Genomic DNA, 57671 nt, shown 5'->3' with positions numbered 1-57671 from the left:
CTTTGCATCCCGAGATCCAGCTGCAAACTGACCAATTTAGTGTTGAACAGTGTGCGGATCAGGTTGTAACCTATCTTGAAAATCACGGCTATCTTAAGGGGCCTTCGCTTGCATTATGATGTGTTCAATGGCGATGCAGATGGTATCTGCTCGTTGTTACAATTGCGTTTAGTTAAGCCGCAAATCGGCACTTTAGTCACTGGGATAAAGCGAGACATCCAGCTTCTCAAGCAAGTGCCGACCAGCGCAACTAGCGTCACTGCATTAGATATCTCGTTAGAAAAAAACCTAGCTGATACACGCCGGTTACTAGAACATAACTGTACAATTTTTTATTGTGATCATCACCGCGCGCCAATCATCCCAAGCGATACTAACTTAACCGCGCTAATCAATACCGAGCCAACGACTTGTACCAGCCTATTGATTAATCAACACTTAAATAGTGAGCAAGTGATTTGGGCCATTGTCGGAGCATTTGGAGATAACCTAATGACGCAAGGCAACGAACTTGCCGCGCAACAAGGTTTCAGCCCACAACAAACGCAGTTCCTTAAACAACTTGGCACCCTTATCAACTACAACGGTTATGGCGCCACGCTCGATGACCTGCACTATCATCCAGCTGAGCTTTATCACGCTCTTTATAACGCCCAAAACCCGTTTCAATTGCAAGCCGACAACGACAGCGCATTTTATGCCCTAGAACACGGCTTTAACCAAGACAGGGATCAAGCCAAGGCTGTTGCACCTTATCATGACACCCCCAACGTTGAGGTTTACACCCTACCAAATGCGCCATGGGCAAGACGCATCAGTGGCACATTTGCCAACCAAAAAGCGAACCAAAACCCAGCAAAAGCCATAGCGATACTGTCACACAACCCCGACAACCAAACATACACCGTAAGCGTCCGCAGCCCACTCAACAACCGCACCGGCGCTGATGAAGTCTGCATTCAATTTGCAACCGGCGGCGGCAGAAAAGCAGCCGCCGGTATTAACGCACTACCAAAGCAAATATTGCCAGAATTTATAACCGCAATGGAAGAACAGTTCTAGGGGCGGGGTTCTGGATCGTATCCACTCCTTTGGCACACATCACGGCTACATCGATACATCGATTCATCGAACCACCGCTACACCGATTCCCTCATCAACTAACACCTAACCAAACCCCAAGCACCCAAAGACCCCGGCTTAAAACACCACCAGGGTGACGGGCATGCGCCCCTCCGTCATTCCCGCGAAGGCGGGAACCTGTAGACTCGCCACCCCAACAACTAACACCAAACCAAACCCCGAGCACCCAAAGACCCCGGCTTAAAACACCACCGGGGTGACGGGCATGCGCCCTTACCGTCATTCCCGCGAAGGCGGGGATCTGTAGACTCTCCATCCCAACAACTAGCACCAAACCAAACCCCAAGCACCCAAAGACCCCGGCTTAAAACACCACCGGGGTGACGGGCGTGCGCCCCTCCCGTCATTCCCGCGAAGGCGGGGATCTGTAGACTCTCCATCCCAACCACTAACACCAAATCAAACCCCAAGCACCCAAAGACCCCAGCTTAAAACACCACCAGGGTGACGGGCATGCGCCCCTCCCGTCATTCCCGCGAAGGCGGGGATCTGTAGACTCTCCATCCCAACAACTAGCACCAAATCAAACCCCGAGTACCCAAAGACCCCGGCTTAAAACACCACCGGGGTGACGGGCATGCGCCCCTCCCGTCATTCCCGCGAAGGCGGGGATCTGTAGACTCTCCACCCCAACCACTAGCACCAAATCAAACCCCGAGTACCCAAAGACCCCAGCTTAAAACACCACCAGGGTGACGGGCGTGCGCCCCTCCCGTCATTCCCGCGAAGGCGGGGATCTGTAGACTCTCCATCCCAACAACTAGCACCAAACCAAACCCCAAGCACCCAAAGACCCCGACTTAAAACACCACCGGGGTGACGGGCATGCGCCCCTACCGTCATTCCCGCGAAGGCGGGGATCTGTAGAATCTCCGACTCAACAATTAGCACCAAACCAAACCCCGAGCACTACATCAAAGCTCACTAGTAATATCCAACCAACCCGGATTACTTGTCTCAATCAGCTTATCTTTCCATTCTCGACGCCATTTCTTTATCTGCTTCTCTCGTAGAATTGCCTCTTCCATCAACGAATGCATTTCAAAATACACTAAACGATTCACGTGGTATCGCGCTGTGAATCCGTCAACGACTTTGTGTTTATGCTGCCACATTCTCGCAGGCAAATTCGACGTAACTCCAACATAGAGAGTTGAACGATTAAGTGATGCTAGGATGTATACACAGGGTTGCTTTTGCATGGATTCCGCTCCAAGTATTATTAACAATTTCACGCATATGTATCGCTTCAAACTTATCTAGGTTCTGGGTCGTTTCCTCTCCTTTGGTACACATCATCGATTCATCGAACCACCGCTACACCGATTCCCCCAACAACTAGCACCAAACCAAACCCCGAGCACCCAAAGACCCCGGCTTAAAACACCACCGGGGTGACGGGCATGCGCCCCTACCGTCATTCCCGCGAAGGCGGGAACCTGTAGACTCGCCACCCCAACAACTAACACCAAACCAAACCCCAAGCACTCAAAGACCCCGGCTTAAAACACCACCAGGGTGACGGGCGTGCGCCCCTAGGTCCTAGACCCTATCAGTTCCTAGAACCTATTCGCTCCTTTGCCACACATCACAGCTACATCGATACATCGATACACCGCCACACCGATTCACCGCTACCCCCCCTAAAAATAATGAAACAAATCATCCCAGTTCGGGTTCAGGGATTCGACTAATTCTCGGATCTCTTTCTCTGGCCAGTTAAGGATTTCTTTTACTCTTTTTTGAGCACTGCGAATATCTGCAACCGCTTCGAAATAGACGAGGTCTTGCACCAAAAAGGCCATGCCTTGGCACTGCTCGGCTTTGACCTTTCTTTCCCAGATTGAGGTTTGTAGATTAGAACTTGATGCGACATGCAAAAAGGTTTGGTCTTTTGAGGCTATGACGTAGACCACCGGTTGCCGGCTGGCTGAATAGGCATTGATAAATAGTGCTTTTTGTTCCGAATGATTTTGCAGTTCTTGCACGCTTGTGCCACCAGCTGCCATTTTTCCTGATGTTTTCATCGACTATCCTTTCAATTTGCTCCAAATACTGAGTATGGAGAGCAATGCAGATTTATCGTGCAAAAGGCTCGAAATTAAAACTTTATATGGGGCATTTCATACTTTTTGTAATACTCTACGTCTATTCTTAAATCTAGGCACTTGTGCTGTTTCAAGCGTGATCCAGAGCACAGCCAACATAGGTAAACGTATGTATTCAATTTTTGATATTTATAAAATAGGCGTCGGTCCATCAAGCTCTCATACCAATGGCCCAATGCTAGCTGGTTTTCACTTTGCTCAGCTGATTCAAGAATTCGTTGCGGATGTAACGCGTATACAGGTTGATCTATATGGCTCGCTATCTCTAACGGGTAGAGGTCACCATACCGATCGCGCTTCAATACTGGGGCTGCTTGGTAATCGCCCTGATACCATCAAGATATCCAGCGCCAACGCTGAAATGCGTAAAGCGATTAAAGATGGAAAGCTTAATCTCTCTGGCAAAAACCTGATTAATTTCAACTACGATTCTGACATTCTATTTCACGCAGAAAACCTGACCATGCATGAGAATGGCATGACGATTTCGGCGTTCAATGCCGCAGGTGAGCGTGTTGGGTTTGAAACCTATTATTCTATTGGTGGTGGATTTATTGCTACCGAATATGAATTACAACATGGTAAAGCAAGCTCCGAGGTTGAGGTCGAGTTTCCATTTTCCAGTGCAGAACAAATGCTTACTGCTGCCGAGGATAACGGCCTTAGCCTAGGCGGAATGGTACTGCGTAATGAACTTTCTTTTAGGTCTCAAGCAGAAATAGATGCTAAAGCGGAACAAATCTGGAAAGTGATGAACTATTGCATGGAGCGCGGATTTGAGACTGAAGGTATTCTAGAAGGCGGGCTCAATGTCACACGCCGAGCACCTAACCTATTGAAAAAGTTAGAAGCTAATGCTGCAATCGAGAATGATCCAATGGAGATTTTGGATTGGATAAACCTATTCGCGTTTGCAGTTAGTGAAGAGAATGCAGCAGGCGGACAAGTTGTCACCTCTCCTACTAACGGTGCGGCAGGTGTCATTCCGGCAGTGCTTACCTATTACCATAGGTTTATTCGAGAGCTGGATCTTAAACAACTTAAAGATTTTATGGCTGTATCTGGCGCAATTGGCATTTTATATAAAACCAACGCTTCGATCTCTGGGGCTGAAGTTGGCTGCCAAGGAGAAGTTGGGGTCTCATCATCCATGGCCGCAGCTGGCCTCACCGCTCTGCGCGGCGGAAGCAACGAGCAGATCTGTATTGCTGCTGAAATCGCGATGGAACACTCTCTTGGTATGACGTGCGACCCTATCGGCGGCCTAGTACAAGTTCCATGCATCGAACGTAACGCGATGGGCGCAATGAAGGCACTCACCGCCTCACGCATGGCGTTAAAGCGCTCAAGTAAGTGCCTGATATCTTTAGATAATGTAATTGATACCATGTATGTGACTGGTAAAGATATGAACAAGAAATACCGTGAAACATCACTAGGCGGCCTTGCCATGATCCACCTTGCACCACCATGCGAATAATGTAATACCTTCAACTAAAAACATTGGCTAAAAATCACATCACTTCACGGTGTTCTGTGCCTGCGCATAAGAACACCGTTCCATATTTGGTTTATAACAACTCGCAATAAAATCTATTCAGATAAGTACTGATTTGATAAGTTCTCACTCAGATTCCTGCATACTTACCTCTTAATTATGCAGGTTTAAATTCAGCTTGAAGCTAATTTTTGCTGAACTAACGAACTATCAGGGTGATACTACATGCTAGATATAGAGCAACAACACACCACTTCAGCTACCGAATTGGCAAACCTCTCTTATCCTTCTCAAAAAAGCTTAAAGGGCCTGTGGCTTAAATCTCGCTTTTTTGTGCTAAGTAAGGTGTATCGCTCTACGTTTAACCGCATCAGCACCCTAACTGAAAATGCATTATTCCGTCATGCGGTAATGCAAAAGCCTCGCCTGTTAGAAAAGGCACTCAAGCCGTATCTGTATGTTGATATCCCAGCATCGGTACGCATGCAGCATATTGAAGAAAACTTTGGCTTTTTAAATCAGACATTTGGTAAGAACATTGAACAAGCTTTTGTAAGCGGTGGGCAGGTTTTATTGAACCTTACTGATTCTAAAGAGCAAGAGTATAAAGTGGTACTTTTTGATGGTGAAATGCGCGAAGGTTCTCTTGGTCTTCGATTGGTAAACCATCTTGATCAAGCCATCTATTCCATTACCTTTAACCTGACTACAACTCCAGAAAAGACCATCCATATTGGTGCTTTAAAGGGGCCGAGTGATGAAGTTGAAGACCGTAATCAGGTAATCAAGACCTTAACCCGTTCATTCCATGGCTTAAGACCTAAAGCGTTAATGGTGGAGTTGGCGTTATTCTTTGGACGCTCTCTAGGCTACAACAAAGCCGTTGGTGTTTCGAATAAAGGTCATATCTATCAAGCACTTCGTTACAAAGGCTCAAAAGCAAAAGCGGTGACCTTCAATTATGACGAATTATGGGAAGAGTATGGCGCAACACGCGTGGACAATTATCGCTATGAAATTCCAACCGTGCCAGAACGCAAAGACCCATCAACGCTAGAAAAGCGCAATAAGCGCCGTTTATATACAAAACGCTACGCGTGGTTAGATGAATTAGAAACCCAACTTTCCAATAAAGTAGAAACGTTAAAAAGCACCACAAGCGAGTTTTAATCCATATAGATTAGGATCTGGGTTCTATCATGTATCGGTGGATTGAATCACCGATACATCGATTCACGGATACACCGATACACCGATACACCGATACACCAATCATAATTCCCGCACCCTCCCGTCATTCCCGCGTAGGCGGGAATCTGTAGACTCTTCGCCCCAACAACTAGCACCAAACCAACCCCCGAGTACCCAAAGACCCCGGCTTAAAACAGAGAGAAGCGGTTCTGTGGTTCTATGGTTCTTTGGCCCTGTGAGGGACATCATCGATACATCGATACATCGATACATCGATTCATCGCTACACCGATTCCCCATCCACCATTCCCGCCCCCTCTCGTCATTCCCGCGAAGGCGGGGATCTGTAGACACTCGGGCTCGTATTCAACAGCAAATCCTGAGTAGCCAAAGACCCCGGCTTAAAACACTACCGGGGTGACGAGGGAGAACCGGTTCTGTGGTCCTATGGTCCTATGGTCCTATGGTTCTATGGTTCTATGGTTCTATGGTCCTGTGGAACTGTGGGGCACATCATCGATTCATCGCTACACCGATTCCCCATCCACCATTCCCGCACCCTCCCGTCATTCCCGCGAAGGCGGGGATCTGTAGACACTCGGGCTCGTATTCAACAGCAAATCCTGAGTAGCCAAAGACCCCGGCTTAAAACACTACCGGGGTGACGAGGGAGAACCGGTTCTGTGGTTCTATGGAACTGTGGAACTGTGGGGCACATCATCGATACATCGATTCACCAATACGCCTATAACTAACAGACTATTTCCCTTCCCCCACAAAGCTTAAATCAACCGCTTGATAATATTTGTTCTTCAGGATCTTACCTTGTTTAATGACAATCCCGTCATTGCTCTTTGAATCTTGGTCGCAGAAGACGATATACATATCGTTTTTTTGTTTATAGCTGGCGCTGATCCCTTTCTGGGCATAGACCTCAACGGTTTCTTGGGCTTGGGCTTCATTTAGAGCGGCTTTACTCATATTACTTTGATGCACTGCGTCCCAACATTTCTCAAAGGGGATTTCGAGGGCGTTGGCAACATTAAGCAGCACGTCAACTTGGCGTGAGATGGTAGTTTCAGATAGAGCCTCATGCCCAGCATGTACCGCACGACCTACCGCAACATATACCGTATCGGTAATCGCATCTGCTTGTTCTACTTTACTGTCTGCGCGGGCTAATTCGGTTAGCTCTTCAATCATTAAATTGGAATGCAGATGACATAACGCTTCTGAATCTATTCCGGTTGCGATTGGTAAGTTGAATAGTTGACGAAAAGCGACGATATCAGCATAAAGTTTGCTCCAAAGAGTGGAAGTTAAGGCTGAATAGGAAGCGTAAAACTCTGGGTTCATAGAAAGGGCTCAAAATAATAATAAAAGAATACTGTCCCATTTCATTGCAACTAATGCAATTTAAACACCTATAACAAAATTCGATGCAAAACCTGATAAATCAACAATATCGTGTTTTTTTAGATTAAAATTAGTAACTTGCTGAAAATTTTTGACTATTAATGCAACACTGCCAATACTATGAAGGCGTAGTGGCATCTTCAATATTAAGCCACTACCCGAAATAACAAATTTTTTATTTTATTGCTATATGCTCAGCCAGATTATGAGAATTTAAATATGGAATCTTATCCTCCGGCAATGTAACAGCGTTAATAAAGCTTTAAAATCAACTGTTTCACGACATCCAATAGTGTTAATCGTTTTTTCCTATTTGGCGGATAATAAGAAGAATGGCTGCAAATTTAAGTGCTCACACATCAAAATCAAAGACAGTAGCGAGAGTATTGCCTTCATCTCTGCTCATCAATCTAATGTCGCTTGCTATACCTCTGATTATATTGCAGATTTACGACCGTATTCTTCCTAACCAAAGCTACGGAACTGCATTTTTGCTGCTATTTGGAGCAACCATTGCAATTTTACTCGACGCCTTAATGCGCTATGTGCGCTCTTGGATGCTCGGCGCGGCTGCGATTAATACAGAATATAATACCTATCAAACAATCATTGATAGGCTCAATAGTGCCACTCCATCGCAACTTAAAAAGCTAAAGCCCGGTGCGCTCCAAGAAAGCCTTAAGGGTGTGGCTTTGATTAAGGACTTTTACTCTGGTGGGTTTATTAGTGGCTTAATTGATGTCCCTTTTGCGATTATTTTCCTGATGCTTATCACCTATGTGGGCGGCTCTTTAGTTGTCATTCCTATCGTGGTATGGGCGATCACTTTTATTTTGGTATGGCTGTTCACTAAAAAATCGGGTGAGCACGCTTTGTTTGGCGCCAATGCTGAGCAAGAGCGCATGAACTTCCTTATTCTGGTATTCGGTTTTCTAGACAATGTAAAAAGCCAAGCTTCAGAAACAAAGCTATTTCGCTATTTCAAGGTATTGAACCAAAAACGCTATTTAGCTCATTCAGAATCAGAGCGCAACGTCGCGGTTGCTCAAGAATTAATTCAGATTGCCGCAATGGGTACCTCAGTGGCTATGGTATTAATTGGTAGTATCAGCGTTCTTGATGGCACCCTAACCTCTGGTGGACTAGCAGCCTGTTCTATCTTGGCTGGACGCGCCGTTGCACCATTAAGTGCCCTACTCGGCCTGCGCCTGCGATACAGTTCATACATGGTGGCAAATCACGCCCTTACCGAATTACTCGATGGCCTATCTGAAGCAGATACTAGCCAACCCGAGCACACTGAGTTTGAATCCCTAACTATCAAAGAGGCGAGTTTTCAACGCTTTGACCATCAATTTAGTTTTGATTTGACTATCAACAAGGGTGAAGCCGTTCATATCACCCATACCGATACAGATGTATCTAGCCACGCTGTTACCATAGCAGCAGGCCTAGAAGTAGCTGAACAATATGAAAGCATGTGGGGTGAAGAGCCCATTAACATGCAAGCGAGTTGGTGGCGAGAGCATATTGGCTTTGTCGCAACTCATCCCAATGTTATCTCCGGTAGCCTGCTAGACAACCTATGCGCATTCAACAATAGCCAGATTGAAGAAGCGAATTTGTTATCCAATGCTCTGGGCTTGAACAACATCGTTTCCGAGCTTTCGGAAGGCGTTGAAACCAAAGTGGGCTTTAACCTTGGTACCCGCTTGAGCCGAGGCACGATAAAGTTGGTGTCAATTGTCGGTCAGCTGTCTCAGTCTACCCCGTTAGTGGTGCTTGACAGACCCGAGCGCGACCTAGATATCGATTCGGTTAACCGCCTCAAATCAGTGCTAGAATATTATATGTCGAAAGGGCGTAGCTTTATTCTCAATACAGAGCACCCTATATTGCTAGAACTTATCACTCATACATCTAGCGTTACACTCAAGGAGACGAGTGAGCAATGAACTCTCAGTACGTAGATTGCATTCAACAGATCCTCAAAATTATAGATGTTGACGCAGGTGTTCAGAACTTTACTAATGAGTGGATTTCATCGAACCCTGTACTAAATAGTGCCGATATACTGGATATATTCGATAGGTTGATGATCCCATATGAGGTGCATCCGGCTTCTGACAAGCTATCTAAGATTCAGCACCAAGCGGCTATTTACCTTTGTGAAGATAAAGCCACTACCTGTAAGTACGATCTCAACCAATACTTTGAGTTCGATAACGGCACTTTTGTACCGGCAATTAAACCGAATAGCAAAGCTACTGACATCGTTATTTTGGTCCTTGACCGCCAAAAAGAGCGCTACGAAAGCGATTGGTTTGAAAGCAAGCTCGTTGCATATAAAGGGATTATTCCACGCTTACTTGGTATCAGCTTATTGGCAAACCTATTTGCACTCTCTATCCCATTTATCACCATGTCTGTGTACGATCACGTCATTGGCGGGGATGCAAGAAACGAGGTACTAGGGATATCTATTGGCGCTATCTTACTGTTTTCTATGATGTTACTTCTGAAAGTACTACGTAGTCAGCTATTAACAACCGTCGCAAACCGCATTAGCCGAGAGATAACACAGACACTATTACGAAAAATGATACATGTACCGCTGGCACATAGCCGCTTGACCGGTGCATCGTCATTTATGAGTCGGATCACGACCGCCGAAACCATCAAGGGTATGGTGCAAGGCCCACTCGGGGGCGCATTATTTGACCTACCATTTGTGATTATTTTTATCGTTGCCATTGGCATCTTGGGTACTTGGCTGGTTATTGTGCCTATTATTGCGTTGATCCTGTATTTTATTTTGGCCATGCGCCACTACAAAAATCAGGCGCTACTCAATAACCAAGTAACCATTTCAGGTACAACGCGCTACTCCTTGATTTATGAGCTCAACAGCAAGCTTGATTATCTGCGTTCTAGCCAGATTTTAGGCAATTGGAGTACTCGATTTACCAAGGCGAACAGACTTGCATCTAAGAACAGCTTTTCTCAGGTCACGCACCAAGCGAAATATACCTCTATCTACTATGCGATTGGTTTATTGAGTACCGTTGCTGTAATTGGACTGGGTATCGAGTTGATTTTTGCTCAGCAGTTATCTGCCGGTGGTTTAATCGCTACCATGATGCTTATCTCTAGAGTGACTAGCCCAGCGCAGATGCTATCTAACAGCTACCCTAGATTGGGGCAATATCAACAAGCAAAACAACAGATTAACCAGACCATTTTACAAAAAGCCGAGGGAGAGTTTGCCTATCAGCATCATGCCCTTACCGACAGCGCACCTAAAATCGATCTAGAGCAAGTAACCTTGCGCTTCCCTGGTCAATTAAAGCCTGCACTTTCAGGTGTGACCTTTGCCGTAGAGCCTGGGCAAGTAATTGCCGTCACCGGTCCTATTGGCTCGGGTAAAACGACTTTATTAGAGGTTTTAGCCGGTCTTTGTGATATTCAAAATGGTGTCATTAAATATAATGGACATAACCTAACTCAGTATGACCCGCAGCTTCTAAGACAGTGGCTTGGATTCTATGGCGATCAGCCTCAGATAATCCCGCTGACTATCCGCAACTTCATTGACGATAATCGTCACGTAGAAGAGCAAGAAATTTTAGACGCCCTAGACAGGGTTGGTGCTTCTCGTTGGCTCGCCTCACTAGAACATGGATTGGATACCCATCTCAACGACCTCGAGTCCCTATCACATCCGCTTTCAAGCTTTGAAGCACATGTGCTATTGAGAGCTAAGCTAAACTGCCACCGTTATCCTTTAGTCATATTGGATAACCCTGTCGCTTCCAATGGTGAAAAAGAGATCTTCCTTGAATGGTTAGAAGCAAACAGAGGCAACAGCACCATAATTTTAACCTCGCATGATCCCGATATTATTAAGATTGCAGATCAAGTCGTTCTTCTCGATAAAGGCACTGTGACATATGCCGGACCCATTCCAGAAGCAGAGCCACAGGTAGAGACAGCGGAGGTCACAGAAGACTAATATGGACAATCAAACTGCAGAAGTAATTGAATCGAAAATAACGAGACGCCTGCTGACTCTAAGTACCCTAGTTATTGGTGCATGCGTGGTGTGCTTTGTAGCATGGACCATATTTACCCGAGTCGATGAGATAGCCAAAGCCAAAGGCGCGGTGATACCTGAGGGTGAACGTCAGGTATTACAATCAGAATTGGGCGGTCGGCTCAAACAGGTTTTTGTTAAGCGTGGTCAGCTAGTCGATATTGGCGATCCAATTGTCGAGTTTGATTCAACCTATCAGACCTCTGCCCTAGATGAGCTTCAATCCCAACAAACCAGCCTTATCTTAGCCATAGAGCGTATGTCTGCGCTTATCGAAGAGCGTGACCCTGATTTCTCACAATATATAGATAAGTATCCGCGATTGGTGGAAGAGCAAAACGCGCAGCTAAACGCGACCCAAGCCTTGTTTGCACAGAAAAAAGTCGTATTGGAAAATGAAAGCGAGCGCATCAACGAAGAGCTGAAAGGCGTTGAGCGTGAAATCCCAGCCGAACGTCGACAATTAAGTTCATCTAATCAAGAACTTGCGATCTTAAATAAGGGTTTAGCCAAGGGGAATATCTCGAAGGTTCGCGTACTTGAAATGAAGCAAAAGATAGCCTCAATTGAGACCGAGCTTGAACAAGCAAAAGGCAAAAAAGCAGTACTACTTAGGCAAGCAGAATCCAATCGAAGTAAAATTAAGCAGCTGCACGCGGAGAACATACTAGATGTTCGCAAAGAAAAATCTAAAGCGGTATCTGACCTCTCAGCTTTAAATGCACGCGTTCGCTCCGGTGAAGCAAAAGTGAGTGGCACCTTAGTTACTTCGCCAGTAAAAGGGCTAATTCAAAGCCTACCTACCACCCATAACGGCTCAGTTATTCAGCCCGGAGGCACGGTTGCAGAAATTGTCCCTGTTGAAGGCAAAGCAGCATTTAAAGCCAAGCTATCTCCAAGAGATATCGGTTTTGTATCAGTTGGCCAGCGTGCCAGAATCAAGATCGATGCCTTTGACTACAGCCGCTTTGGCGCGCTAAAAGGTAAGGTAACTGAAATATCCCCGACCACCAGCCAAACTGAACGCGGTGAGATTTACTACGATGTATTTATCGAAGTAGACAAAGCCCATTTTAGAGATGACCCATCACGCTACGCCATCCTACCCGGCATGACAGGCGAGGCTGATATTACCACTGGTGAAAAAACCGTATTCCAATACCTTTGGAAACCAATCTACACCAACGTAAGCCACGCGTTTGGCGAAAGGTAGGTTTTGAGGACTGGGTTCCCCGCGAAGGCGGGGGTGAAGCGGTTCTGTGGTCCTGTGGTTCTTTGGCCCTGTAGGGACATCATCGATTCATCGATTCACCGCTACGCTCCACCACCACCCCAATACCGTCATCCCCGCGAAGGCGGGGATCTGTAGATACTCAGACCTCAATCATGGTCTCGATTTCAAACCTAAACCCGAGCAACAGGGAGAAGCGGTTCTGTGGTCCTGTGGTTCTGTGGTTCTTTGGCCCTGTGAGGCAGATCATCGAAACATCGATTCATCGCTACGCTCCACAACCACCACACCTTAAAACCGTCATCCCCGCGCAGGCGGGGATCTGTAGACACTCGGGCTCATATTCAACAGCAAATCCCGAGCACCCAAAGACCCCGGCTTAAAATACCACCGGGGTGACGAAGTAGAAGCGGTTCTGTGGTTCTATGGCTCTTTGGTCCTGTGGGACACATCATCGATACATCGATTCATCGCTACGCTCCACAAGCACCACACCTTAAAGCCGTCATCCCCGCGCAGGCGGGGTGACGGTGTAGAACGATTCTAGAACCCAGTTCTAACGCCTATCCATGATGATTTCCCCAATCTGTCGTATCAAGGTGATCATGGTGATGCTTGGTTGGGTCATCGTCTTGATGATGATGCACATCGTCCGCATTTGCGATTGTTGAATCATCTACAGGCAGGCCGTGCTCATCCAATGCAGGAGCTGCGCTGTCTTGATTCAGAACTATGTCTAAATCTTGCGGCAGTGCGTGGTCTGCTGTTTGGCTGTGATCTGGTTGAGCTAAGCCAAGATGGTCTAAATACGTTTGCGCGCCAGAATGACTATCCGCACCTGTTTGAGCAAGTGACTCTAAGGTTATTGTCACCGTTTCTACTGGCTCATCAGCAGGTGCTGGTTCGTCGGAAGAGCCTATAAGTTGTGGTGCTGTTAACCCATGAGCTGTAGGTATTGCATGCACGTGCATAGTTACATTGGTTTCTGCTGAATCAACATGACCGTCACTAGCCGTTATATGGAATACGACATTATCGTGGTCACTTTGATGCGAGGTAAAGACCAACTTATCGATATCTGCCGCATCAATTTCTTGATTCACTGTGACATGATGTCCATTAAAGGTTAATTCACCCTGACTAGGTAATCCCGTAATTGTAATATGATCCAGTGTGTCCATATCAGAATCTTGGAATGAAAAGTCTGATAGTGAGAACTGGTGCTGTTCTGTCGCTAGCATTGCGATAGGTGCACCTTGACTCACCGTTGGTGCATGGTTGTCGTGACCATATATAGTTACATCCACCGTAAATGGAGTACCATCTGCTGAATGTACCGTGACCGAATCCGTAACACTTTGACCTGCTACAAGGTTATGGATGGTAGGGTTATGCTGGTCTGTCAGTGTATATTTAAACTGACCATCCGTTAACATATCAAACTCACCATATGTTCCATGCAACCCTGTCGCAGCTTTAAAATGCTCTTGTGCATGACCATCTACATCAGTGATAAGCAAGCGCCCTGCTGTAGTTGGGTGCTGTCCAGTCGTAGGTAATATAACTCCTGATTCCAGCTTAATATGTGCCGCGTCATTCTCCGCTGTCACTGTCATGCTAGCAGTCGTATTTGTAGTACCACCATGTCCATCTGCCACTTGGTAGCTAAATACAACTGGGCCATGATAGTTGGCTTGAGGCTTAAAGCTCCATGTTCCATCATGATTATGGGTAATCGAACCGTAATCCACAGTTAAGCCTGTGACATGTAAGGTGTCATGGTCATCATCATGTGCATTCGCAAGCAGTTGTTGCTCGGTTAACGTAACCGAGTGGTCTTCATGGTCCGCAGTAAGTGATACTGGCTTAGAAACACTAGGCGCATCATTCACACTGGCAATATCAAAGGTCGCAGTTTGATCAGCAGTTCCGCGATGGCCGTCAGATATCTTGTAATGAAGAGTTTCTTTGCCATGGTAGTTCGAATCTGGATAGTACATAAATTTATGACTACGAGCATCATACTTCACATCACCATGGTCTGCGGTTACTAAGTGATTCAATACTGTCAAACTATCGTGGTCGACATCTGTCGCACCTTTCAATAGATCAGATGAGGTGAAAATCTTAAACCCATCTTCATCTATACCAGCTAAAGCTGGAGCTGCATGCGCGACAGGAGCATCGTTTACTGAGTTAACAGTCATGGTGGCATGCGTTTGAACCTTAGAGCCAGAGCTATCAGTGACGTCATAGGTAAAGGTTTCGCGGCCATGATAATCATGATCTGGTTGGTACTTGAAATGACCATTCTTATCCACTGTCACGTGACCGTGCGCAGCATGGACATTGGCTACAGTTAATGTATCGCCACTATCAATATCGGTTGCATGTTTGAGTAATTGCGTTGTGTCTAACGTAATCACTCGATCTTCACGCCCATGTTGACTCATAGTTACATCGCCTGAAACCGTTGGCGCATCATTACTACCAGTTAGGGTAATTACAACATTATGCGAGGTTCCGTCTTTAGCGTGTACACTAAATGTCTCTGTTACCGCTTGTCCTGCTGGAATTTGCTGGAATGCATGCCCATCATCAACCTTATATGTCCAATGCCCATGGGTATCAACACTAAGGTGTCCGTAGCTGCTGCTAGAGAGCCCCGAGTGACCATGAGTATCGGTGTGAGACGGCTGTATATTGCTATTTGCTACCGTCAAACCTGATTCGCCTTGATCAATATCTGTAACCTTCAAGGTGCCAGATACTGATGTTGAAGTTCCATCAACCACCTCACCAACAAGCGTACCACTAAAGGTTGCCGCTTCATTTTTACCGTCTAGAGTCACGGTTATTGTATGCGCGGTACCATCGATGGCATGTACGGTAAAGGTTTCCGTTACATGCTGGCGATTTGGAATTGCTTTCACTCTATCCGCATGATCAACATGGTACTGCCAAAGACCATCATCAGTAATCGATAAATGACCATAAGCATTAGTCGATAAACCACTCTGTGAAGGATGGCTTGAATCCGGAGCTATGCTGCTCTGTGCATGGAAATGATGTTCATTGTGGTCAACATCAGAAATATGCAATTGCTGGGTTGACGATACCGTATGACTATTGACTCTCGAGCTATCAGTCACATGAATAGCACTCGGTCCACTAATCGTTGCAGCATCATTGGTACCCGTGATAACAATTTCTATCTCTTTTGGCTCACTTGTACCGTGATGATTGTCTGTAGCCACTACATGAGCAGTGATTGTTTGATGCTCACCTTTTGCCAAAGCATTGTAGGCGCCATTTTTAGGATCAAATGAGTAGCTACCATCTGAATGTAACACAAATCCTGCTGGTGCATGTGTACCTGACTGCAAGCTATAAGTCATTGAACTTGAATCATTATCTATATCTGTTGCATGCAATTGACCAGTCAATTTAGTGCCGGCTTCAGTAGCAGCTTGACTCGCTACGTGGGCAACAACAGGGGCATTATTTTTACCCACTAGAGTCACTGCTATGGTGTGCGTCGCTGTGCCATCAATAGAGGTTACAGTAAAGTGCTCTACTACTTTTTCCCCTTCATGTAGCTGCTGAACATCACGACGATTATTATCAATGATATATGCCCATGAACCATTTTGTTGAATAGTCAAGGTTCCATAATGATGATTATGTCCAGTAGAGGTTAGTGTCTGGGCCTTGAACCCATCTTCACCATGATCAACATCCGCTACCGTTAATTTACCATTCGCAGTCATCTCATGTTGAGGAGCAACTGTTGATGTCGACGAAGCGAGTTGTTCAGTGACTGCCGCAGTTACACCGCTGTTAACTGTACCCGTTGCCGTACCAGAAATAGTCGCACCATCATTAGTACCGACTATATCTACTACCAATGAATGAGTCGTATGATCAGGAGCACCATCATCGGTTTTTAATGTAAAGTGCTCTTCAAGTTTTTCACCTGCAGCTAAACTTTGAACATGTGAATCAAAGTTTTTCATCAAATGGTACTTCCAGGTTCCTTGCTTATCTATTTCAAGGTAACCATAAGTCCCACTCATGTGACTACTTGCAACAAAGTGCCCCTCACCGCTGTCGCCATCGGTAATATCTAATTTACCTTCAGCAACAAAGGTAGACTTATCATCCTCAGTAGCCGACTCATGTTTAGTATCAACAATTACAGGCTTATCATTGACTGGAGTGACCTTGATTGTGGCTATACCAGAGTCAACCTGCTGTCCTCCACTCACACCGTGTTGACCCGCAAGACTATCGTGCACTGTGTATCTGACCTGCACTTGACCATTAATGTCTTTAGCTGGAGTAAATGTATACCCGCCGTGGCCATCTGATTTTAATGTCCCTTGAGATTTATCTACAAGCTCAACGTCAGTCAACACAATATGCTCATGTGCCCCATCAGTAGCAAAATCAGGGTCAGTTACATGTCCATGATCGGCTGCAGTTCCAGATCCAATAATATCATGAGCAGTAAAGTGTACCGGATGGTCTTCTGATGTTGTTTTAAGCGCAAAGTTAGCTGCCACTGGCTTATCATTAACAGAATCAATGCTTAATGTTGCTTTTACTAACTTGGTCTCAAGACCATCAGAGATACCGTAGGTAAACTCAACCGGACCATGGTAGTCCCCCTCAGGAACAAACTTATAGACACCATTGCCTTGGTCAGTAAAGGTTCCGTGACCACCAACAACCTTAATATTGACAACATGTAGTGGATCTTTTTCTGCATCCTTAGCATGCGCCAACGCAATCAAATCAACTGAACCCGCTTGGGTTGCAACATGCCCTTGACCAATAGAAGTACCATCGATCTGAACTGTAAGGTCTTCATCACTATGACCAAGATTCACATGAGAATCTGCTGTTGGTGCTGTATTTCTTCCGTGTACTGTCATGTGAATTGGCACAATAACATTGCCACCATGACCATCTGATACCAATACTTTAGCAGTGACATCGCGGGTTTCACTTGGTTTCAAGCCATTTAGAATTGGGTCACTATGAGTTGGCTGATAAGTGTAATGCCCCTTATTATCTATAGTGAAGCCTTGCAATGCATTGGATGGATCAACCGCATAGATTACATGGTCATTGTGATCGACATCAGTTGCTTTTAAGTCCCCTTCAAGGTGCATTTTATCGACTTCAACAATGGCCTTATTTTGCGCCAATGCGTGTGAGGTCCCTTGCTCAAACACCTGAATATTTTCTTGGCCTGTAACAACTGGCTTGTCGTTACTACCATGAATCGTGATAGTGATATCTTGATGGCCCGAGTGTGCACTCTCAATCGCAATATGATCGGTTAGTACATCACCTTCACTTAATTGGTTAACCGGATCGGTTAGACCAGTATGTGGATACAGGTGATATTCCCAATCTCCATCGGGTTTTACCGTCAAGTAACCATATGTACCAGGGCTGTGGTTCGCCCCTTGAACACCATGCGCTTGGGCATCGCTTGGTGATTTTGCTTGTACATGACCTGTCGCTTTCAAATGGTGTTGGTCATTGTGTGCGTCTGTATAAGAGCTTCCGCCATCCTCATTGACACCACCTGTTAAGTCACCCGTAATTTTATCAATATCTGATACTGGTGGTTTAGGTGTTGACGTTTGGCTCGATGTTGAAGTCCCGCTAGGTGCAGGAGTAGATGTTGGCGCTTGCTTATTACCATTATTATGCGGATCTGAATCTACATGTATTGTAGAAGTAGCAACAGTTTGCGCATGACCATCGGTCACTTTATAAGCGATAGTTACATCTTTGCCACTTGCGGCCGTGCTAGGGTGGAAAATATAGCCACCGTTACCGTCTTCATCAATGTGCCCCAGTGACGGATCAAGTACCTGTACATCAGTATGCTGGTGTTGCGTACCGACCTTAAAGATACTCAAGTCATCACCATCAGGATCGGTTGCAGATGCAACTAAAACACCCTCTTGGAATGTTAAAGAGTTTTGATGTTGACCAACCGTACCTAAGCTTGGTATCGGGTGATCGATTACTGGTGCATCATTGGTACCTGTTACGACAACCGAGACCACGCGCGTATCTTTGCCGCCATGCCCATCAGTCACTTGAATCTTGATATCAAAGGTTAGGGTCTCACCTTCTTTCAGATAGTTGTATGCTGGGTTTGTTCTATCAAATCGATACTTACCACTTGTTTCAAGGGTCAATCCCGGTACGTGATGAGATGATACATGCTGCAAGAAACTTGCCGGCAAATGTTTCTCATCATTAAATCCTACTAAACTAAAGGTCTGGTGGTCGCGAACATCAGGGTCAGTTGCGATAAATTGCCCTTCAACAAACTTATGATGACCTTGAGCTGATTTGTCGTTTGCATTCGCTTCTGTAGCCGTAATTTGATCTGCCACGGTAATAATTGGTTGATCATTAGTGCCATGGATACGAATGGTTAACGTTGCTTCGGTACCATCTACAGAGTGAACCTTAATCGAGTCGGTAATTTCTTGACCCTGACTTAGTGCCTGAACGGCAGGCGAAGTAGGGTTAAGGTGATATTCCCATTCCCCTTTGGTATTGATTTTGGCAAAACCATGGGTTCCTTGAATACTACTTTCTGCTTTAAAGTGGTCTTCATTAAGGTCTGGATCGGTTACGGTTAATGTACCTGAGACATCTGAATGCGTGCGATCTGTCACCTCAGGTAGGTGAGGTGAATGAGGAACATGAATCACTGCCGGATCTTGGATCGGATCAATTTTTATGGTTGCGCTGCCAGGAACGGCTTGTGCATGCCCAGAAGCCTGACCGAATGCCGTTCCTTCATCGATATATTCAAATGTAAATCGAACATCACCACCACCTTTATGACTGTTCCAATCAGGGTCTGGTGTAAAGGTCCAGCTGCCTCCAGCATTCTCAACCAAGGTGCCTTGGCCATGTGCTAACTTAACCGTGCCTGGTACCAACTCAATATCATGGTTGCTTGAACCTGGATTATCAATATCGTGGGTATTTTTAAGTAGATCCTGCACCGTAAAGGTCACCGAACCTGAATCTTCATGAACATGACTTAATTCAGTATGGCCTTGAATTGGTCTATCATTTTGTGGCGTAACTACGATCTCACCGTCTGTTACCATGGTATGGCCACGACCATCTTCGATCTTGTATTGTAGTTTTACATTGCCGTTGAAGTCTTTATCTGGCGTGTATTGATAATTCCCCATCCCCAAGTCAACAATGGAGCCATGAGTCTTACCATCTGCTCCTGCGACAATTTGCACGCCAGAAATAGCCATTGTATCCCCATCAGGGTCCACAATAAATTGGTGGTTATTACCAGCAAGGTCTGCAGCAGAAAACTTCAATACACCATCTTCCAGCACCTGTAACGGGTGCTGCTGGATAACCTCAGGTAAATCGTTTCGTCCGTGTACGGTAAAGTGCAGCTCTCTAGTATTTTCACCACCATATTGATCAATAACCTGCACTTTTATCGTAACATCCTCGGTTTGACCTACCTGAAGATGTTGATACGCAGATACGCCTGCGTTGAACTCAAACGAGCCCGTCTTCGGATCTAACAGCAAATCTGGGCGGTTGATTCGATTACCGTGATCGTCGACAGTATAGAATTCATGCACGTCACCCGTTGGGTGTATTGGTGAGATCTTGTCATCTATATCTGAGTATTCAATCTTGCCCGAAACAATATGGTCTTCTACAACATTAACTCTCGATAATGCATCGTGAGTAACTGAATAATGATTGCTCGCACTCTCCTTAGAGCCACTCTCATTAAGCTCACTCAAGATCTTAGCATTGGTTATTTTAGGCTGATCATTAGTACCAGTAATTGTGAGATCAAGGGTTTGCTGGGTTGTACCACCTTGTGCATCTGTTACGGTTACCACTACATGCTCTAGGTGCGATGCACCTTGCGATAGATGCTGCAATATCTGGGCATTGGTATGTACAGAAATAACCCCACTATTCTTATCGATTGTTACCCACTGACCGACATTATGCCTTCCACTATCAGCGTGAGAATCTATGCTGTAAGTAAAGTGAGTGTCATCGACATCGGAAACTTTCGGCAACGCTACAGTTTGAACCTGACTATGCGAAGCACCTTTACTTGAGTCTTCTGCAAAAGATGCCGGCTGATATGCAGCTAATACTGGATTATCATTGCTGCCATGTACCGTTACTACGATATCTTGCTTAATCGATTGCCCTGAAGAGTCTGTCACTAGCATAGTAAAGTGCTCTTGAGGGTTGTCATTGCCGGTTAATTTCTGAGTGGCATCTTTACTATCATCAAGTTGATATGTCCAGTGTCCATGCTGGTCGATAGTGATAGCGCCGTAGGCACCTTCTTTGGTAGTTGTACCTGTCGTTGCACCCTGTACTGACCACACTAGAGTTCCATCATTGTTATCTGGGTCAGTTGCGGTCAAATCTCCGTGGATAATAGCAACACCAGCTTGAGCATTGGCAGTACCACCTGCCTCTGTTACAGCCCCAGCATGCGAACCTGTAATAACTGGCACATCATTGCTACCGGTTAAGGTAATAACAACCTGATGAGATACCGGTGTGTTTGACGAATCTGTATCCGTTACAGTAAAGGTTTCAGTTGCTATTTCGCCTTCATGTAAGCTATCCGCTTTGTGATTATCTAGTTTATAAACCCACTTACCTGAATCTTGGTCAATGCTTAGTGAGCCATAAGTGCCATGAGATTGAGTAACAGCCCAATGAGCTGGGTCACCTTTGTCTTCATCATGTGCTTGTAAAGTACCGGTAATAGTGTCGATACCTGCTTCAGCAACTTTATGATGAGCAGTATTTGCGTGCGAACCCGCTTCAACAACAGCTCCAGTATCACCCTGTCCCTTCACTATTTCCGGAACATGGTTGGTACCATTGATACGAATAGTAATCGTGTGCTCGGTGCCATCTGCGGCAAGCACTTTAAACGTGTCATCGATGTGGTCGCTATCTTTAAGCTCTTGTACTTTGCGTAAAGAGTTATCAACCACATAATTCCATTTACCATCAGCATCAATATTCAACGTACCAAGATGGTTATTATGGCCAGCAAGTAGCGTCGCAGCTTGGAAGTGGTCTTCTCCTGCATCCACATCTGAAATAGTTAATTGACCTGTGGTATGAAGCGTATGGTTTCTTGCTATTTGGGTATCTTCTTTCACCGTACCGGTGTCAGTACCCGCTATTTGAGCCTGATCGTTACTGCCCGTAACCTGGATCTTGACATTGTGATCGACGGTCAAACCGGTACTGTCTTTTAATCGCACAGTAAAGGTTTCTGATTCTATTTCACCTTGGGTTAGAGCTTGAGTCGCACTTAGCGAGTTATCTAGGGTATAAGTCCAACGACCATGCTGATCGACAGTTATATCGCCATAAGTGCCATGGCTAGGGCCAACCAAATTCCAACTCTGAGTATCACCTTGGTCTACATCATGTCCTACAAACTGACCATGCGCCGTTGCTGTACCTGCAATATTATGCCCATCGGATGTAGTACCTTTTTCAACTACTGCACCTACATCGGCGCCCTTATTGAGCGTTATTGTTGGTGCATCTTTAGTACCCGTAATGGTTACAGAAATGGTCTCGGAGGTACCATCAACAGAATGAACCACAAACGTATCAGTATGGGTATCTTTCTCTTGAAGTTGCTGCACTTGGGGTTTGTCGTTGTCGACTTGATAATGCCAATGACCATCTTTATCTATGGCCAACTTGCCCCAGTTTTTCGAATTCGAGCCAACTGATGTCTTAAACTGCTCCTCACCACCTGAAATATTGGTATTAGTATCAATATCACTGATAGTTAAAGTACCAGATGCAGCTAGCTGATGATGAGCGTCTGGGGTTTTATCTTCTATAACTGCGCCTGTAGTAACACCACCAATAACCGCTCTATCGTTGGTGCCCGTAATCGTCACTACTAGATGAGACTCTTTGGAGTTACCCGCTGGATCTATGGTGGTATAGGTTAAGGTATCAGTGATCTGTACACCTTCACCTAACGCTTGAACCTTACCGTTTGTGTTGTCTAGGTCATAGGTATATGAGCCATCGCGATTAAGGTGCATAGTACCGTATGTACCTGAAATATCGCCGGATAACGAACCGGTGACAACCGTACTTTGAACACCATGTGCATCGGCTTCAAGGTTAACATGCCCAGAAACAGTGGTTTTGGTTTCTTCTTTAACCGCATTGGTTACATCAGTAGCCGTATTCTGAGTATCTTTATAGATAGTTGCCGTTTCAGTGGCATGGTTTCCGGCGGTATCAACAGATGTTGCCGTAACCGTTAATTCACCCTCAGCTAGGCTTGAAAGGTCGATACCACTGATATCAAACGAACCATCAGAGTGAAGATTCACATGAGTGAGGTCTAGCGTTACTTTCCCGCCATGGGTATCAGAGATAACAAGTGCAGTTAACTCTCCGTCAGAGTCAAGATGACCCGATATTTGGTTAAGGTCGCCGTCAATCTCAGCCTTATCTAAGAAGCTATCCTTGCCGAACACACCTGATGAAGTATCTTTGATGCCAACATCAACATGTGTTTGAGTATCAACCGTGTAACTGATACTAGTTGGGCCCGACACATTACCGGCAACGTCCGTTTGGCGTACCAAGGCTGTATATTGACCATCAACTTGTTGGCCAAGGTTATCTACCCAGGTTTTTCCTCCATCAATAGAGTACTCAATATGTGCACCGCTTTCGGTGCCCGTTACTTCCAATTCACCGTGTTGAGTAATATGGTCAGTATTGCTTGAACCGGTATCTGTTTTAAGCTCTACCTGCGGCGCTGCCACTTTGGTATCAAGGGTAAAGGTTAAGTCGGTTGGCTTAGACTCATTACCCGCAACGTCAACCTGCTTCACACTGACCGAATTACTGCCTTCAATAGGCGTAAAGCTGTTGGTCCATGTATGACCGCCATCCACTGAATACAGTGTATGGGCACCGGTTTCTTGACCTGTGATGGTTAATTGACCATTACTGGTGATCAGATCACTCGATGAAGAGCCTGTATCTGTCGTCAATTGCAAGCCAAGTTGCGCCGGTGGCGTAGTATCTATCGTGGTAGTAATAGGGGTACTTGGTGGCGATTGGTTGCCAGCAATATCCGTGGCAATAGCGATAATGCTGTGCGGACCATCGGTTTGCTGTGGCGGCGTATAGCTAAATGAACCACTCTTATCTGCGGTAACCTGACCCACATGCTTGCCATCAATGCTGATGTCAACTAATGCACCCGGCTCTGTAGTACCGATAATTGGTGGCGTGTTGTCTTTGTTGTGATCCGCATTTGGGATCGGCGTTAGCGTTGGTGGCAATGGTGGTGCAAGGTCAGCGCTTGGCGCGGTATTTGACAGGTCTGTTGAGCTGTTACCCGCTTTATCCGTTAGGCTAGCTGTGATTGTCTCATCTGGGTGTACCTCAGTCTCAACATGCTGGTCTTTAATATTTTGACCGGTCAACGTGTGTTGCACGCCATTAATGGTCAGAACATCACCAATTTGAGCATCCGTTGGCAAGCCAATCGTGGCCGTTATCGTACCATCAGTGCCGACTTCGTTGATGTTATAGATGCTATCAATGCCCGTACCTTCAAAGGTAATACTGGTTGGCGCACCAACGTGAGTATCGACCGACAATTGATGGGATATGGTCGAGCTTGGGTTACCCGCTTTGTCTTGCACGTTGGCTTGGATATCTAACGATCCGTCCGGAAGCTTAGCCACGTCAGGTTGTGGAACTATAGTGCTCCAGCCACCTTTGCCATCAACAGTGGCATGATAGGTGTTTCCGTTAAGCTCAACATCAACAATCTGACCTGCTTCGATACCTGTTACCGTACCGGAGATGACTAATGGCGATTGCGTCTCTTGCGCATTCACCACGTTATCAACCGATAGAGTTGGATCAATAGCAATAGTACCCGGATGTGTATCTAAGGTCGCTGTACCTGTACCAGTACTAGTGTTACCTGCTTGGTCGGTTGCCGTTGCATGCACGGTTAGTTCACCATCTACTAGGCCCGCTTTCGATAAATCAACCTTGCTTAGGCTAAATTTACCTGTTGAATCGAGCGTTGCTGTAGTTGGATCGAGCGTCGCAGTGTGACCTTGACTGTCTGTAACCGTTAATCCAGTTAGGGTCTCAGTGCCATCACTATGGTCAATAGTTCCGGTAATAGATACATGATGCGACTCCTCTTCATCAATTAAGTGATTTGGATGCGCAGTACTGCCGATTGTACCATCGGTCATATCAACGGTAGTTGGCGCAATACTGGTATCAATATTGGTATCAATAGACGTCGGTGCTGACGTATTACCGTGGGTATCGGTTGAGGTTGCGCTTACCTTGCCGCCATCAGGTAGATCTTGGGTTGGCGTAAAGCTAAATGACCCACCTTGACCTGTGATAGTGCTACCTAAAAGATGACCATTTTCATCGGTAAAGCTAATAGTACTGCCCGGCTCACTGGTGCCTGTAAAGGTCGGGGTTTTATCATTATCAATTGGAACATCTGTCAATTTCGGCGCTGTTGGCAGCGCCGTATCCATTAATGTGTTACCAGTATTGATTGACTCATTACCCGCTGGATCTACTGCCGTAGCAGTAATGGTTAATTGACCATCGGTAAGTGATGTTAGATCGATGCCATTAGCAGTGAAATGACCCGTCTGGTCAACCGCAATCGAAGCAACAGGTACTATTAGCTGATGATTCTGAGTATCTGTGATAACCACTGAAGTTAGTACAGCGGTTGGATCAATACTACCTGTGATCTCAGCATTGCCTTTTTCACTAGCGTTGATAACACCATCTGTATTTGAACCGCTGTCTGTCAGCGCTATCTGAGTCTGATCAATTTGCGTGTCTAGAGTGGCTGTACCAGTACCAGTACTAGTGTTACCTGCTTTATCGATCGCCGTTGCATGTACGGTTAGCTCACCATCTACAAGGCCCGCTTTCGATATATCAACCTTACTTAAGCTAAATACACCGGTTTGTTTATCAAGTGTTACATGACTTAAATCGACCTTCACTGTGTGGTTATGGCCGTCGGTAACCGTGACTTCTGTTAGTTTCTCAGTACCATCGACATGGTCAATTGTTCCGGTAATAGAGACATGATGCGACTCTTCTTCATCAATTAAGTGATTTGGATGCGCGGTACTGCCGGTTGTACCGTCGGTCATATCAACGGTAGTTGGCGCAATACTGGTATCAATATTGGTATTAATAGACGTCGGTGCTGATGTATTACCGTGGGTATCGGTTGAGGTTGCGCTTACCTTGCCGCCATCAGGTAGATCTTGGGTTGGCGTAAAGCTAAATGACCCACCTTGACCTGTGATAGTACTACCTAAAAGATGACCATTTTCATCGGTAAAGCTAATAGTACTGCCCGGCTCACTGGTGCCGGTAAAGGTTGGGGTTTTATCATTATCAATTGGAACATCTGTCAATTTCGGCGCTGTTGGCGGCGCCGTATCCATTAATGTGTTACCAGTATTAGTTGACTCATTACCCGCTGGATCTACTGCGGTAGCAGTAATGGTTAATTGACCATCGGTAAGTGATGTTAGATCGATGCCATTGGCAGTAAAATGACCCGTCTGGTCAACCGCAATCGAAGCAACAGGTACTATTAGCTGATGATTCTGAGTATCTGTGATAACCACAGAAGTTAGTTCAGCGGTTGGATCAATACTACCTGTGATCTCAGCATTGCCTTTTTCACTAGCGTTGATAACACCATCTGTATTTGAACCGCTGTCTATCAGCGCTATCTGAGTCTGATCAATTTGCGTGTCTAGAGTGGCTGTACCAGTTCCAGTACTAGTGTTGCCTGCTTGGTCGGTTGCCGTTGCATGCACGGTTAGCTCACCATCTACTAGGCCCGCTTTCGATAAATCAACCTTGCTTAGGCTAAATTTACCTGTTGAATCGAGCGTTGCTGTAGTTGGATCGAGCGTCGCAGTGTGACCTTGACTGTCTGTAACCGTTAATCCAGTTAGGGTCTCAGTGCCATCACTATGGTCAATAGTTCCGGTAATAGATACATGATGCGACTCCTCTTCATCAATTAAGTGATTTGGATGCGCAGTACTGCCGATTGTACCATCGGTCATATCAACGGTAGTTGGCGCAATACTGGTATCAATATTGGTATCAATAGACGTCGGTGCTGACGTATTACCGTGGGTATCGGTTGAGGTTGCGCTTACCTTGCCGCCATCAGGTAGATCTTGGGTTGGCGTAAAGCTAAATGACCCACCTTGACCTGTGATAGTACTACCTAAAAGATGACCGTTTTCATCGGTAAAGCTAATAGTACTGCCCGGCTCACTGGTGCCGGTAAAGGTTGGGGTTTTATCATTATCAATTGGAACATCTGTCAATTTCGGCGCTGTTGGCGGCGCCGTATCCATTAATGTGTTACCAGTATTAGTTGACTCATTACCCGCTGGATCTACTGCGGTAGCAGTTACCGTCAACTGACCATCAGTAAGTGATGATAAATCAACGCCGTTAGCTGTAAAGTCACCATTAGCGCCAACCATGACTGAATTTAATGGTACATCAATAGTATGCTTGCCATCGGTAACCGTAAGTACCGTTAACGTAGCCGTTGGATCGATAGTGCCAGTGATTACGGCGTGGGTTTGCTCGTTGTAATTGATAACACCATCAAAGTTTGCACCTGCACCACCATCAACTAACTTAACCGTAGTCTGATCAATTGAGGTATCAATCGTAAGATCATGGGTTGCAGGTTTTGCTTCATTTCCAGCAAGGTCTGTCACCGTTGCCGTAATTGTCGGCGTAGTTCCGTCCGGTAGTTTCGCAAGATCAACCACAGGGACATCTGTGGTCCATGTGTGATCAGGCTGCACTATTGCATGATATTGCTGACCATTAAACTCAATTGTTACTTGCTGACCAGCTTCAATCTCAGTAGTAGTACCTGAAATGGTTAGCGGTAATTGTGTTTCCTTAGCATTAATCACGTTATCGCCGCCAAGGGTGGTATCAATTGAGATTGTGCCTGGGTGCGTATCTAACTGCGCAATAGAAGTGCCTGTTTTACTGTTCCCGGCAAGGTCTGTCGCGGTCGCATGTACCGTAAGTTGACCGTCTACAAAGCCATAACTAGATAGATCTACCCCTGTAAGAGTAAACTTACCTGTTGTTGGATCTAAAGTTACTAAAGTAGGGTCTAAGGTTGCAATATTCCCATTAGTATCAGTGACCGTTAAGCCAGTCAGTTCAGTAATTACACCGCTATGGTCAATTTCCCCTGAGATATCAACATGCGTTAGCTCTGTTGCCGAAATATCCGTATTCGGGTTGGTTGTAGTGCCTTTACTTCCGTCGGTTAGGCTAACTATCGGAGTATCTATATCCGTATCAATAGTCAGTTGCAATGGCGTTGGAGTATCAACTGCATGAGTCGATGATGGAGCCATCGCATGGCCAGTAATAGAGTGCAGTTCACCACTAACGCTTCCTGAAAGCTGAGAAAGCGTAACACTAAAGTCTCCATCCTTGTTCGAGGTCGTCTTCGCTACCTCATTACCATTATTATCAACCAAGCTTATAACTGAGAACGGAACACCTGAATGCCCAGTTATGGTTGGGGTATCGATATTGGTAATACCATCAGTATGACTACTACCAGTATCGGTTGTCGGATCGATATGCAGCTCATCTAACTTATTGTTAGGTGGTGTTATTTTTGGAATATTAGGCTGATTATCTAGTAGCTGTGGCACTTGATTTAGCTTAGGTGTCAATACAGCAGGATCACCATCTTTAGCTGGTTCGCTAACCAACATACTAGGTTCAAACGTCAGGTATTTAGTGGATGTGCCACCATGGTTATCTGAAGTACTAACTTCAAAGAACTCTTTACCATGATAAACACCCTGATTATCAATACTCATTCCCGCAACAGACTGGTGTTGTATATAAGTATATTTACCCGTTGCGGTATCAAGTACTAAGTCACCAAACTGACCGGTAAAGGTTTGAGTTGTACCAGAAACAGTACCGCCGGTTACCGCATAAGTATGTGTATCCGTTGTATCAACATCCGTATTTGAAAGAGAGCCATGGGTATGATCTCCACCATTGTCGGTAAATGTTACAACTGGTGCGTCATTGGTACCATCAATGCGAATAACTAAATTCTGTGATTGACTCACACCATGATTATGGTCGGTGGCAATAACCGGAATAACCAGAGTCTCATGCTCACCTTCAGCCAAATGGTCAAAACTCTTATCAGTAGGATCCAGCGTATAACTGCCGTCACTACCTAAGGTAAATCCAGGGTGCGTAAACGTCGTACTGTAAGTAGCAGTGTCACCGTGATCCACATCTGTGGAAGTAATGGTGCCGGTTATCGCGTTGTCCCCTTCATTTACAGTACGTGATGCGATATGACTGACTACTGGGTTATCGTTAGTTCCCGTTACCGTGATCTCTACGGTTTCGGTGATTTTAGCGCCTTTATCGTCGGTGATGGTCACCAACATGGATTCGGTGTGGGTTTCACCCGCCGCCAAATCTTGGTGATGCTGGTTGTCTAACGTGTAGGTCCAGGTGCCCGAACCTTGGTTAAGCGTAAAGTCACCATAGGTGCCGTGATGGCTGCCAGCGGTGTAGGTTAAGACAGAGTTATGATCGACGTCTGTCGCAATCACTTGGCCTTTCGCGCTCAGCGTGCCGTCTTCGTTGACGTTGCCTGTGTGAGTATCTTTACTCAGTACCGGCTTATCGTTGGTTCCTTCTACGGTCACCACCACTTGTTGCGTGGTAGTCGCGCCTTGGTCGTCAGTTACCGTCACCAACATGGTTTCAGTGTGCGACTCCCCTTGTGCCAGCGCTTGATGGGCGCTGTTGTCTAGGGTGTAGTGCCATTTGCCTGAGCTGGCGTTTAGGGTAAACGCGCCATATTGGCCTTGCAGGTTATCTGGGGTGTAGCTCAATACTGCGTTGTGATCTACATCGCTCGCCGTCACTTGACCGTCCACAAACAAGGTGGCGTCTTCTTTCACGGTTTGCGCTTGCGCGTGACTGGTGATAACCGGCTTATCGTTAGTCCCCGTTACCGTGATCTCTACAGTTTCGGTGATTTTAGCGCCTTTATCGTCGGTAATGGTCACTAACATGGATTCGGTGTGGGTTTCACCCGCCGCCAAATCTTGGTGATGCTGGTTGTCTAACGTGTAGGTCCAGGTGCCCGAACCTTGGTTAAGCGTAAAGTCACCATAGGTGCCGTGCTGGCTGCCAGCGGTGTAGGTTAAGACTGAGTTATGATCGACGTCTGTCGCGATCACTTGGCCTTTCGCCATTAATGTCCCATCTTCAGTCACTGCACCACTGTGGGTGTCTTTACTCAGTACCGGCTTATCGTTGGTCCCTTCTACGGTTACCACCACTTGTTGCGTGGTAGTCGCGCCTTGGTCGTCAGTTACCGTCACCAGCATGGTTTCAGTGTGTGATTCACCTTCAGCAAGCGCTTGATGGGCGCTGTTGTCTAGGGTGTAGTGCCATTTGCCTGAGCTGGCGTTTAGGGTAAACGCGCCATATTGACCTTGCAGGTTATCTGGGGTGTAGCTCAATACTGCGTTGTGATCTACATCGCTCGCCGTCACTTGACCGTCCACAAACAAGGTGGCGTCTTCTTTCACGGTTTGCGCTTGCGCGTGACTGGTGATAACCGGCTTATCGTTAGTCCCCGTTACCGTGATCTCTACGGTTTCGGTGATTTTAGCGCCTTTATCGTCGGTGATGGTCACCAACATGGATTCGGTGTGGGTTTCACCCGCCGCCAAATATTGGTGATGCTGGTTGTCTAACGTGTAGGTCCAGGTGCCCGAACCTTGGTTAAGCGTAAAGTCACCATAGGTGCCGTGATGGCTGCCAGCGGTGTAGGTTAAGACTGAGTTATGATCGACGTCTGTCGCGATCACTTGGCCTTTCGCGCTCAACGTACCGTCTTCGTTGACGTTTCCTGTGTGAGTATCTTTACTCAGTACCGGCTTATCGTTGGTCCCTTCTACGGTCACCACCACTTGTTGCGTGGTAGTCGCGCCTTGGTCGTCAGTTACCGTCACCAGCATGGTTTCAGTGTGCGACTCCCCTTGTGCCAGCGCTTGATGCGCGCTGTTGTCTAGGGTGTAGTGCCATTTGCCTGAGCTGGCGTTTAGGGTAAACGCGCCATATTGGCCTTGCAGGTTATCTGGGGTGTAGCTCAATACTGCGTTGTGATCTACATCGCTCGCCGTCACTTGACCGTCCACAAACAAGGTGGCGTCTTCTTTCACGGTTTGCGCTTGCGCGTGACTGGTGATAACCGGCTTATCGTTAGTCCCCGTTACCGTGATCTCTACGGTTTCGGTGATTTTAGCGCCTTTATCGTCGGTGATGGTCACCAACATGGATTCGGTGTGGGTTTCACCCGCCGCCAAATCTTGGTGATGCTGGTTGTCTAACGTGTAGGTCCAGGTGCCCGAACCTTGGTTAAGCGTAAAGTCACCATAGGTGCCGTGATGGCTGCCAGCGGTGTAGGTTAAGACTGAGTTATGATCGACGTCTGTCGCGATCACTTGGCCTTTCGCGCTCAACGTACCGTCTTCGTTGACGTTGCCTGTGTGAGTATCTTTACTCAGTACCGGCTTATCGTTGGTTCCTTCTACGGTCACCACCACTTGTTGCGTGGTAGTCGCGCCTTTATCGTCAGTTACCGTCACCAGCATGGTTTCAGTATGTGATTCACCTTCAGCAAGCGCTTGATGGGCGCTGTTGTCTAGAGTGTAGTGCCATTTGCCTGAGCTGGCGTTTAGGGTAAACGCGCCATATTGGCCTTGCAGGTTATCTGGGGTGTAGGTCAATACTGCGTTGTGATCTACATCGCTCGCCGTCACTTGACCGTCCACAAACAAGGTGGCGTCTTCTTTCACGGTTTGCGCTTGCGCGTGACTGGTGATAACCGGCTTATCGTTAGCCCCCGTTACCGTGATCTCTACAGTTTCGGTGATTTTAGCGCCTTTATCGTCGGTGATGGTCACCAACATGGATTCGGTGTGGGTTTCACCCGCCGCCAAATCTTGGTGATGCTGGTTGTCTAACGTGTAGGTCCAGGTGCCCGAACCTTGGTTAAGCGTAAAGTCACCATAGGTGCCGTGATGGCTGCCAGCGGTGTAGGTTAAGACAGAGTTATGATCGACGTCTGTCGCAATCACTTGGCCTTTCGCGCTCAGCGTGCCGTCTTCGTTGACGTTGCCTGTGTGAGTATCTTTACTCAGTACCGGCTTATCGTTGGTTCCTTCTACGGTCACCACCACTTGTTGCGTGGTAGTCGCGCCTTGGTCGTCAGTTACCGTCACCAACATGGTTTCAGTGTGCGACTCCCCTTGTGCCAGCGCTTGATGGGCGCTGTTGTCTAGGGTGTAGTGCCATTTGCCTGAGCTGGCGTTTAGGGTAAACGCGCCATATTGACCTTGCAGGTTATCTGGGGTGTAGCTCAATACTGCGTTGTGATCTACATCGCTCGCCGTCACTTGACCGTCCACAAACAAGGTGGCGTCTTCTTTCACGGTTTGCGCTTGCGCGTGACTGGTGATAACCGGCTTATCGTTAGTCCCCGTTACCGTGATCTCTACAGTTTCGGTGATTTTAGCGCCTTTATCGTCGGTGATGGTCACCAACATGGATTCGGTGTGGGTTTCACCCGCCGCCAAATCTTGGTGATGCTGGTTGTCTAACGTGTAGGTCCAGGTGCCCGAACCTTGGTTAAGCGTAAAGTCACCATAGGTGCCGTGCTGGCTGCCAGCGGTGTAGGTTAAGACTGAGTTATGATCGACGTCTGTCGCGATCACTTGGCCTTTCGCCATTAATGTCCCATCTTCAGTCACTGCACCACTGTGGGTGTCTTTACTCAGTACCGGCTTATCGTTGGTCCCTTCTACGGTTACCACCACTTGTTGCGTGGTAGTCGCGCCTTGGTCGTCAGTTACCGTAACCAACATGGTTTCAGTGTGTGATTCACCTTCAGCAAGCGCTTGATGGGCGCTGTTGTCTAGGGTGTAGTGCCATTTGCCTGAGCTGGCGTTTAGGGTAAACGCGCCATATTGACCTTGCAGGTTATCTGGGGTGTAGCTCAATACTGCGTTGTGATCTACATCGCTCGCCGTCACTTGACCGTCCACAAACAAGGTGGCGTCTTCTTTCACGGTTTGCGCTTGCGCGTGACTGGTGATAACCGGCTTATCGTTAGTCCCCGTTACCGTGATCTCTACGGTTTCGGTGATTTTAGCGCCTTTATCGTCGGTGATGGTCACTAACATGGATTCGGTGTGGGTTTCACCCGCCGCCAAATCTTGGTGATGCTGGTTGTCTAACGTGTAGGTCCAGGTGCCCGAACCTTGGTTAAGCGTAAAGTCACCATAGGTGCCGTGATGGCTGCCGGCGGTATAAGTTAGGACTGAGTTATGATCGACGTCTGTCGCGATCACTTGGCCTTTCGCCACTAATGTCCCATCTTCAGTCACTGCATCACTGTGGGTGTCTTTACTCAGTACCGGCTTATCGTTGGTCCCTTCTACGGTTACCACCACTTGTTGCGTGGTAGTCGCGCCTTGGTCGTCAGTTACCGTCACCAGCATGGTTTCAGTGTGCGACTCCCCTTGTGCCAGCGCTTGATGCGCGCTGTTGTCTAGGGTGTAGTGCCATTTGCCTGAGCTGGCGTTTAGGGTAAACGCGCCATATTGGCCTTGCAGGTTATCTGGGGTGTAGGTCAATACTGCGTTGTGATCTACATCGCTCGCCGTCACTTGACCGTCCACAAACAAGGTGGCGTCTTCTTTCACGGTTTGCGCTTGCGCGTGACTGGTGATAACCGGCTTATCGTTAGTCCCCGTTACCGTGATCTCTACGGTTTCGGTGATTTTAGCGCCTTTATCGTCGGTGATGGTCACCAACATGGATTCGGTGTGGGTTTCACCCGCCGCCAAATCTTGGTGATGCTGGTTGTCTAACGTGTAGGTCCAGGTGCCCGAATCTTGGTTAAGCGTAAAGTCACCATAGGTGCCGTGATGGCTGCCAGCGGTGTAGGTTAAGACAGAGTTATGATCGACGTCTGTCGCGATCACTTGGCCTTTCGCCATTAATGTCCCATCTTCAGTCACTGCACCACTGTGGGTGTCTTTACTCAGTACCGGCTTATCGTTGGTCCCTTCTACGGTTACCACCACTTGTTGCGTGGTAGTCGCGCCTTGGTCGTCAGTTACCGTCACCAACATGGTTTCAGTGTGTGATTCACCTTCAGCAAGCGCTTGATGGGCGCTGTTGTCTAGGGTGTAGTGCCATTTGCCTGAGCTGGCGTTTAGGGTAAACGCGCCATATTGACCTTGCAGGTTATCTGGGGTGTAGGTCAATACTGCGTTGTGATCTACATCGCTCGCCGTCACTTGACCGTCCACAAACAAGGTGGCGTCTTCTTTCACGGTTTGCGCTTGCGCGTGACTGGTGATAACCGGCTTATCGTTAGTCCCCGTTACCGTGATCTCTACGGTTTCGGTGATTTTAGCGCCTTTATCGTCGGTGATGGTCACCAACATGGATTCGGTGTGGGTTTCACCCGCCGCCAAATCTTGGTGATGCTGGTTGTCTAACGTGTAGGTCCAGGTGCCCGAATCTTGGTTAAGCGTAAAGTCACCATAGGTGCCGTGATGGCTGCCAGCGGTGTAGGTTAAGACAGAGTTATGATCGACGTCTGTCGCGATCACTTGGCCTTTCGCCATTAATGTCCCATCTTCAGTCACTGCACCACTGTGGGTGTCTTTACTCAGTACCGGCTTATCGTTGGTCCCTTCTACGGTTACCACCACTTGTTGCGTGGTAGTCGCGCCTTGGTCGTCAGTTACCGTCACCAACATGGTTTCAGTGTGTGATTCACCTTCAGCAAGCGCTTGATGGGCGCTGTTGTCTAGGGTGTAGTGCCATTTGCCTGAGCTGGCGTTTAGGGTAAACGCGCCATATTGGCCTTGCAGGTTATCTGGGGTGTAGGTCAATACTGCGTTGTGATCTACATCGCTCGCCGTCACTTGACCGTCCACAAACAAGGTGGCGTCTTCTTTCACGGTTTGCGCTTGCGCGTGACTGGTGATAACCGGCTTATCGTTAGTCCCCGTTACCGTGATCTCTACAGTTTCGGTGATTTTAGCGCCTTTATCGTCGGTGATGGTCACCAACATGGATTCGGTGTGGGTTTCACCCGCCGCCAAATCTTGGTGATGCTGGTTGTCTAACGTGTAGGTCCAGGTGCCCGAACCTTGGTTAAGCGTAAAGTCACCATAGGTGCCGTGCTGGCTGCCAGCGGTGTAGGTTAAGACTGAGTTATGATCGACGTCTGTCGCGATCACTTGGCCTTTCGCCATTAATGTCCCATCTTCAGTCACTGCACCACTGTGGGTGTCTTTACTCAGTACCGGCTTATCGTTGGTCCCTTCTACGGTTACCACCACTTGTTGCGTGGTAGTCGCGCCTTGGTCGTCAGTTACCGTAACCAACATGGTTTCAGTGTGTGATTCACCTTCAGCAAGCGCTTGATGGGCGCTGTTGTCTAGGGTGTAGTGCCATTTGCCTGAGCTGGCGTTTAGGGTAAACGCGCCATATTGACCTTGCAGGTTATCTGGGGTGTAGCTCAATACTGCGTTGTGATCTACATCGCTCGCCGTCACTTGACCGTCCACAAACAAGGTGGCGTCTTCTTTCACGGTTTGCGCTTGCGCGTGACTGGTGATAACCGGCTTATCGTTAGTCCCCGTTACCGTGATCTCTACAGTTTCGGTGATTTTAGCGCCTTTATCGTCGGTGATGGTCACCAACATGGATTCGGTGTGGGTTTCACCCGCCGCCAAATCTTGGTGATGCTGGTTGTCTAACGTGTAGGTCCAGGTGCCCGAACCTTGGTTAAGCGTAAAGTCACCATAGGTGCCGTGATGGCTGCCAGCGGTATAAGTTAAGACTGAGTTATGATCCACATCCGTCGCGATCATTTGTCCACGAGCTAGCAATGTACCGTCTTCGTTGACATTGCCGGTATGCGTATCAGCCTGCAATACGGGCTTATCATTAGTACCTGAAACGGTCACCACAACTTGTTGCGTGGTAGTCGCACCTTTATCATCCGTTACCGTCACCAACATGGTTTCAGTATGTGATTCACCTTCAGCAAGCGCTTGATGATGAGTATTATCAAGTTTATAGGTCCAAGTACCAGCACTGCTATTTAAGGTAAAGTCACCGTATTTACCGTGCAAATTATCCGGGGTATAGGTTAGGACTGCGCCATGATCTACGTCAGTTGCCGTAACTTGGCCGCGCACAAATAATACGTCATCTTCTTTAGTCGCATCATGCTGAGCTTGGCTAGTAATAACCGGGCGGTCATTAGTCCCTTCAACTGTAATCACTACTTGCTGAGTCTTAGAAGACCCATGCTCATCGGTTACGGTAACCAGCATGGTTTCAGTATGCGTCTCGCCTTGTGCTAAAGCTTGGTGTGCGCTGTTATCTAAGGTGTAGTGCCATTTACCTGTACTTGCGTTTAGAGTAAATGCGCCATATTGGCCTTGCAGGTTATCCGGGGTATAAGTTAATACCGCGCCGTGATCCACATCAGAAGCAATGACCTGTCCTTTAACAAATAGAGTGCCATCTTCTTTAACGGTATCTACTTGAGGTTGACTACTAATTACAGGTCTATCATTGGTACCCGTAACTTCGATGCTGACTTGTTGCGTTGTTGTAGCACCATGTTCATCGGTAACAGTGACTAGCATTGTTTCAGTGTGATGCTCACCCTCTGCAAGGGCTTGATCGCCCTTATTATCTAAGGTGTAAGTCCACTTACCTGAACTAGAATTAAGTGAAAACAGACCATATTGGCCTTGTAGATCATCGGGGGTATAGGTCAATACTGCGCCATGATCCACGTCCGAGGCTGTCACTTGGCCTCTTACAAATAACACATCATCTTCTTTGGTGTCATCGTGCTGAGCTTGACTGGTTATAACCGGAATGTCGTTAGTACCTTCAACGGTTACCGTAACATCAAGTCCTTTAGCTAAGCCGAAAATATTCGTTGCGGTAACATGCATTACCTCAGTATGGGTCTCACCTTGAGCAAGGTCTTGATGATGCGCACTATCTAGCTTGTAACGCCACTCACCCGTGTCTTTATCGAGTTCGAACTCACCGTACTTACCTTGCAAATGGTCGGCAGAAAACGAAATTGCTACGCCTGATTCACGGTTATGAATGTCTACAGTGCCTTGGGTAACTGTCACCGTATCTTCAACTACCGTACCACTTTGAGTTGTACCACCAATCGGATATTGAACATGTGAGCCGCCGGTATTTGAATTCGATACAGGTGCAATAACTGGCAATACAGTACCATTTGAAACAGCAAAACCGCTTCCTAGACCAACAACTACTGGAGTAATTGCATTGCCATAGTTAGAGGTATGATGAAAATGATGGCTGCCGGTACTTTGAAAATAGCCTTTGGGATGCTCTGCCGGCTCACCTGCAACTGGAACAGGTTGAGGGTGTACCTGTTGTTCTCCTGCAACGGGAGTAGCTACATATGGGGCAGCCTCTTCATGAGGTGCCACATACGGGGTATGATCGATATGAGAGCTAGGATGAAGCTCAGAAGGTACGGACTCCGCGGAATACGAAGGTAATATCAATGACAGCATTGATGCGGGTTCGACATACCGTTGAGATGCTCTGAACTCTCGAGCTTTTTTCCCTTTAGGACTATCTGTAGCTTTTATCTGCTCGTTAGTCTCAGGTTGCTCGATGTTCTTGCTTTCGTTTTTGCCATCAATGGTCATGAATGTTCCGCCCAATATCATCAGTAAATTTAACGCATCGTATCTATACTTCACTTACAATTCAGACGCTTAAGTCTGAACTTGAGTATCTACTAAGTTTAGTACCAACAATGTCGATGTGAGTACCTTTAAACCGCATTAATATGCAATTTAGATACTCGCCAACTGTAGACTGTATAAAAAAGATGGACTTAATACAGCTCTCTTTTTCAAAATCTTATTTTTTACTTAATGTAAGCTATTGAAATAGTTAAAAAATCAACTAGGTTGCATATGATATGTACATTTGTGGGTTGATGAAAAAACAGACTAAAAAATCAATATTTGGAATCATTTCAATACACGATTAATCGAGTCATCAACTGAGGAAAGAAACACAGGAAAAGCCCATACAATGGGTTAGTAAAGAGGGGTTGAAAAGAGAAGTGCTTGGATTAACGCTATATCACTGATTCAATGATTAATGCGTCATGACGCCAATATTCTAGGTCACAGCTTACTACTTGGTTTGTTTGATCATGATGCAGGCGTTGTATCAACATCGCAGGGCTACCTGAGGTTGCTCGCAATGCTTGAGCTACGTCTCCAAGTAATGATGTCGTACTTACTCTATATTGAGTATTAGAGAACACTACGTCAAAGTGTTGCTTGCAGATATCCACCAGCGAGCCCGTTAATTCATGCTCAATCATGTTTGGAGCCACTTCAGATCGAGTAAAGTTGATGGTATAGGCAACGGGACGCTGTTCTAAATAGCGAACTCTATTTACCTGCACAACGTTTGCAAACGGCGGCAGATTTAGTAACTGAGTGGCCTGCTTAGTTGCCAATACCTGATGCGCCTTTAGTACTTTGGTCGCAGGGGTGCGACCTTGTTCCTTTGACATACTTTCAAAGCTGTGCACTTTACTAAGTGAATAGCACAATGGCTGCGGTGAAATAAACCAACCACGGCGATCTTCTCGATAGATTTTGCCTTCTGCTTCCAATACCGAAAGCGCTTCTCTAAGGGTAACTCGAGTGGTATCGAAAGATTCGGACAGTTTGCGCTCTGAAGGCAGCTTTTGCCTTGGGCTAAGAAGTCCCGATCCGATCTGTTCAACAATAACGTCTTTTATTTTAACGTACTGCATTTACCGTCCTTAGTTTCGATTTCACCCTATCCAAGATGTCCACCCTAGGTCAACTGGCTCTAATTACTATTGTGCCATAAAGATTATCGATAAGAGACCTAAAAGCCTCTAGCCACTTTGTATTTTTAAAAATGTTTCCCTTGGCTTTTGTTTCCACTACTATGGAAATAAAACAGGAGACTCAAATGCAATTAGAACAAGTCGCAAAAGCACTCAAAGAATTAGGGCACCCTACTCGTTTGAGCATTTATCAGCAGGTGGTAAGAGCCGGTCATCAAGGGACTCCTGTGGGCGATATTCAGCAAGCACTAAATATTCCAGGCTCAACGCTCTCACACCATATATCTAATCTAACCTCAGCCAATTTGATTGAACAACGCAGAGAAGGGCGCACACTGTTTTGCGTTGCTCAATATGAGAGCTTACAAACTGTCATCGATTTTCTACAAAAAGAGTGTTGTATCGATGAGTGCTAAATAGCATCAATTCAAAGAGTTTGCTACGAGCACCACAGTAACAGGGCATATCATTCCCCTTAATTTCTATAACATGTAACCATCCTCAAAGTTCTCATCGATAGGAAATCACATGAGTTGGGTTGTATTTACCTTTATTGCTGCATTTAGTCAGTCCTGGCGTAACGCTTTCCAAAGTCAGCTAAGCAAAAACATCAATGTTACTGGGGTTACCTTAGCGAGATTCTTGTGGGCAAGCCCTCTTGCACTTATTTATCTGCTGAGTCTGTATCACTGGTTTCCAGCTAAATTACCCACTTTTACGCCCTATTCGTGGTTTTTCCTATTTGGCGCCTCCATTATGCAGATTATCGCCACCGCACTTATGGTAATCCTGTTTAAGCAAAAGAACTTTGCTATCGGGGCCGGGCTTGCCAAATCAGAGGCACCAGTCTCGGCTTTTCTTGGGGTGCTATTTTTCGGAACTAGCTTGTCAGTGCTAGGGTGGATGGGAGTCCTATTTGGTGCGATCGCAGTAATGTTGTTGAGTTGCCCCAATGGTATCCGCAGTATCTCTGGAAAAACCGCCCTACTAGGGCTGGCATGCAGCACAGCATTTGCCTTAACTTCACTGTGGGTTAGAGAGGCTAGCCTTAGTCTTTCTGTTCCTTTCCCACACAGCGCAGCTTGGGTGCTCTTTATTGTCATTTTGACTCAAAGCATAATGTTAACCAGTTACTTAGCACTAAAAGACCGAGCCACACTCAAGCAAATGTTTGTTAAGCCTAAGTTGGTAGTGATGACCAGTGTTGCGAGCTTTATCGGCTCATTTGGATGGTTTAGTGCTATGTCACTGCAGGCGGTACCTTATGTGAAAACACTTGGGCAAATAGAGATTTTCTTTACTATGCTGATCTCGTACTTTTATCTTAAACAGAGCATTTCTAAGAAAGATATATTTGCTTTAGTTTTAATTGGAATAGCCGCAATATTAGTAATGTGGCATTAAAATAAATACAAAACCAAACGCTAATATATAAAATTAAACGCATATGTGATTGAGATTGCTAGTATAAAAAAAGCTAAGCAATCAAATGCAGATTAATTTACACCAAAACTATGGAAATATAGTTTTCAAATTAATAAATACCCTTAAAAACAACCACATACGATGGTAAATAAGTTTTATAAATATAGGTAAATAGATTATTTTATATTTAAAACGATAATCAAAGATTGCATTTTTAACCACAAGGGCGTAATTATTACCCTCGAACTTTAGACGGTTATATTGTCGATTTTAATAATTACAAGGAAGCACTGTGACGATTGCAAATGCAACAAGTTTAACTTGGCATTGGTTGGAAGAATTAGCCAATTGCTCTGAGACTCAAGAGCCCAACTCTGAAGGAGTTACTCGCTTTTGTGCTACTCCTGAACATCGCCGTGCTCTAAGCATGCTATCTTCGTATATGTACGACAGCGGGATGGATGTTCGCAAAGATAATGCAGGCAATCTCATTGGACGCTATACCTGTGCTAACCCTAAAGCAAAGACCCTTATCTTTGGCTCACACCAAGACACAGTCCCGAACGGTGGTAAATATGATGGTGCGCTGGGGATTACACTTCCTATTGCACTAGTTCACTATTTCAATCGCCACCGTTTAGACTTACCGTTTAATATCGACGTTATCGCATTTAGTGATGAAGAAGGAACCCGATTTCAATCGACCCTGTTTGGCTCTAAAGCAGTTGCTGGAAGACCAAATATCGCACTACTTGATCATACCGATAGCAATGGGATTACATTGCAGCAAGCGCTGGGTGAAATGGGATGCAAGCCTGAGGACATTGAAAAGTGTGCCTATAATCCTGAGACCGTTATCGGTTTTGTCGAAACGCACATCGAGCAAGGTCCAGTTCTCGATAATGAAGACCTATCCGTTGCTGTAGTTACTGGTATCACCGGCTTAGAGCGCCATGTTATTACTATCTCGGGTGAAACTCACAAACTAAACTCACCAAATCTCGACTCCAAACAGGATGCCCTCGTAGGAGCTGCACAAGTCATTTCTATCCTAAACTCGATATGCAAACATGATTTTGAGCTAAAAGGTGTAGTAGGCAAAATAAGCAATTTCCCGAATGGAGTAAACGTGATTCCTCAGCGAACTGAGATCACTATAGAATTACGCTGTTCCGATGATGAAAAACGACAGCAGACTAGCCAGCGTCTATTTTCTGAAATTAACCAAGCAATGGAAGAGCTTAATCTATCTATCCATTCAGAACTGCTATATGAACAAAAAGCAGTAACCTGCTCACCGCAGCTGAGCGACAAAATGGCAGCCGCAATAGAATCTCACGACTTGCCAGTCCGAAAACTGTTTAGTGATGCTGGGCACGATGCACTTACCATGTCGCATCTAACTGATATTGCTATGCTGTTTGTACGCTGTAAAGATGGCATTACCCATCACCCTAAAGAATCAATTACCACAGCTGACATCCGCGTTGCCCTAGAGGTATTGGAGCGTTTTGTTTTAAATTTAGCTAGCGAATAGTCGATAGTTTTAGGACCATCGAATCCTCCCCCTCCGTCACCCCGGTCGTCTTTTAACCCGGGGTCTTTAACTACTCGGACTTTGATGTTTAAGATGTCCCCCGAGTGTCTACAGATTCCCGCCTGCGCGGGAATGACGAAACATTGTGGTTCAGAGAACACCGGACCGTTCGTCACCCCGGTGGTGTTTTAAGCCGGGGTCTTTAACTACTCGGGCTTTGATGTTTAAGATGTCCCCCGAGTGTCTACAGATTCCCGCCTGCGCGGGAATGACGAAACATTGTGGTTCAGGGAACACCGGACCGTTCGTCACCCCGGTGGTGTTTTAAGCCGGGGTCTTTAACTACTCGGGCTTTGATGTTTAAGATGTCCCCCGAGTGTCTACAGATTCCCGCCTGCACGGGAATGACGAAACATTGTGGTTCAGAGAACACCGGACCGTTCGTCACCCCGGTGGTGTTTTAAGCCGGGGTCTTTGGGTGCTCAGGGGAGGGTTAAAACTGAACCCGAGTGTCTACAGATTCCCGCCTGCGCGGGAATGACGAAACATTGTGGTTCAGAGAACACCGGACCGTTCGTCACCCCGGTGGTGTTTTAAGCCGGGGTCTTTGGGTGCTCAGGGGCGGTGTTGAAACTGAACCCAAGTGTCTACAGATTCCCGCACGAAAAGGGGCGGAAGTGGCTATGGTAGTATCGATGATGCCCTAGGTTCTAGGGCCGTCCCAACATTTCTTAACCAACGCATCAAGCTAAAGCATTGCAACGGCTGATAATAGTAATAAAGACGCCATCCCTATATTAAAGCTTCTAATTCGAATAGAGGTGGTGAGCCAGCGTTGCAGTTGAGTACCTGCTAATGTCCACAGGGTAACCGATGGAATATTGGCTAAGGTAAATATGCCTGAAATCACCAGCAATTCCCGCCACGAACCGGTAGCACTAAACAAAGCGATAGCGGTTAACGCCATTGACCACCCTTTTGGATTAACCCATTGAAAGCTTGCCGCACCTAGAAAGCTCATTGCTGTAAATGATCTTTGCTCTTTCGCCTTACCGCTGGTTGCGATCTTAGCGGCCAAGTAGAGCAAATACCCAAGGCTTACATACTTAAGTATGGTGTGACTTTGAGGATAAGCATTGAATACGCTAATCAACCCAACTCCTACCAAGATCAGCATTACAGCAAATCCTATCGTAATCCCCAGCATGTGAGGGATGGTTTTCTTAAAGCCCACATTAGCACCAGAGCTCATCAACATTATATTGTTTGGACCCGGAGTCGCTGTAGATACCAATGCAAACAACAGCAAGGCACCTAAATGATGCAGTTCCATGATTAAACCCTTCTATCGTGAATAGATAGAACAATTTTAATTGGAGTAGTGAGCAATTATTTGCTTATATTGATAACAATAAACCCAGTTAAGCAACCTGAGTGCGCCGTGGATAAGTTTGACGAAAGAATATTGCAAGCATTAAAGTTAAACGGAAAAATAGCCAATGTTGAACTGGCAGATAAAGTAGGTTTATCCGCTTCTGCAACATTACGAAGAGTACAAGATCTCGAACGCAAAGGTATCATTAAGGGCTATAGGGTGCTTCTTGACAGTGCGCAGCTCGGCGTAGGTTTTGTCGCCTATGTGTCAATAGGGCTTTCATCGCACAGTAAGAAAGCACAGCATGCCTTTGAGGAACATGTACGCTTTGTGGCTGAGGTAGTCGAGTGCCACAACATTACTGGCGCCAATGAGTATTTACTGCGAATCGAGACCCAAGATCTAGCCTCCTATAAGCGTATTCATGCCGATGTGTTGGGAGAGTGTGAGTACGTGAAATCCATTACCACTATGGTGGTAATGGATTCACCTAAGGATGAAAGGCGGTAGATGGGGTGGGATTCGTCACCCCGGTAGTGTTTTAAGCCGGGGTCTTTGGATACTCGGGTTTAGGTTTGAAATAGTGACCATGATTGAGTCCTGAGTGTCTACAGATCCCCGCCTGCGCGGGGATGACGATTTTAAGGTGTGGTGGAGTGGAGCGTAGCGATGAATCGATGTTTTGATGAAGTGCCCCATAGGGCCATAGGATCAAAGAACCATAGAACCGCTTCACCCCGCCTGCGCGGGGATGACGATTTTAAGGTGTGGTGGAGTGGAGCGTAGCGATGACTCGATGTTTCGATGAAGTGCCCATAGGACCATAGGATCAAAGAACCATAGAACCGCTTCACCCCGCCTGCGCGGGGATGACGATTTTAAGGTGTGGTGGAGTGGAGCGTAGCGATGACTCGATGTTTCGATGAAGTGCCCCATAGGGCCAAAGAACCATAGAACCCCTAACTCAAACCAACAATATTCCCGTCTTCATCAATATCTAAATTCATAAATGCAGGTTTGTCCGACAGACCTGGCATGGTCATTACCGCGCCACATAACGCGTAGATAAAGCCCGCGCCTGCGCACAGCTTAAACTCTCTGATCGGTACATCGAATTGAGTTGGGGCGCCTTTTACGCTGCCGTCAGTTGAGATAGACATAGGCGTTTTTGCCATACATAGCGCAAGGTTACCAAATCCAAGTTGTTGGAACTTATCCAGTTGCGATTTTGCTTTTTCACTTAAACTAACTGAAGCGGCGCCATAACCTACTTCTGTAACCGCCATAACTTTTTCTTCTAAGCTTTGTTCTAGGCGATACAAGGGCTTAAATTGTGAACCCTTCTCTGTTTGCTGAACCACTTTGGTTGCCAACTCAGCAGCTCCTGCGCCACCTTTAGCAAAGGCTTCACATACCGCAACCTCAACATCAAGAGGAAGGGATTCCACTAATGCCTTTAGCTGCTCTAATTCTTGGTCGCTATCTTGAGGGAAGCGGTTAATTGCCACTACCGTTGGCACGCCGTATTTAGCAACGTTTTCAATGTGCCATTTTAGGTTGGCAAAGCCAGCTTCTAGGGCTTTACTATCAGCTTCGAAAAGTGCATCAGGAATAGGTTGACCCGGCTTAAAGTCGTATAGGCCGGAATTAGCTTTAAGGCCGCGTAGGGTTGCAACAACAACTGCACAATCTGGTGCTTTACCCGACGCTTGAGCTTTGATATTACAGGCTTTTTCAAACCCCATATCTGAGCCAAAGCCACCCTCAGTTACCGTAAAATCAGAAAGCTTAATCGCAATATCATCTGCAATAATAGATGAATTACCATGTGCAATGTTTGCAAAAGGGCCAGCATGAATAAGCGTTGGGACGCCTTCAAGGGTTTGCATCATGGTCGGTTCAATCGCATCGCGCATGCTAACGGTCATTGCACCAGCTACTTGTAAGTCTTCGGTAGTTACTGGCTGACCATCAAGGTCGTAAGCTAAAACAATTTTACCGATTCGTGCACGGAGATCTTTGAGGTTTTTAGCCAGAGCCAAAATTGCCATTAGCTCAGAGGCAGCTGATATATCAAAGCCATCTTCGCGCTCGTAGCCATTAATAGTCTTACCCGGCTCATTACGTCCAACTGTAATTTTGCGTAATGCACGGTCGTTATGGTCAACAACACGCTTCCACGCTATCTGATCAGGGTCGATGCGCAGTGCACGTAGGCCTGTACGCGCTTCAAACGCTTCATAACCTTGTCTTTGTTCATGATAGATACGAGCATCAAGTGCTGCCGAAGCAAGGTTGTGAGCCGCTGTTACCGCATGAATATCGCCAGTTAGGTGCAGGTTGAGCTCATCCATAGGAGCAACCTGAGCATAGCCACCACCGGCAGCTCCGCCTTTAACTCCAAACACAGGTCCCATAGAGGGCTGACGAATACACGCCATCACCGATTGACCAATCTTAAATAAGCCTTGCGCTAAGCCAATCGCAGTCACCGTTTTACCTTCGCCTAACGGCGTTGGTGTCATTGCGGTTACGACTACTAGCTTACCGCTCTTTTTGCTCTCTAAACGCTTGAGAGCATTTAGTGAAATCTTGGCTTTATGCTTTCCATGCGTTTGAAATTCATCACTGTGTAATCCAGCAGCAGTTGCAACATCTGAGATAGGGCGTAATGGGGTGATACGTGAGATTTCAATATCCGACAGCATGACTTCCTCGGGATAAAAATAATAAGAGCGATTTTGAGCGGAATATTAATGAAATTTTACAATATGTAAAGGGCAAACGTTTGCGTGGAGGGGTAAACGCTGTGGTAGCGAATAATTATGAGTAATAATAGAAAACAAAAGTGATATTAACTCAATAGTTTACGCAACCGAATGAGTAGTTGTTTCAAGCATGAGTTTTTAGTTTGCTTAGAGTCTCTGCCTAAGTAAAACGACTGGTTCCACTGACTGCGCCACTCATTAGTAGTTGTAGTGGTTAGTTGACCAATGAGTTCAGCCCCTTGCCCAGCATAATCGTTGGCCAAGGAATAATCCATCTGCAATCGCCCCTGAACAAATAGCCACAAGTGCAGGGTCAACCAGATCTGTTGCACTATATGCGCTTGAAAGGCACCTTGGAACTCAGCAGAAATATTGTCATCAATTGCACCTCTCATCGCCAGCAGGCTTGGCAACTGCTGCTGAAATGCTCCCAATAAGCCCTGATATTTATGAGCTAATACTCCGAGCAATAACTGTTCATCACTATATTGGGAGTGTGTTGCCTTAGCCTTAAAGAACAACGACTCTAATGCTTGGCATTCACTAACAAATAACCTATCGGCAGACTTGATCTGTGTAGAGGTGGGAAGCTGAAATCCCCATAGCGTTAACAGTGATGAAATAGATGGCTGATTCATGGCATGCTTGATAATTTTTTGTTGGCCGTGAGTTTACGGGAAATTAGGCCTAGTGGCTATTACCGCTTATAGAACCGAGACTTAAACAGGGGCTATCTGTCCCCTTACAATTCAAACTTATACACCATCAGAGAAAACTTACCTTTCATTCCTACCACTCTCTTCCCAACAGATAGAATACCCAACCTAATTAATAGCAATGATACACATAGGCATACGCAGTGATTACAAAATTACCAAGATGGGTCGAATTTGGTGCCTTATTGCTGGCCTTTATTGCAGGTTCTATCAATGCTATTGGCCTGCTTGGACTTGATCATCAATCTGTTTCTCATGTATCGGGCACCGCAACCTTATTTGGTACTCAATTACTGACTTCATGGAGTACAAGCCTACACCTTGCCGGTGTTATGCTCTCTTTTTTCTTAGGTTCCGCAATTTCGGGTTTTGTGTTGCGCTCATCATCATTGAAGCTCAAACGCCATTATGAAATTCCACTGCTACTTGAGTCCGCATTATTACTAGCCACGATTTGTTTGCTTTATAAGCACAGTAATTTCGGCGACTTTTCAGCCGCTGCCGCTTGTGGGCTACAAAATGCCATGGTAACCACCTATAGTGGCGCAGTTGTACGCACTACACACTTAACGGGAATTATTACCGACCTTGGGTTGATGTTTGGCAATTACCTCAGAGGCGAAGCCATCAACAAGCGAAAATTGATGCTGTTTAGCTACATAACCTTTGGTTTTATTAGCGGCGGTACCGTTGGCGCATACCTATTTAAGGTGGGCTCATTCAATGCACTGTTCTTACCCACCGCACTGTGCGTGAGTATTGCTTTTTATTATCGAACCTATATAAAAACACATCCAGAGGTGGAGTAGCCGGTATAGGTCATATAATAACTTTTCTTGAGATATAAAAAATCACGCAACAAAGCGTGTCATTTTAATATTTTATATTGAGATTTTTCTAAGAAGAGATTGGAGCGTGCAGCGGGAATCGAACCCGCATCATCAGCTTGGAAGGCTGAGGTAATAGCCATTATACGATGCACGCACATCGTGAAGACCTAGTAAATATGCCACATCTAAGACAAAAGAGAAACCCTAAATCCTCGTTAAGTGTTTGTTTAGTCGTTTTTTAATCATATCGTTCATTAGTTACGCAGCGCCTGAGTTTACCTCGCAAACGATGCCCACATCACACTAACCTTTTAGTTACAAATTGACTCTAAAAGCATTTTAATTCAGCATTGTTGATTATGGTTATTAGCTTAAGAAGCGCACTATGAAACTGATTCGGATTTTACTTGGAAAAATTATACTGCTATTTGATTTTATATTTTCACCTCGGGGTGTTAAACGTAGCCCTACAGAGCAAGCCGTAGCTGATCTAAAGGCCAAACAGCTGACTTTATATCAGTTTGAAGCCTGCCCATTTTGCGTAAAGGTGCGCCGAGAACTCAAACGCCAATCGGTGCGTATTGATGTTAAAGATGCGAAAAATGATCAGGACTCTAGGCAACAACTGCTGGAAGGTGGTGGCCGTATCAAGGTTCCCTGCCTAAGAATAGACAATCAAGGACAACAAACTTGGCTATATGAGTCCTCTGATATCGTCGCGTATTTACAAAAAGAGTTTGCTGCATAAAAATCAAAGGTACGCCCGATACTTAGGGCGTATTTATCCTTTCAGCTTCCCCGCATCACCCACGGGTAATATCAACTTACATATATAGAATATTGATTTGTAACAAATCTAGTATTTGTCACATTAATTAAAGGTTTGTTTGATAAGGTACTGGCAGCTATAACTCATTGGAATAGATATGCATAACCTCCCACTAAACAGCCAGCTAGTATTAGATAAGATACTCAATGACTTGGCCGAACTCCCACCAGAGGAGGCGCTCACAACTCTATTGTGTGGTGTTAACCTGATCTCTGAGTACCTGTTCGATTTAGATAATATCGAAGATGGGCAGATTCTCGCCGTAACTCAGTATGCATCCACTCAGATACATATCTCAAAGCATGGTATTAGCATATCTAACAAGAACGCTAACGTAAAAGAAGAGCTAACCGAAGCCTAACCGTTACGACAAGCTGTACTTGATTACGCTTTACGCGCTGTTATGCACCTCAAATTCAAGGCGAAAAAAAGCCCTAGAGAGAGGGTGAGTCGCCTAGGGCAAAAGGATTCAGAACGAAAAATGTTCTGAGTTTCTCTGCTAAAAGAACTGTTTTGAACCTAAAAAGTCTTACATTCAATTGCTTGTTAGGTGGCTACCCAAATACTCAGGTAGCATTCAATTTGTAGAGCAAGCTGGCAAAGCCATACTTGCTCTAATTAGTACAACTTAGTGGCGACGATTAGTAGAAGATGTTAGCTCTACTGCTCGAAGTTGGGCGATAGCCTTAGCCAATTCTAGTTGTGCTTGAGCAAAGTTTGCGTCCCCTGCTCCTTTATTGATGTTATCAAGCGCTGCACGCTTCGCTTCTTCAGCACGAGCTTTATCAATGTCGGCACCATGCAAAGCAGTATCAGCAAGCACTGTTACTGTGTCTGGTTGAACCTCAACGATACCACCCGAGACATACAGCACTTGCTCATCCGCTTTTGGATCTGTGACAAATACTGTTACCCCTGGCTTGATCTTACTCAGTAGGGGTGAGTGACCTGGGCGGATACCCAGCTCACCGTCTGCACCTGAAACAGCTAGAGCATGTGCTGGCCCTGAAAACAGCGTACCTTCCGCACTTACGATGTTAAGCTGAAACGTATTCTCTGTAACTCCGATAGCCATAATGCACCCTACCCTTACATTGATTTAGCTTTTTCAAGCACTTCGTCAATAGAACCACAGTACAAGAATGCTTGCTCTGGGATATCATCGTATTGGCCTTCAAGAAGACCTTTAAAGCCAGCAATGGTTTCGCGTAGTGATACGAACACACCTTTTTGACCTGTAAATACTTCTGCTACGTGGTAAGGCTGTGTTAGGAAACGTTCAATCTTACGTGCACGAGATACGGTTTGCTTATCTTCTTCAGACAGCTCATCCATACCTAGGATAGCGATGATATCTTTCAGTTCTTTATAACGCTGTAGCGTTGTTTGAACTGTTTGCGCTACATCGTAGTGCTCTTGACCAACAACTAGAGGATCAAGCTGGCGAGAAGTAGAATCAAGTGGATCGATTGCTGGGTATAGACCTAGCGCTGCGATGTTACGAGAAAGTACAACGGTTGCATCCAAGTGAGCAAATGTGGTCGCTGGAGATGGGTCAGTCAAGTCATCCGCAGGTACGTATACCGCTTGGATAGATGTGATAGAACCTGTCTTAGTTGACGTAATACGCTCTTGAAGTACACCCATCTCTTCTGCAAGAGTTGGCTGGTAACCTACCGCTGATGGCATACGACCTAGAAGTGCTGATACTTCTGTTCCCGCAAGGGTATAACGATAGATGTTATCGATAAATAGCAGTACGTCACGACCTTCATCACGGAAACGCTCAGCCATAGTTAGACCAGTAAGCGCTACACGTAGACGGTTGCCCGGTGGCTCGTTCATTTGGCCGTAAACCATGGCAACTTTATCAAGTACGCCAGCATCTTTCATTTCGTAGTAGAAGTCGTTACCCTCACGAGTACGCTCACCTACACCGGTAAATACAGAAAGACCTGAGTGCGCTTTTGCGATGTTGTTGATAAGTTCCATCATGTTAACGGTCTTACCTACACCAGCACCACCAAACAGACCGATTTTACCACCTTTAGCAAATGGGCAGATAAGGTCGATAACCTTAACACCAGTTTCTAAAAGCTCAGTGCTGTTTGCTTGGTCTTCATAAGAAGGCGCTTCGCGGTGGATTACGTAGTTTTCTTTCTCACCGATTTCACCACATTCATCGATAGGCTCACCTAGAACGTTCATGATACGTCCTAAAGTTTCTTCACCTACAGGTACAGTGATTGCTGCGCCAGTATTTTCAACTTGTAGGCCACGACGTAGGCCGTCTGAAGTACCCATCGCGATACAGCGAACGATACCACCGCCCATTTGTTGTTGAACTTCCAGTACTAGTGAACCTAAATCGGCACCAACTACCTTCAACGCGTCATATACGCGAGGACCATTGTTGTGGCTGAATTCAACATCAACCACCGCACCGATCACTTTAACTATTTTTCCAAGACTCATGTCTAAATCCTCAAATTCTCTTCGTAACCCTTAAACCGCTTGAGCGCCTGAAACGATTTCGCTCAGTTCTTGGGTAATGGCAGCCTGACGAGCTTTGTTGTATACCAATTGAAGGTTTTCAATCAATTGATCAGCATTGTCGGTCGCCGATTTCATGGCTACCATTCGGGCTGCTTGCTCACACGCGATACTTTCTACAATGCCTTGATATACCTGAGATTCGATATATCGATGCAGCAGATCAGTAAGGATGTCTCGTGGTGCCTGCTCGTAGATGTAATCCCAACGTTTCTCTTCGTTGGTCTGTTTTACATCTGAAGGGTGCGGCAGCAGTTGTGCTGTCGTAGGCTCTTGCACCATGGTGTTCACAAACTTGTTGTAAACCAAAAACAAACTGTCAATCTTGCCTTCATTGTAGTGATTCAACATCGCGTTTACCGTACCTAGAATCTCTTCTAGTTTCGGTGCGTCACCTAGGCCTGAAGTCTGTGCAACAACATTTCCCATACGTTGGAAGAAGTTGATAGCCTTTGAACCGATTAAGGTTGTATCGACTTCAACACCTTTTGCTCGCCATTCTTCCATCTCTTCTAGCACACGCTTGAACAGGTTACTGTTCAAACCGCCACACAGACCACGGTCTGACGAGATGATGATGTAAGCAACACGCTTTGGTTCGCGTTGTTGAAGGTACGGGTGTTGATACTCCAATGTACCTGAAGCGACATGAGCGATAACTTGACGCATGCTCTCGGCGTATGGGCGAGTAAGCTCCATACGGTCTTGAACTTTACGCATCTTACTTGCCGCAACCATTTCCATAGCACTGGTGATCTTCTGTGTATTAGATACACTTCCGATCTTGGTGCGAATCTCTTTTGTATTAGCCATTATCTGCTCCTATTTGTTTTGGATTTCCAGTCAACAAACCGGAGCGATTACCAAGGCTTCAACGCCACAAAACCTTCCAGAATCTCACGTAGAGCGCCTTCGATTTCGTCGTTGTAATCACCCGTTGCATTGATCGTATCGATCAATCCAGGGTTTTGAGCTTTAGCGTAAGAAAGAAGTTCTTCTTCAAAACGCGCAACTTGCTTCAGTTCAACACCTGACAAGTAACCCTTTTCAGCAGCAAAGATAACCAGTGCTTGCTCAGAAACTGACATAGGAGCGTATTGCTTCTGTTTCATCAGCTCTGTAACACGTTCACCGTGGTCAAGTTGCTTGCGCGTAGCTTCATCAAGATCAGAAGAGAACTGAGCAAACGCTGCAAGTTCACGATACTGAGCCAGTGCAGTACGAATACCACCAGATAGTTTCTTGATGATCTTAGTCTGAGCTGCACCACCAACACGAGATACCGAAATACCTGGGTCAACCGCTGGGCGTAGACCTGAGTTGAACAGTTGAGTCTGAAGGAAGATCTGACCATCTGTGATAGAGATTACGTTAGTTGGTACGAACGCAGATACGTCACCCGCTTGTGTTTCGATGATAGGTAGTGCGGTTAGAGAACCGGTTTTACCTTTCACTTCGCCATTAGTAAACTTCTCTACATACTCTTCGTTTACTCGAGCTGCGCGCTCTAGAAGACGTGAGTGAAGATAGAAAACGTCACCAGGGAATGCTTCACGACCCGGTGGGCGTTTAAGAAGAAGTGAAATTTGACGATAAGCTACTGCTTGTTTTGAAAGATCATCATAAATGATCAACGCATCTTCACCACGGTCACGGAAGTATTCACCCATGGTACAACCTGCATAAGGAGCAAGGTATTGAAGTGCCGCTGATTCAGAAGCTGATGCTACAACAACGATAGTGTTCTCAAGAGCGCCATGATCTTCAAGCTTACGTACCACGTTAGCGATAGTTGAGGCTTTCTGACCGATAGCAACGTAGATACACTTAACGCCAGAGTCTTTCTGGTTGATGATGGCATCGATCGCCATCGCTGTTTTACCAGTTTGACGGTCACCGATGATAAGCTCACGTTGACCACGACCGATTGGCACCATGGTATCAACAGCTTTATAACCAGTCTGGATAGGTTGATCTACTGATTTACGTTCGATTACACCCGGTGCGATAATTTCGATAGAGTTAAATTGCTCTGCTTTAACAGCGCCTTTACCATCGATAGGCTCACCTAGTGTGTTTACAACACGACCTAGCAGACCTTTACCTACTGGAACCTCAAGGATACGACCAGTACCTTTCACTTTCATGCCTTCAGAAAGGTCAGTGTAAGGGCCCATAACCACGGCACCTACAGAGTATTGCTCAAGGTTAAGTGCAAGTGCGTATTTGCCACCTGGCAGTTCAATCATCTCACCTTGCATGACATCTGCTAGGCCGTTGATGGTGATGATACCGTCACGTACAGATACGATGGTACCTTCATTGCGAGCTTCAGTGCTCACATTAAATCGAGCGATTCTCTCTTTGATCAGATCGCTGATTTCATTTGAATTTAGTTGCATATTCGTTACCTATCTCGCGCGAAGTTGACTAGCTAAACGTTCGATGGATGTGTTCAACGACCCATCGATAATGGTCTCACCCGCTTTGATGACAATACCGCCAACTAGGGTGGCATCAGTCTCTTGCTCTAGTTCAACTTGACGCTCTAATTTCTTCTCTAGTGCAGCAGTCAATGAAGATACTTGCTGCTCTGAAAGTGGCTCGGATACTGTGACGGTGACAGGAATAACACGTTCGTACTCATCCTTTAGCCCACAAAACAGCTGATACATTTGGTCAACAATAGACAAACGGCCGTTTTCTGACATTACCTTAATAAGGTTCTGTACATGTTCATCGATTATGCCTTCGCATATTTCGAGGATAACGTCCGCAATCTGTTCTGCTTGTTGAGCACCAGCGCCGTCGGCTGAAGCAATAGCATTCGCGATGCTTTCTTCATTTACCACGGTCACAAGAACTTCCAGCATCTTCTGCCATTCTTGTAACTTGTTCTCACTTAAAGCAAAGTCAAACGATGCTTTAGCGTAAGGATGAGCAATATTAGTGTTCTCTGACATATCGCTCCCTTACTAGATTTCTTTGATTAATTGATCAACCAGAGCGCGGTTCGCGTCTGAATCTAGATTCTTATTAATCAACTTTTGAGCACTTTCGATAACGGCATCAGCCATTTGCGCTTGAAGCTCTTGACGAATTTTCTGGCGTTCGCCTTCTAATTCAGCTCTTCCCTGCTCAAGGATGCGTGCTTTCTCTTTCTCAGCATCTTGCTGAGCTTGAGTGATGATCTCGTTACGACGCTTGTTGCCTTGCTCAATCAGCTCAGACACGTTGCGTTTAGCTTCGTTAACTAGGTCTGCTGCATTTGCTTTTGCAATATCAAGCTCTTTTGCAGCATTCTCAGAATGACGAAGACCGTCAGAAATCATCTTTTCGCGTTCATCTAGCATCGCAGTGAGAGGTGGCCATACATATTTCATGCATAACCAAACAAAAATCACGAATGAGATTGCTTGGCCAAGCATACTTGCATTTAAGTTCATAGCTTCCTCACTAAATCTTGATTACGACTAAATCGGTGTTTACTTTGATTACGCTACAGCAAAGATGATGTATAGACCGATACCAACACCGATCATAGGAACCGCATCCACAAGACCCATCATGATGAAAAACTGAGTACGAAGCATAGGAGTTAGATCTGGTTGACGAGCAACACCTTCTAAGTATTTACCTGCCAAGTTACCGATACCTGAAGCTGCACCTGCCGCACCTAGACCGATTAGCAATGCACCTGCTACATATAAAACTGCGCTTACGATATCCATTGAATGTCTCCAATCTTTAATTTGTTAATTGATTCGGTTAAATAAAACTTAGTGTTCTTCTACTGCCATACCTAAATAAACAATAGTTAGAACCATGAAAATAAATGCCTGTAAGAATACGATTAAGATATGGAATAATGCCCATGGAACACTAAGTGCCCATTGCATCCACCACGGCATTAATGCGATAAGGATGAAAATCATTTCACCTGCATACATGTTGCCAAATAGTCGTAGACCTAGAGAGATAGGTTTAGAAATTAACGTTACTAGTTCTAAAACAAGGTTTACTGGGTATAAAAGAGGATTCTCAAAAGGTTGAGTAGTCAGTTCTTTAATAAAACCCTTTAGCCCTTTATTTTTGAAGGTGTAGCCCAATAGCAACGCAAATACGCCAAGTGCCATAGACATTGGGATATTTACATCTGCGGTTGGAAGCTCTCTAAAGTGAGTAACACCGAATGAACCTAGGATTCGAGGGATAAAATCAACTGGGATTAAGTCAATTGCGTTCATTAACAGCACCCATACAAAGGTGGTTAATGCTAACGGACCAACTAATTTATCCTCAGCTTGGAAGATTTCTTTAACAAGATTATTAACGAACTCAAAGATTACTTCGATAAGACATTGAAAACGTCCTGGAACACCGCTAGTACCTTTGGTTACAACATATCGGAATGCTCCGATAAACAACAACCCTGTTATCCATACCATCAACATTGAGTCAACGTTGATTGCCCAAAACCCGTCACCCACGGTTAAGAACGTTAAATGGTGCTCAATATAATCATGAGCAGTTGTGACTTGTTCCATTGCTACGCATACTCCGACTGTGAGTCCGCGATAAACGGAGTCAAGAAATGACCAATCATAGTCACTATATACGCTTCGATTATTACTGGATTATCAAGATTTAAGACTTTAAATGCGATGATAAAAGCAACAAACGTATATATAAGCTTCACGACTCGACTCATTTTCATTAAGTCGCGAAGACTATAATCAGGATTCCTTTGAACTTTTAAACTGGAATAATAAAAGCCTAGTAATGCTGGAATTATTGCAATAGCACTTCCAACTAAGGCTGATTTCAATCCGAGTTCATTCCCGAATACCACTTCGTATAAAACAACTCCGACGGCTAATACTATCTGGCAGAGAAATACTCTCTTGGCTGCAACGATAATACTCGTGTTAGCGCTATCCAGTTTCATAATAAACCTCGTTTGTTAGTGGCTAAGAATATACATACGACAATTCATATATATTTCTTATCAGGACACAGTAGTAATATAAAACTCATTTACTATTGCACCCTTAGAGATAAAGTTACTCCTAAATTACTGTGATAAAAACGCCAAATATCGACATCAATCATTTCATTTTTGAGATCGCAACCATAGTTTTTTGATCTTTTGAAGCTTATTCAATCAAAAAGGTGCGTTTTCAAACCAAAATATGAATATATACCCCTATGGATTTTGGTGTAATAACACCATTTCATTTGTATTACTTATAGGCACATAACACCGCTATTGCATAACCACATCGGAATAACGACATCAATAAAACCGCTAAAAAAAACAATGACTCATTCTTTGATATAGATCAGGTAAAAATTTTGTTTGGTTGGCTGAAGCACTGACCTATCGGCTTCTTTAAAGATGAGCTAAATTTGATAAGAATCATCCACCGCCACGGTCATAAGGGAGTTTGCTTTTGTGATTAACGGCACAGTTCATAATGAAATCCTCCTTGACACACAACAAGTTACGATGAATAACATTTCAAAAGATAGTCGGTATTCAATACATGTCAATGCATGTTCTCCCATATCGATAGATATTTATCCAAGTAGCACCAAACACAGAAAAAACCACCAAATAACAACCTCTAAAGATGTGAACCAGCAGACATTCTACTTTGCCAAATAACCGTAAAATGGCTGGGTAATGTTTAATGCTTAGATCTTCCGTTCTTTTCTAAACAACTTGTAGTTCACCGGAACTACATGGAATTTTTGATTCAAGTTGTGATCAGGAGATAAGCAATGACAACGCAAACACTACCCGAAGCGAAAAAAAATGGTTTCTTTGCCAATTTTAAATTTCCTTCAGCATATACAATACTATTCGCGCTGATTGCGCTTGTAGCACTGATGACGTGGATTATTCCTGCGGGTCAGTACAATCGCGAGATGAACGAAGAGCTCGGACGTGAAGTGCCTGTTACGGGTACTTATCAAGCTGTGGACGCAAATCCACAAGGCGTGGTAGATGTCCTATTAGCACCTATTGATGGCTTCTATGACCACAGTAGCTACGAAGCCGCTGCTATTGATGTTTCTCTATTTATCCTAATTATTGGCGGCTTTCTTGGTTTAGTGACTAAGACAGGTGCAATTGATGCAGGTATAGAACGAGTAACTGCGAGGCTTCAAGGCCGTGAAGAGCTGATGATTCCCATACTAATGGCACTGTTTGCCGCAGGCGGTACTGTCTATGGTATGGCCGAGGAGTCTCTTCCTTTCTATGCCCTACTCGTCCCAGTGATGATGGCAGCCCGTTTTGACCCTATGGTTGCAGCAGCAACAATCCTCCTTGGCGCTGGTATCGGTGTGCTTGGCTCAACCATCAACCCGTTTGCAACTGTAATCGCGGCTAACGCTTCAGCTATACCATTTACAGAAGGCATTATGCTGCGCGTATTTATGCTGGTTGTAGGTTGGCTAATCTGTGTGGCTTATGTAATGCGCTATGCACGCATGGTTCGCCAAGACGAGACTAAATCTGTTGTTTACGACAAATTTGAAGAGAACCAAGCGCACTTTTTGGGTAACAAAGGCACTGAACAACTTGAGTTTACCGGCACACGTAAGCTGATACTTAGCATCTTTGCTGCGTCATTCGGTGTAATGATATACGGTGTTGCGGTTGCAGGTTGGTGGATGGCTGAAATTTCAGCAATGTTTATTGCCGCTTCAATCATTGTCGGCCTTGTGTCGCGCATGAGCGAAGAAGACTTCAC

General features: G+C 45.7%; 32 protein-coding genes and 1 tRNA gene (2 of these 33 cut by a window edge). 15 read left to right on the top strand and 18 right to left on the bottom strand.

Features of this window, described 5'->3' with window-relative positions:
- Window positions 1-119 carry the end of an adenylyl-sulfate kinase gene (cysC, locus tag OCU28_RS12280; RefSeq protein ID WP_261817980.1) on the top strand. Its footprint begins 502 nt before the window's first position, so the window shows 119 of its 621 coding nt (coding positions 503-621); its start codon lies beyond the left edge, outside the window; the stop codon is at window positions 117-119.
- A complete protein-coding gene (locus tag OCU28_RS12275; RefSeq protein ID WP_261817979.1) occupies window positions 109-1062 on the top strand; it encodes a DHH family phosphoesterase in 954 nt (317 codons plus the stop codon). Before cysC ends, OCU28_RS12275 begins: the two co-directional genes overlap by 11 nt.
- Before the next feature lie 995 nt (window positions 1063-2057).
- Here OCU28_RS12275 and OCU28_RS12270 read toward each other — a convergent pair.
- Entirely contained in the window at window positions 2058-2345 is a 288-nt protein-coding gene (locus OCU28_RS12270) for a GIY-YIG nuclease family protein (RefSeq protein WP_261817978.1), read from the bottom strand.
- 441 nt (window positions 2346-2786) lie between these two features.
- On the bottom strand, window positions 2787-3170 hold the full coding sequence (locus OCU28_RS12265) for a GIY-YIG nuclease family protein (protein ID WP_261817977.1): 384 nt from the start codon (window positions 3168-3170) through the stop codon (window positions 2787-2789).
- A 190-nt stretch (window positions 3171-3360) separates the two neighbouring features.
- Here OCU28_RS12265 and OCU28_RS12260 point away from each other — a divergent pair, with 190 nt between their 5' ends.
- On the top strand, window positions 3361-4731 hold the full coding sequence (locus tag OCU28_RS12260) for an L-serine ammonia-lyase (RefSeq protein WP_261817976.1): 1371 nt from the start codon (window positions 3361-3363) through the stop codon (window positions 4729-4731).
- A gap of 243 nt (window positions 4732-4974) precedes the next feature.
- Window positions 4975-5919: a VirK/YbjX family protein gene (locus OCU28_RS12255; protein ID WP_261817975.1), complete on the top strand. Its 945-nt coding sequence runs from the start codon at window positions 4975-4977 to the stop codon at window positions 5917-5919.
- A gap of 780 nt (window positions 5920-6699) precedes the next feature.
- On the opposite strand, the gene OCU28_RS12250 is transcribed toward OCU28_RS12255, so the two are convergent.
- Window positions 6700-7296 carry a nucleoside triphosphate pyrophosphohydrolase family protein gene (locus OCU28_RS12250; protein ID WP_261817974.1) on the bottom strand — a complete coding sequence of 199 codons (597 nt, stop codon included), beginning with the start codon at window positions 7294-7296 and terminating at the stop codon, window positions 6700-6702.
- 392 nt (window positions 7297-7688) lie between these two features.
- Here OCU28_RS12250 and OCU28_RS12245 point away from each other — a divergent pair, with 392 nt between their 5' ends.
- Genes OCU28_RS12245 through OCU28_RS12235 form a run of 3 tightly spaced genes read left to right on the top strand, consistent with a single transcriptional unit; the run spans window position 7689 to window position 12662 of the window.
- Window positions 7689-9311, top strand: a complete 1623-nt coding sequence (locus tag OCU28_RS12245) for an ABC transporter transmembrane domain-containing protein (RefSeq protein WP_261817973.1) — start codon at window positions 7689-7691, stop codon at window positions 9309-9311.
- Window positions 9308-11368, top strand: coding sequence for an ABC transporter transmembrane domain-containing protein (locus OCU28_RS12240; protein WP_261817972.1), 2061 nt, complete (start codon window positions 9308-9310; stop codon window positions 11366-11368). The genes OCU28_RS12245 and OCU28_RS12240 overlap by 4 nt, the downstream gene beginning before the upstream one ends.
- Window position 11369: 1 nt before the next feature.
- A complete protein-coding gene (locus tag OCU28_RS12235; RefSeq protein ID WP_261817971.1) occupies window positions 11370-12662 on the top strand; it encodes an HlyD family type I secretion periplasmic adaptor subunit in 1293 nt (430 codons plus the stop codon).
- A gap of 581 nt (window positions 12663-13243) precedes the next feature.
- Here OCU28_RS12235 and OCU28_RS12230 read toward each other — a convergent pair.
- Together OCU28_RS12230 and OCU28_RS12225 are read right to left on the bottom strand one after the other, a co-directional pair.
- Window positions 13244-37684, bottom strand: coding sequence for a VCBS domain-containing protein (locus OCU28_RS12230; RefSeq protein ID WP_261817970.1), 24441 nt, complete (start codon window positions 37682-37684; stop codon window positions 13244-13246).
- 440 nt (window positions 37685-38124) lie between these two features.
- Entirely contained in the window at window positions 38125-38817 is a 693-nt protein-coding gene (locus OCU28_RS12225; RefSeq protein ID WP_261817969.1) for a UTRA domain-containing protein, read from the bottom strand.
- Between the two features lie 185 nt (window positions 38818-39002).
- On the opposite strand from OCU28_RS12225, the gene OCU28_RS12220 reads away from it, so the two are divergent.
- The 3 genes from OCU28_RS12220 (at window position 39003) to OCU28_RS12210 (ending at window position 41839) form a co-directional block, all read left to right on the top strand.
- On the top strand, window positions 39003-39293 hold the full coding sequence (locus OCU28_RS12220) for an ArsR/SmtB family transcription factor (protein ID WP_261817968.1): 291 nt from the start codon (window positions 39003-39005) through the stop codon (window positions 39291-39293).
- Window positions 39294-39405: 112 nt separating this feature from the next.
- Window positions 39406-40281 carry a DMT family transporter gene (locus OCU28_RS12215; protein ID WP_261817967.1) on the top strand — a complete coding sequence of 292 codons (876 nt, stop codon included), beginning with the start codon at window positions 39406-39408 and terminating at the stop codon, window positions 40279-40281.
- 313 nt (window positions 40282-40594) lie between these two features.
- A complete protein-coding gene (locus OCU28_RS12210) occupies window positions 40595-41839 on the top strand; it encodes a M20 family metallo-hydrolase (protein ID WP_261817966.1) in 1245 nt (414 codons plus the stop codon).
- Window positions 41840-42587: 748 nt separating this feature from the next.
- On the opposite strand, the gene OCU28_RS12205 is transcribed toward OCU28_RS12210, so the two are convergent.
- Window positions 42588-43172 (bottom strand): LysE family translocator, encoded by a 585-nt coding sequence (locus tag OCU28_RS12205; RefSeq protein WP_261817965.1) that lies wholly within the window; start codon window positions 43170-43172, stop codon window positions 42588-42590.
- A gap of 108 nt (window positions 43173-43280) precedes the next feature.
- On the opposite strand from OCU28_RS12205, the gene OCU28_RS12200 reads away from it, so the two are divergent.
- On the top strand, window positions 43281-43724 hold the full coding sequence (locus OCU28_RS12200; RefSeq protein WP_261818301.1) for an Lrp/AsnC family transcriptional regulator: 444 nt from the start codon (window positions 43281-43283) through the stop codon (window positions 43722-43724).
- 449 nt (window positions 43725-44173) lie between these two features.
- Here the strand turns inward: OCU28_RS12200 and OCU28_RS12195 are convergent, their stop codons facing one another.
- Both OCU28_RS12195 and OCU28_RS12190 read right to left on the bottom strand, forming a co-directional pair.
- Entirely contained in the window at window positions 44174-45922 is a 1749-nt protein-coding gene (locus OCU28_RS12195; RefSeq protein ID WP_261817964.1) for a formate--tetrahydrofolate ligase, read from the bottom strand.
- A 146-nt stretch (window positions 45923-46068) separates the two neighbouring features.
- Entirely contained in the window at window positions 46069-46620 is a 552-nt protein-coding gene (locus OCU28_RS12190; protein WP_261817963.1) for a hypothetical protein, read from the bottom strand.
- Window positions 46621-46841: 221 nt separating this feature from the next.
- On the opposite strand from OCU28_RS12190, the gene OCU28_RS12185 reads away from it, so the two are divergent.
- Complete coding sequence (locus OCU28_RS12185; RefSeq protein WP_261817962.1) at window positions 46842-47507, top strand: YoaK family protein; 666 nt, start codon at window positions 46842-46844, stop codon at window positions 47505-47507.
- Between the two features lie 100 nt (window positions 47508-47607).
- Here the strand turns inward: OCU28_RS12185 and OCU28_RS12180 are convergent.
- A tRNA-Gly gene (locus tag OCU28_RS12180) sits at window positions 47608-47682 on the bottom strand.
- Window positions 47683-47913: 231 nt separating this feature from the next.
- Here OCU28_RS12180 and OCU28_RS12175 point away from each other — a divergent pair.
- Complete coding sequence (locus OCU28_RS12175; RefSeq protein WP_261817961.1) at window positions 47914-48276, top strand: glutaredoxin family protein; 363 nt, start codon at window positions 47914-47916, stop codon at window positions 48274-48276.
- Between the two features lie 178 nt (window positions 48277-48454).
- Complete coding sequence (locus OCU28_RS12170) at window positions 48455-48718, top strand: hypothetical protein (RefSeq protein WP_261817960.1); 264 nt, start codon at window positions 48455-48457, stop codon at window positions 48716-48718.
- A gap of 267 nt (window positions 48719-48985) precedes the next feature.
- Here the strand turns inward: OCU28_RS12170 and OCU28_RS12165 are convergent, their stop codons facing one another.
- Genes OCU28_RS12165 through OCU28_RS12125 form a run of 9 tightly spaced genes read right to left on the bottom strand, consistent with a single transcriptional unit; the run spans window position 48986 to window position 55858 of the window.
- A complete protein-coding gene (locus OCU28_RS12165; RefSeq protein WP_261817959.1) occupies window positions 48986-49432 on the bottom strand; it encodes a F0F1 ATP synthase subunit epsilon in 447 nt (148 codons plus the stop codon).
- Window positions 49433-49446: 14 nt separating this feature from the next.
- Entirely contained in the window at window positions 49447-50832 is a 1386-nt protein-coding gene (gene atpD, locus OCU28_RS12160; protein WP_261817958.1) for a F0F1 ATP synthase subunit beta, read from the bottom strand.
- A gap of 30 nt (window positions 50833-50862) precedes the next feature.
- Window positions 50863-51723, bottom strand: coding sequence for a F0F1 ATP synthase subunit gamma (atpG, locus tag OCU28_RS12155; RefSeq protein ID WP_261817957.1), 861 nt, complete (start codon window positions 51721-51723; stop codon window positions 50863-50865).
- Between the two features lie 47 nt (window positions 51724-51770).
- Window positions 51771-53312, bottom strand: a complete 1542-nt coding sequence (gene atpA / locus OCU28_RS12150; RefSeq protein WP_261817956.1) for a F0F1 ATP synthase subunit alpha — start codon at window positions 53310-53312, stop codon at window positions 51771-51773.
- A 9-nt stretch (window positions 53313-53321) separates the two neighbouring features.
- Complete coding sequence (locus tag OCU28_RS12145) at window positions 53322-53873, bottom strand: F0F1 ATP synthase subunit delta (protein WP_261817955.1); 552 nt, start codon at window positions 53871-53873, stop codon at window positions 53322-53324.
- Window positions 53874-53885: 12 nt separating this feature from the next.
- The gene (locus OCU28_RS12140) at window positions 53886-54356 is read right to left on the bottom strand and encodes a F0F1 ATP synthase subunit B (protein ID WP_261817954.1); all 471 of its coding nucleotides are present in this window, start codon (window positions 54354-54356) and stop codon (window positions 53886-53888) included.
- Window positions 54357-54404: 48 nt separating this feature from the next.
- The gene (gene atpE / locus OCU28_RS12135) at window positions 54405-54641 is read right to left on the bottom strand and encodes a F0F1 ATP synthase subunit C (protein ID WP_004730405.1); all 237 of its coding nucleotides are present in this window, start codon (window positions 54639-54641) and stop codon (window positions 54405-54407) included.
- Window positions 54642-54689: 48 nt separating this feature from the next.
- A complete protein-coding gene (atpB, locus tag OCU28_RS12130) occupies window positions 54690-55457 on the bottom strand; it encodes a F0F1 ATP synthase subunit A (protein WP_261817953.1) in 768 nt (255 codons plus the stop codon).
- Between the two features lie 2 nt (window positions 55458-55459).
- Window positions 55460-55858, bottom strand: a complete 399-nt coding sequence (locus OCU28_RS12125) for an ATP synthase subunit I (protein ID WP_261817952.1) — start codon at window positions 55856-55858, stop codon at window positions 55460-55462.
- Window positions 55859-56694: 836 nt separating this feature from the next.
- Between OCU28_RS12125 and OCU28_RS12120 the strand changes: the two genes are divergently transcribed.
- Window positions 56695-57671: the 5' portion of a YfcC family protein gene (locus tag OCU28_RS12120; protein ID WP_261817951.1), read on the top strand. Its footprint extends 469 nt past the window's final position; the window shows 977 of its 1446 coding nt (coding positions 1-977); the start codon lies at window positions 56695-56697; its stop codon lies beyond the right edge, outside the window.

It is taken from the genome of Vibrio gallicus (assembly GCF_024346875.1).
GTDB classification, from domain to species: Bacteria; Pseudomonadota; Gammaproteobacteria; order Enterobacterales; family Vibrionaceae; genus Vibrio; species Vibrio gallicus.
This window is presented reverse-complemented; position numbering and strand designations above follow the sequence as displayed.

Bases quoted from the DNA above. Each gene is read 5' to 3' on its own strand.
- OCU28_RS12270 (WP_261817978.1), bottom strand. From the start codon at position 2,345: ATGCAAAAGCAACCCTGTGTATACATCCTAGCATCACTTAATCGTTCA.
- OCU28_RS12265 (WP_261817977.1), bottom strand. From the start codon at position 3,170: ATGAAAACATCAGGAAAAATGGCAGCTGGTGGCACAAGCGTGCAAGAA.
- OCU28_RS12260 (WP_261817976.1), top strand. From the start codon at position 3,361: ATGTATTCAATTTTTGATATTTATAAAATAGGCGTCGGTCCATCAAGC.
- OCU28_RS12255 (WP_261817975.1), top strand. From the start codon at position 4,975: ATGCTAGATATAGAGCAACAACACACCACTTCAGCTACCGAATTGGCA.
- OCU28_RS12250 (WP_261817974.1), bottom strand. From the start codon at position 7,296: ATGAACCCAGAGTTTTACGCTTCCTATTCAGCCTTAACTTCCACTCTT.
- OCU28_RS12245 (WP_261817973.1), top strand. From the start codon at position 7,689: ATGGCTGCAAATTTAAGTGCTCACACATCAAAATCAAAGACAGTAGCG.
- OCU28_RS12240 (WP_261817972.1), top strand. From the start codon at position 9,308: ATGAACTCTCAGTACGTAGATTGCATTCAACAGATCCTCAAAATTATA.
- OCU28_RS12235 (WP_261817971.1), top strand. From the start codon at position 11,370: ATGGACAATCAAACTGCAGAAGTAATTGAATCGAAAATAACGAGACGC.
- OCU28_RS12230 (WP_261817970.1), bottom strand. From the start codon at position 37,684: ATGACCATTGATGGCAAAAACGAAAGCAAGAACATCGAGCAACCTGAG.
- OCU28_RS12225 (WP_261817969.1), bottom strand. From the start codon at position 38,817: ATGCAGTACGTTAAAATAAAAGACGTTATTGTTGAACAGATCGGATCG.
- OCU28_RS12220 (WP_261817968.1), top strand. From the start codon at position 39,003: ATGCAATTAGAACAAGTCGCAAAAGCACTCAAAGAATTAGGGCACCCT.
- OCU28_RS12215 (WP_261817967.1), top strand. From the start codon at position 39,406: ATGAGTTGGGTTGTATTTACCTTTATTGCTGCATTTAGTCAGTCCTGG.
- OCU28_RS12205 (WP_261817965.1), bottom strand. From the start codon at position 43,172: ATGGAACTGCATCATTTAGGTGCCTTGCTGTTGTTTGCATTGGTATCT.
- OCU28_RS12195 (WP_261817964.1), bottom strand. From the start codon at position 45,922: ATGCTGTCGGATATTGAAATCTCACGTATCACCCCATTACGCCCTATC.
- OCU28_RS12190 (WP_261817963.1), bottom strand. From the start codon at position 46,620: ATGAATCAGCCATCTATTTCATCACTGTTAACGCTATGGGGATTTCAG.
- OCU28_RS12175 (WP_261817961.1), top strand. From the start codon at position 47,914: ATGAAACTGATTCGGATTTTACTTGGAAAAATTATACTGCTATTTGAT.
- OCU28_RS12170 (WP_261817960.1), top strand. From the start codon at position 48,455: ATGCATAACCTCCCACTAAACAGCCAGCTAGTATTAGATAAGATACTC.
- OCU28_RS12165 (WP_261817959.1), bottom strand. From the start codon at position 49,432: ATGGCTATCGGAGTTACAGAGAATACGTTTCAGCTTAACATCGTAAGT.
- atpD (WP_261817958.1), bottom strand. From the start codon at position 50,832: ATGAGTCTTGGAAAAATAGTTAAAGTGATCGGTGCGGTGGTTGATGTT.
- atpG (WP_261817957.1), bottom strand. From the start codon at position 51,723: ATGGCTAATACAAAAGAGATTCGCACCAAGATCGGAAGTGTATCTAAT.
- atpA (WP_261817956.1), bottom strand. From the start codon at position 53,312: ATGCAACTAAATTCAAATGAAATCAGCGATCTGATCAAAGAGAGAATC.
- OCU28_RS12145 (WP_261817955.1), bottom strand. From the start codon at position 53,873: ATGTCAGAGAACACTAATATTGCTCATCCTTACGCTAAAGCATCGTTT.
- OCU28_RS12140 (WP_261817954.1), bottom strand. From the start codon at position 54,356: ATGAACTTAAATGCAAGTATGCTTGGCCAAGCAATCTCATTCGTGATT.
- atpE (WP_004730405.1), bottom strand. From the start codon at position 54,641: ATGGATATCGTAAGCGCAGTTTTATATGTAGCAGGTGCATTGCTAATC.
- atpB (WP_261817953.1), bottom strand. From the start codon at position 55,457: ATGGAACAAGTCACAACTGCTCATGATTATATTGAGCACCATTTAACG.
- OCU28_RS12125 (WP_261817952.1), bottom strand. From the start codon at position 55,858: ATGAAACTGGATAGCGCTAACACGAGTATTATCGTTGCAGCCAAGAGA.